The 55,554-nt window shown below is 37.3% G+C and carries 65 protein-coding genes (2 of these 65 running past the window's edge); 27 read left to right on the top strand and 38 right to left on the bottom strand.

The window, feature by feature from the left end; translation table 11 throughout:
• A protein-coding gene (locus tag ACMAWV_RS07410) for an acyl-CoA thioesterase (protein WP_103217486.1) crosses the window boundary here: on the bottom strand, nt 1–88 show its beginning. 323 nt of this gene lie to the left of the window's left edge; only the first 88 of its 411 coding nucleotides appear in the window; the start codon lies at nt 86–88; its stop codon lies off the left edge, out of view.
• Between the two features lie 69 nt (nt 89–157).
• Here ACMAWV_RS07410 and ACMAWV_RS07405 point away from each other — a divergent pair, with 69 nt between their 5' ends.
• From ACMAWV_RS07405 to ACMAWV_RS07385, 5 genes are all read left to right on the top strand, one after another.
• Entirely contained in the window at nt 158–913 is a 756-nt protein-coding gene (locus tag ACMAWV_RS07405) for a MotA/TolQ/ExbB proton channel family protein (RefSeq protein WP_103217487.1), read from the top strand.
• A gap of 11 nt (nt 914–924) precedes the next feature.
• Nucleotides 925–1,776, top strand: coding sequence for a VWA domain-containing protein (locus tag ACMAWV_RS07400; RefSeq protein WP_103217488.1), 852 nt, complete (start codon nt 925–927; stop codon nt 1,774–1,776).
• 127 nt (nt 1,777–1,903) lie between these two features.
• Nucleotides 1,904–3,121: a transglycosylase SLT domain-containing protein gene (locus tag ACMAWV_RS07395; RefSeq protein WP_103217489.1), complete on the top strand. Its 1,218-nt coding sequence runs from the start codon at nt 1,904–1,906 to the stop codon at nt 3,119–3,121.
• Nucleotides 3,096–3,863, top strand: coding sequence for a PilZ domain-containing protein (locus ACMAWV_RS07390; RefSeq protein WP_412469650.1), 768 nt, complete (start codon nt 3,096–3,098; stop codon nt 3,861–3,863). The genes ACMAWV_RS07395 and ACMAWV_RS07390 overlap by 26 nt, the downstream gene beginning before the upstream one ends.
• Nucleotides 3,864–4,049: 186 nt before the next feature.
• On the top strand, nt 4,050–4,790 hold the full coding sequence (locus ACMAWV_RS07385; RefSeq protein WP_158246836.1) for an endonuclease I family protein: 741 nt from the start codon (nt 4,050–4,052) through the stop codon (nt 4,788–4,790).
• Nucleotides 4,791–4,794: 4 nt separating this feature from the next.
• Here the strand turns inward: ACMAWV_RS07385 and ACMAWV_RS07380 are convergent, their stop codons facing one another.
• The 3 genes from ACMAWV_RS07380 to ACMAWV_RS07370 all read right to left on the bottom strand — a co-directional run bounded on the left by ACMAWV_RS07380 (nt 4,795) and on the right by ACMAWV_RS07370 (nt 8,025).
• Nucleotides 4,795–5,625, bottom strand: a complete 831-nt coding sequence (locus ACMAWV_RS07380) for a thioredoxin domain-containing protein (protein WP_412469651.1) — start codon at nt 5,623–5,625, stop codon at nt 4,795–4,797.
• Nucleotides 5,626–5,764: 139 nt separating this feature from the next.
• Complete coding sequence (locus tag ACMAWV_RS07375) at nt 5,765–6,454, bottom strand: response regulator transcription factor (RefSeq protein WP_103217493.1); 690 nt, start codon at nt 6,452–6,454, stop codon at nt 5,765–5,767.
• Between the two features lie 2 nt (nt 6,455–6,456).
• On the bottom strand, nt 6,457–8,025 hold the full coding sequence (locus tag ACMAWV_RS07370) for a sensor histidine kinase (protein ID WP_103217494.1): 1,569 nt from the start codon (nt 8,023–8,025) through the stop codon (nt 6,457–6,459).
• Nucleotides 8,026–8,145: 120 nt separating this feature from the next.
• Here ACMAWV_RS07370 and ACMAWV_RS07365 point away from each other — a divergent pair, with 120 nt between their 5' ends.
• Nucleotides 8,146–8,916, top strand: a complete 771-nt coding sequence (locus ACMAWV_RS07365; RefSeq protein WP_103217495.1) for a 3'-5' exonuclease — start codon at nt 8,146–8,148, stop codon at nt 8,914–8,916.
• Between the two features lie 77 nt (nt 8,917–8,993).
• On the top strand, nt 8,994–9,392 hold the full coding sequence (locus tag ACMAWV_RS07360; protein WP_412469652.1) for a DUF309 domain-containing protein: 399 nt from the start codon (nt 8,994–8,996) through the stop codon (nt 9,390–9,392).
• On the opposite strand, the gene ACMAWV_RS07355 is transcribed toward ACMAWV_RS07360, so the two are convergent.
• Nucleotides 9,315–9,734 carry a group II truncated hemoglobin gene (locus tag ACMAWV_RS07355; RefSeq protein ID WP_412469653.1) on the bottom strand — a complete coding sequence of 140 codons (420 nt, stop codon included), beginning with the start codon at nt 9,732–9,734 and terminating at the stop codon, nt 9,315–9,317. The genes ACMAWV_RS07360 and ACMAWV_RS07355 overlap by 78 nt on opposite strands.
• 49 nt (nt 9,735–9,783) lie before the next feature.
• Nucleotides 9,784–11,049 (bottom strand): S8 family peptidase, encoded by a 1,266-nt coding sequence (locus ACMAWV_RS07350; protein ID WP_392991629.1) that lies wholly within the window; start codon nt 11,047–11,049, stop codon nt 9,784–9,786.
• A 197-nt stretch (nt 11,050–11,246) separates the two neighbouring features.
• On the opposite strand from ACMAWV_RS07350, the gene ACMAWV_RS07345 reads away from it, so the two are divergent.
• From ACMAWV_RS07345 to ACMAWV_RS07330, 4 genes are all read left to right on the top strand, one after another.
• Nucleotides 11,247–11,954: a VC0807 family protein gene (locus ACMAWV_RS07345; RefSeq protein WP_392991627.1), complete on the top strand. Its 708-nt coding sequence runs from the start codon at nt 11,247–11,249 to the stop codon at nt 11,952–11,954.
• A gap of 19 nt (nt 11,955–11,973) precedes the next feature.
• Complete coding sequence (locus ACMAWV_RS07340) at nt 11,974–13,026, top strand: NADP(H)-dependent aldo-keto reductase (RefSeq protein ID WP_412462710.1); 1,053 nt, start codon at nt 11,974–11,976, stop codon at nt 13,024–13,026.
• Nucleotides 13,027–13,116: 90 nt separating this feature from the next.
• Nucleotides 13,117–13,725, top strand: a complete 609-nt coding sequence (locus ACMAWV_RS07335) for a hypothetical protein (RefSeq protein ID WP_392991623.1) — start codon at nt 13,117–13,119, stop codon at nt 13,723–13,725.
• A 95-nt stretch (nt 13,726–13,820) separates the two neighbouring features.
• Complete coding sequence (locus tag ACMAWV_RS07330) at nt 13,821–14,378, top strand: hypothetical protein (protein ID WP_103217501.1); 558 nt, start codon at nt 13,821–13,823, stop codon at nt 14,376–14,378.
• 149 nt (nt 14,379–14,527) lie between these two features.
• Here ACMAWV_RS07330 and ACMAWV_RS07325 read toward each other — a convergent pair whose 3' ends face one another.
• From ACMAWV_RS07325 to soxR, 8 genes are all read right to left on the bottom strand, one after another.
• Nucleotides 14,528–14,746: a hypothetical protein gene (locus ACMAWV_RS07325; RefSeq protein ID WP_103217502.1), complete on the bottom strand. Its 219-nt coding sequence runs from the start codon at nt 14,744–14,746 to the stop codon at nt 14,528–14,530.
• A gap of 2 nt (nt 14,747–14,748) precedes the next feature.
• A complete protein-coding gene (locus tag ACMAWV_RS07320) occupies nt 14,749–15,123 on the bottom strand; it encodes a hypothetical protein (protein ID WP_412469654.1) in 375 nt (124 codons plus the stop codon).
• 296 nt (nt 15,124–15,419) lie between these two features.
• Nucleotides 15,420–15,944 (bottom strand): hypothetical protein, encoded by a 525-nt coding sequence (locus ACMAWV_RS07315; RefSeq protein ID WP_412469655.1) that lies wholly within the window; start codon nt 15,942–15,944, stop codon nt 15,420–15,422.
• Nucleotides 15,945–15,949: 5 nt separating this feature from the next.
• Nucleotides 15,950–16,903, bottom strand: a complete 954-nt coding sequence (locus tag ACMAWV_RS07310; protein WP_412469656.1) for an RHS repeat-associated core domain-containing protein — start codon at nt 16,901–16,903, stop codon at nt 15,950–15,952.
• A 43-nt stretch (nt 16,904–16,946) separates the two neighbouring features.
• Nucleotides 16,947–17,285: a cyclophilin-like fold protein gene (locus ACMAWV_RS07305; protein ID WP_412469657.1), complete on the bottom strand. Its 339-nt coding sequence runs from the start codon at nt 17,283–17,285 to the stop codon at nt 16,947–16,949.
• A 1-nt stretch (nt 17,286) separates the two neighbouring features.
• Nucleotides 17,287–17,811 (bottom strand): cupin domain-containing protein, encoded by a 525-nt coding sequence (locus tag ACMAWV_RS07300; RefSeq protein ID WP_412469658.1) that lies wholly within the window; start codon nt 17,809–17,811, stop codon nt 17,287–17,289.
• Between the two features lie 18 nt (nt 17,812–17,829).
• Nucleotides 17,830–19,026, bottom strand: a complete 1,197-nt coding sequence (locus ACMAWV_RS07295) for an MFS transporter (protein WP_412469659.1) — start codon at nt 19,024–19,026, stop codon at nt 17,830–17,832.
• Between the two features lie 103 nt (nt 19,027–19,129).
• On the bottom strand, nt 19,130–19,576 hold the full coding sequence (soxR, locus tag ACMAWV_RS07290) for a redox-sensitive transcriptional activator SoxR (protein ID WP_393090599.1): 447 nt from the start codon (nt 19,574–19,576) through the stop codon (nt 19,130–19,132).
• Between the two features lie 84 nt (nt 19,577–19,660).
• On the opposite strand from soxR, the gene ACMAWV_RS07285 reads away from it, so the two are divergent.
• Entirely contained in the window at nt 19,661–20,398 is a 738-nt protein-coding gene (locus tag ACMAWV_RS07285) for an SDR family NAD(P)-dependent oxidoreductase (RefSeq protein WP_412462714.1), read from the top strand.
• A 43-nt stretch (nt 20,399–20,441) separates the two neighbouring features.
• On the opposite strand, the gene ACMAWV_RS07280 is transcribed toward ACMAWV_RS07285, so the two are convergent.
• Together ACMAWV_RS07280 and ACMAWV_RS07275 are read right to left on the bottom strand one after the other, a co-directional pair.
• Nucleotides 20,442–21,017: a superoxide dismutase gene (locus ACMAWV_RS07280; protein ID WP_412462715.1), complete on the bottom strand. Its 576-nt coding sequence runs from the start codon at nt 21,015–21,017 to the stop codon at nt 20,442–20,444.
• Between the two features lie 82 nt (nt 21,018–21,099).
• The gene (locus ACMAWV_RS07275; RefSeq protein ID WP_412469660.1) at nt 21,100–22,167 is read right to left on the bottom strand and encodes an alpha/beta hydrolase; all 1,068 of its coding nucleotides are present in this window, start codon (nt 22,165–22,167) and stop codon (nt 21,100–21,102) included.
• 95 nt (nt 22,168–22,262) lie between these two features.
• On the opposite strand from ACMAWV_RS07275, the gene ACMAWV_RS07270 reads away from it, so the two are divergent.
• Nucleotides 22,263–23,168 (top strand): LysR substrate-binding domain-containing protein, encoded by a 906-nt coding sequence (locus ACMAWV_RS07270; protein WP_412462717.1) that lies wholly within the window; start codon nt 22,263–22,265, stop codon nt 23,166–23,168.
• Between the two features lie 71 nt (nt 23,169–23,239).
• On the opposite strand, the gene ACMAWV_RS07265 is transcribed toward ACMAWV_RS07270, so the two are convergent.
• Complete coding sequence (locus tag ACMAWV_RS07265) at nt 23,240–24,259, bottom strand: 3-oxoacyl-ACP synthase III family protein (RefSeq protein WP_412462718.1); 1,020 nt, start codon at nt 24,257–24,259, stop codon at nt 23,240–23,242.
• A 218-nt stretch (nt 24,260–24,477) separates the two neighbouring features.
• Between ACMAWV_RS07265 and ACMAWV_RS07260 the strand changes: the two genes are divergently transcribed.
• Complete coding sequence (locus tag ACMAWV_RS07260) at nt 24,478–25,374, top strand: endonuclease I family protein (protein WP_412469661.1); 897 nt, start codon at nt 24,478–24,480, stop codon at nt 25,372–25,374.
• Nucleotides 25,355–25,783: a hypothetical protein gene (locus ACMAWV_RS07255; RefSeq protein ID WP_412462719.1), complete on the top strand. Its 429-nt coding sequence runs from the start codon at nt 25,355–25,357 to the stop codon at nt 25,781–25,783. The genes ACMAWV_RS07260 and ACMAWV_RS07255 overlap by 20 nt, the downstream gene beginning before the upstream one ends.
• Nucleotides 25,784–25,929: 146 nt before the next feature.
• On the opposite strand, the gene ACMAWV_RS07250 is transcribed toward ACMAWV_RS07255, so the two are convergent.
• On the bottom strand, nt 25,930–26,091 hold the full coding sequence (locus tag ACMAWV_RS07250; RefSeq protein WP_158246838.1) for a hypothetical protein: 162 nt from the start codon (nt 26,089–26,091) through the stop codon (nt 25,930–25,932).
• Nucleotides 26,092–26,287: 196 nt separating this feature from the next.
• On the opposite strand from ACMAWV_RS07250, the gene ACMAWV_RS07245 reads away from it, so the two are divergent.
• The 3 genes from ACMAWV_RS07245 to ACMAWV_RS07235 are packed head-to-tail and all read left to right on the top strand — an operon-like array spanning nt 26,288 to nt 28,060.
• Nucleotides 26,288–26,743, top strand: a complete 456-nt coding sequence (locus tag ACMAWV_RS07245; protein WP_103217510.1) for a hypothetical protein — start codon at nt 26,288–26,290, stop codon at nt 26,741–26,743.
• A 3-nt stretch (nt 26,744–26,746) separates the two neighbouring features.
• On the top strand, nt 26,747–27,334 hold the full coding sequence (locus tag ACMAWV_RS07240) for a tRNA-uridine aminocarboxypropyltransferase (protein ID WP_412469662.1): 588 nt from the start codon (nt 26,747–26,749) through the stop codon (nt 27,332–27,334).
• 15 nt (nt 27,335–27,349) lie between these two features.
• A complete protein-coding gene (locus ACMAWV_RS07235) occupies nt 27,350–28,060 on the top strand; it encodes an arginyltransferase (RefSeq protein ID WP_412469663.1) in 711 nt (236 codons plus the stop codon).
• On the opposite strand, the gene ACMAWV_RS07230 is transcribed toward ACMAWV_RS07235, so the two are convergent.
• Both ACMAWV_RS07230 and ACMAWV_RS07225 read right to left on the bottom strand, forming a co-directional pair.
• Nucleotides 28,057–28,671: an alpha-ketoglutarate-dependent dioxygenase AlkB family protein gene (locus ACMAWV_RS07230; RefSeq protein WP_412462721.1), complete on the bottom strand. Its 615-nt coding sequence runs from the start codon at nt 28,669–28,671 to the stop codon at nt 28,057–28,059. The two genes, ACMAWV_RS07235 and ACMAWV_RS07230, sit on opposite strands and share 4 nt — an antisense overlap.
• A gap of 37 nt (nt 28,672–28,708) precedes the next feature.
• Nucleotides 28,709–29,515: a hypothetical protein gene (locus ACMAWV_RS07225; RefSeq protein ID WP_392991608.1), complete on the bottom strand. Its 807-nt coding sequence runs from the start codon at nt 29,513–29,515 to the stop codon at nt 28,709–28,711.
• Between the two features lie 288 nt (nt 29,516–29,803).
• Between ACMAWV_RS07225 and ACMAWV_RS07220 the strand changes: the two genes are divergently transcribed.
• Complete coding sequence (locus ACMAWV_RS07220; protein ID WP_412462722.1) at nt 29,804–31,570, top strand: hypothetical protein; 1,767 nt, start codon at nt 29,804–29,806, stop codon at nt 31,568–31,570.
• Between the two features lie 4 nt (nt 31,571–31,574).
• On the opposite strand, the gene ACMAWV_RS07215 is transcribed toward ACMAWV_RS07220, so the two are convergent.
• Genes ACMAWV_RS07215 through trmFO form a run of 4 tightly spaced genes read right to left on the bottom strand, consistent with a single transcriptional unit; the run spans nt 31,575 to nt 35,943 of the window.
• Nucleotides 31,575–32,651 carry a hypothetical protein gene (locus ACMAWV_RS07215; protein WP_392991606.1) on the bottom strand — a complete coding sequence of 359 codons (1,077 nt, stop codon included), beginning with the start codon at nt 32,649–32,651 and terminating at the stop codon, nt 31,575–31,577.
• 15 nt (nt 32,652–32,666) lie between these two features.
• Nucleotides 32,667–33,632: an NAD-dependent epimerase/dehydratase family protein gene (locus ACMAWV_RS07210; protein WP_103217517.1), complete on the bottom strand. Its 966-nt coding sequence runs from the start codon at nt 33,630–33,632 to the stop codon at nt 32,667–32,669.
• A 17-nt stretch (nt 33,633–33,649) separates the two neighbouring features.
• Complete coding sequence (locus ACMAWV_RS07205) at nt 33,650–34,576, bottom strand: DMT family transporter (protein WP_412469664.1); 927 nt, start codon at nt 34,574–34,576, stop codon at nt 33,650–33,652.
• Nucleotides 34,573–35,943 carry a methylenetetrahydrofolate--tRNA-(uracil(54)-C(5))-methyltransferase (FADH(2)-oxidizing) TrmFO gene (gene trmFO, locus ACMAWV_RS07200; RefSeq protein ID WP_199177528.1) on the bottom strand — a complete coding sequence of 457 codons (1,371 nt, stop codon included), beginning with the start codon at nt 35,941–35,943 and terminating at the stop codon, nt 34,573–34,575. Before trmFO ends, ACMAWV_RS07205 begins: the two co-directional genes overlap by 4 nt.
• Nucleotides 35,944–36,057: 114 nt before the next feature.
• Here trmFO and ACMAWV_RS07195 point away from each other — a divergent pair, with 114 nt between their 5' ends.
• The 4 genes from ACMAWV_RS07195 (at nt 36,058) to ACMAWV_RS07180 (ending at nt 40,995) form a co-directional block, all read left to right on the top strand.
• The gene (locus ACMAWV_RS07195) at nt 36,058–37,812 is read left to right on the top strand and encodes an NAD+ synthase (RefSeq protein ID WP_412469665.1); all 1,755 of its coding nucleotides are present in this window, start codon (nt 36,058–36,060) and stop codon (nt 37,810–37,812) included.
• A gap of 23 nt (nt 37,813–37,835) precedes the next feature.
• Complete coding sequence (locus ACMAWV_RS07190) at nt 37,836–38,420, top strand: hypothetical protein (RefSeq protein ID WP_412469666.1); 585 nt, start codon at nt 37,836–37,838, stop codon at nt 38,418–38,420.
• Nucleotides 38,421–38,478: 58 nt separating this feature from the next.
• Nucleotides 38,479–38,748, top strand: coding sequence for a hypothetical protein (locus ACMAWV_RS07185; protein WP_103217521.1), 270 nt, complete (start codon nt 38,479–38,481; stop codon nt 38,746–38,748).
• A gap of 81 nt (nt 38,749–38,829) precedes the next feature.
• Nucleotides 38,830–40,995: an amino acid permease gene (locus ACMAWV_RS07180; protein WP_392991601.1), complete on the top strand. Its 2,166-nt coding sequence runs from the start codon at nt 38,830–38,832 to the stop codon at nt 40,993–40,995.
• On the opposite strand, the gene ACMAWV_RS07175 is transcribed toward ACMAWV_RS07180, so the two are convergent.
• The 4 genes from ACMAWV_RS07175 to ACMAWV_RS07160 all read right to left on the bottom strand — a co-directional run bounded on the left by ACMAWV_RS07175 (nt 40,992) and on the right by ACMAWV_RS07160 (nt 45,632).
• On the bottom strand, nt 40,992–42,446 hold the full coding sequence (locus tag ACMAWV_RS07175) for an ATP-binding protein (protein ID WP_412462724.1): 1,455 nt from the start codon (nt 42,444–42,446) through the stop codon (nt 40,992–40,994). The two genes, ACMAWV_RS07180 and ACMAWV_RS07175, sit on opposite strands and share 4 nt — an antisense overlap.
• A gap of 18 nt (nt 42,447–42,464) precedes the next feature.
• Nucleotides 42,465–43,730 (bottom strand): tyrosine--tRNA ligase, encoded by a 1,266-nt coding sequence (gene tyrS / locus ACMAWV_RS07170; protein ID WP_392991597.1) that lies wholly within the window; start codon nt 43,728–43,730, stop codon nt 42,465–42,467.
• Complete coding sequence (gene gltX / locus ACMAWV_RS07165; RefSeq protein WP_412469667.1) at nt 43,730–45,154, bottom strand: glutamate--tRNA ligase; 1,425 nt, start codon at nt 45,152–45,154, stop codon at nt 43,730–43,732. Before gltX ends, tyrS begins: the two co-directional genes overlap by 1 nt.
• Before the next feature lie 118 nt (nt 45,155–45,272).
• Nucleotides 45,273–45,632 (bottom strand): hypothetical protein, encoded by a 360-nt coding sequence (locus ACMAWV_RS07160; RefSeq protein ID WP_146037823.1) that lies wholly within the window; start codon nt 45,630–45,632, stop codon nt 45,273–45,275.
• A gap of 44 nt (nt 45,633–45,676) precedes the next feature.
• Between ACMAWV_RS07160 and ACMAWV_RS07155 the strand changes: the two genes are divergently transcribed.
• The gene (locus tag ACMAWV_RS07155) at nt 45,677–45,955 is read left to right on the top strand and encodes a barstar family protein (protein ID WP_103217527.1); all 279 of its coding nucleotides are present in this window, start codon (nt 45,677–45,679) and stop codon (nt 45,953–45,955) included.
• On the opposite strand, the gene ACMAWV_RS07150 is transcribed toward ACMAWV_RS07155, so the two are convergent.
• The 3 genes from ACMAWV_RS07150 to ACMAWV_RS07140 form a co-directional block, all read right to left on the bottom strand.
• On the bottom strand, nt 45,945–47,045 hold the full coding sequence (locus ACMAWV_RS07150; RefSeq protein WP_412469668.1) for an esterase/lipase family protein: 1,101 nt from the start codon (nt 47,043–47,045) through the stop codon (nt 45,945–45,947). The genes ACMAWV_RS07155 and ACMAWV_RS07150 overlap by 11 nt on opposite strands.
• A gap of 1 nt (nt 47,046) precedes the next feature.
• Nucleotides 47,047–48,162, bottom strand: coding sequence for a hypothetical protein (locus tag ACMAWV_RS07145; protein ID WP_412469669.1), 1,116 nt, complete (start codon nt 48,160–48,162; stop codon nt 47,047–47,049).
• 165 nt (nt 48,163–48,327) lie between these two features.
• Nucleotides 48,328–48,468, bottom strand: coding sequence for a hypothetical protein (locus tag ACMAWV_RS07140; protein WP_158246840.1), 141 nt, complete (start codon nt 48,466–48,468; stop codon nt 48,328–48,330).
• Between the two features lie 161 nt (nt 48,469–48,629).
• On the opposite strand from ACMAWV_RS07140, the gene ACMAWV_RS07135 reads away from it, so the two are divergent.
• Both ACMAWV_RS07135 and ACMAWV_RS07130 read left to right on the top strand, forming a co-directional pair.
• A complete protein-coding gene (locus ACMAWV_RS07135) occupies nt 48,630–49,100 on the top strand; it encodes a flagellar basal body-associated FliL family protein (protein ID WP_103217530.1) in 471 nt (156 codons plus the stop codon).
• Between the two features lie 164 nt (nt 49,101–49,264).
• Nucleotides 49,265–49,543 carry a hypothetical protein gene (locus ACMAWV_RS07130; RefSeq protein ID WP_412469670.1) on the top strand — a complete coding sequence of 93 codons (279 nt, stop codon included), beginning with the start codon at nt 49,265–49,267 and terminating at the stop codon, nt 49,541–49,543.
• Between the two features lie 80 nt (nt 49,544–49,623).
• Here the strand turns inward: ACMAWV_RS07130 and ACMAWV_RS07125 are convergent, their stop codons facing one another.
• Nucleotides 49,624–50,046, bottom strand: coding sequence for a hypothetical protein (locus ACMAWV_RS07125; RefSeq protein ID WP_103217532.1), 423 nt, complete (start codon nt 50,044–50,046; stop codon nt 49,624–49,626).
• A gap of 158 nt (nt 50,047–50,204) precedes the next feature.
• On the opposite strand from ACMAWV_RS07125, the gene ACMAWV_RS07120 reads away from it, so the two are divergent.
• Nucleotides 50,205–51,107 carry a LysR family transcriptional regulator gene (locus ACMAWV_RS07120; protein ID WP_103217533.1) on the top strand — a complete coding sequence of 301 codons (903 nt, stop codon included), beginning with the start codon at nt 50,205–50,207 and terminating at the stop codon, nt 51,105–51,107.
• A 53-nt stretch (nt 51,108–51,160) separates the two neighbouring features.
• Here ACMAWV_RS07120 and ACMAWV_RS07115 read toward each other — a convergent pair whose 3' ends face one another.
• From ACMAWV_RS07115 to ACMAWV_RS07090, 6 genes are all read right to left on the bottom strand, one after another.
• Nucleotides 51,161–51,337 (bottom strand): hypothetical protein, encoded by a 177-nt coding sequence (locus ACMAWV_RS07115; protein ID WP_158246841.1) that lies wholly within the window; start codon nt 51,335–51,337, stop codon nt 51,161–51,163.
• A gap of 110 nt (nt 51,338–51,447) precedes the next feature.
• Entirely contained in the window at nt 51,448–52,191 is a 744-nt protein-coding gene (locus ACMAWV_RS07110; protein ID WP_103217534.1) for a rhomboid family intramembrane serine protease, read from the bottom strand.
• 9 nt (nt 52,192–52,200) lie between these two features.
• A complete protein-coding gene (mce, locus tag ACMAWV_RS07105) occupies nt 52,201–52,611 on the bottom strand; it encodes a methylmalonyl-CoA epimerase (RefSeq protein WP_103217535.1) in 411 nt (136 codons plus the stop codon).
• Between the two features lie 87 nt (nt 52,612–52,698).
• Nucleotides 52,699–54,579: a hypothetical protein gene (locus ACMAWV_RS07100; protein ID WP_103217536.1), complete on the bottom strand. Its 1,881-nt coding sequence runs from the start codon at nt 54,577–54,579 to the stop codon at nt 52,699–52,701.
• A 189-nt stretch (nt 54,580–54,768) separates the two neighbouring features.
• A complete protein-coding gene (locus ACMAWV_RS07095; protein WP_103217537.1) occupies nt 54,769–55,437 on the bottom strand; it encodes a hypothetical protein in 669 nt (222 codons plus the stop codon).
• 18 nt (nt 55,438–55,455) lie between these two features.
• Nucleotides 55,456–55,554 carry the 3' end of an asparaginase domain-containing protein gene (locus ACMAWV_RS07090; protein WP_392991584.1) on the bottom strand. Its footprint extends 435 nt past the window's final position, so 99 of the gene's 534 nt are visible here — the last part of the coding sequence; the start codon falls outside the window, past its right edge; the stop codon is at nt 55,456–55,458.

Below are 55,554 nucleotides of genomic sequence, written 5' to 3'. Positions count from 1 at the left end.
CACCATTGTGATTTGTATCACAAGGCATCGTTAGCGTGCGAACACATAGTTCTCCTACTGGTTCATTTTCACTATTTTTTCCCACCATTTATATCCTTTTAAAGTCAGTTATAATAATTAAAAATATATCTATAATTTTAGAGTAAAAGGTCATTCAATGCTAGAAAAGAAAGAATTGCAACTCATTGGACAAGCTGTTGTTATAAGCAGTGTTATTGTGGCGGTATTAAACGGAGCGTATCTGTCTGGTATTTTCCCACAAGACGGAATGGTTTCAAGATTGCTAATTCTCTTAGGCGGAAATTTCATCAAAGGTGGCTACATTCAGTGGCTAACTTACATGGCATTCTTCTGGTCAATTTCAGAAATAAAAGAACTAAAGGCCCAAATTAAAGCTGAAAAGTCTTATTTTAAGGCCAATCTCCTTCCTACTGATGAAAAACATTTACTCATGTCTGACGATGTCATTCAAATCGGACAAAAAGTTAAGGACTTTGAAAAGAAGTATTCGAAAACTTTACTCACACAGCTCATTAAAAATTCTTGTGCTAAGTTTCGATCAACGAAAAATATTTCCGAAGTTCTAGAGGTCATTAATATTATAACTGACCTACATCGAGACAACTCAGAAACTGAACAGTCTAATATTCGCTATCTCCTATGGGCCATTCCTTCTCTTGGCTTTATTGGTACTGTACTTGGTATCTCAAGTGCTTTAATGTTAGCAAACTCCAAAGACATGCAACTGATTACTTCAACTCTTGGTGTTGCCTTTGATACAACACTTGTTGCACTAATCCTAAGTATCATTCTTATGTGGCTCTTTCACGATTTGCAAAAAGCAACTGATCAATTTCATATGAAAACAAAAGAATATGTAATTGAAAACTTAGTTAATAAGATTGAGATGTAGGAAAGCAAATAATGCGCCAAAGAAAGTCCATAGACGTTTTTAATATTTCATTTCTTGATTTACTTTCAGGAGCACTTGGAGCGGTGATTATCCTCTTCATCGTTGTTCCAAAGAATGAAGCACCTACAACAGTAGAAACTCCAAAAGAAGTTTGCGTTGATAATTCACAGGCACTTTCTCAATGTGAAAAGCTTGCTCAGGATCAAAAGAAAGTGATTAAAGAGCTAACAGCTCAAATTACCCCACCGCAGGCCAAGCCAGAACCAAAACCAGAACCAAAACCGACTCCAGCTCCAACGGTTAAGAATGCTGATGTAGGTTTTAATTTCAAAGGCAAGAGAGTGGCCTTTCTCATTGATGTTTCAGGATCAATGGCAACAGATGATCGTATTGGCCAAGTTAAGGCAGGCCTTAAGATGCTTATTGCTTCAATGGGAAAGGACTACTACGTCGATATCATCTACTTTCCAGGAAAGAATCGCAGTTCTCAGTATGCCCTATGGGGCGTTCTCCAAGATCTTAGAGATTTAAAAATCAAAGAAGAAGTCTATGAATTTCTAGCAGGACTTAGGCCACTTGGCGCTACCCCGACAAGAGCGGCCCTAAAATATGTTATCGACCAATATCCACAACTTACAGATATTGTCTTATTAAGTGATGGCTCTCCAACAAAGTCAGGCCGAACAACTTCACCTGATAGTATTGAAGATATTGTTAGGGATATCACCGACAAAAATAGACTTCGAAAAGTCCAAATTAACGCTATTGGTGTGGGGGCCACTAACTTCAGTAAGTCCTCAAATTTATATAAATTCTTAAAGAATTTAACAGATGCCAATAACGGTTTTTTCTATGGCTTCTAAAGTTGGCAAAAATTGCTAATTTTGCTAACCATAGATTTTATCGGATTTTTTAGCTAAGTAGTTGATATAAAAAGATTAACTACCTAGCAACTTCAGCTACTTACCCAAAATTGTCATAATAGTGTCAATGAACATGGCACTTAAACCAACATTTCGTCAGCACATTGTCAGAGTCTTGTTAAGAGCAAGCTTTTCGGCACTCTTTTTTGGAGCGACTCTCCTGTTCACTTCATGTGCTGGGCCAATGAACCCATTCGGAAGTGACACTCTTTCAATAATTAATGATGGGGATACATTCGAAAATCTCGAGGCCTTTACTAATATCTTAGATAACCATTTAAATTTTGATAATGTTGGAACAAGTACAATTGGAATTGAGTTCTTTCCTAAAAAACAAAATCGTCATGCTGTTTATGATCTTTATATTAAGATAAATTCTACTCGTGGAAAATTGAATCCAGAAAATATCGTTATCTTTTGGAATGGAAGAAATATTACTTCAAGCTTTAAAAATAATAATAAAGTTATCTATGAAGACGATCAAAATATCATCTATAAAATCAATCGCCTGAGTCTTCCAGCAAGACTTGAAACTGATATTAAAATTGGTTACCAATATCGTGGAGAGATTCGCTCTCTATACCGTTATGAAGAACCATCATGTAAGCAATTTACAACAGCAAATAACAACACAACAATTACAACAACAGATCCATTCAATGTTAAGGATAGCTTCATTGATCTTGTAAAAAATGAAGCTAAAAAAGTTCATACAAACCCTTCAATGCTACTTGGAATTATTGCCCAAGAATCAGGGTTTAACTATCGTTCAGTAAGTTCTGCAAAAGCAATTGGGCTTACACAAGTAACAGATGCAGCAAGCCAGCACGTTGTTAAGAAATACGATAAGTGGAAAGTTGATAAGAGAATTGAAAAGCTTCCATATGGACTTGTAAAATTCATGGTTAGGTCAGGAAAGATTAATCAAAGAAATGACTGGCGACTTAATCGTAAGAAGTCTGTTATTGGTGGCCTTGAGTATATTGAATATTTAAAGAAGTACTGGCGTGGAAATATCGATCTTGTACAAAAGTCATATCCAAAAATCAAAGACCTTAAATCATTTGAGAAAAGCCAACTTTTCACAGACCTAATTCTTGCCAGCTATAACTCTGGCCCATTTAGAGTTAAGTCACAACTAATCAAATTAGAAACAAATTGGCGTAACTCTGATCGCCTACAAGAAGCAAAGAATTATATTAATCGCGTAAATAGTTATTGTTATCACTTTACTCAAAATGACACACAAGGAGTCATCAATGAAGATCAAGCCATTAATCTTTAATATTTATGCATTTGTATTTATTGCAATTGCAGTTAGTATCCCAATTCAGGTCATGTTCCTTTATGGTCATAGTGCAACTGATATTGGTGCCATCTGGTCGAAAATGACAGTCTTTAACTTTATGGTTATGGCCTCTTGTTTTCTAAATGCGTACTTTTCATTTACAGCGCAAGATGACATCAAGTGGAGCTTTCCATTATCGATTGGCTTTGTTTGTTTAAATAACTCGATTGTCCTAGTTTATGGAAATGACTTTGAAGCAGCTTCAGTTATTCTATCAACTTTTGCATATATCCTAATGACTTCATATTTTATTCTTAGTCATGAAACGAATGTTATTAATTCTCCTGCTGCTCAGTGGTGGAAAACAGCAATTCGTTACCAAGCACCACTACCAACAAAGGTATCATCAACTGATATTCCAATTAATCTTGGAGAAACTTTTGATATCTCAAGAACAGGTGCTTATATTTCGTATAATACGCCAACTCAAAAAGATATCTTCAATTGTGGAGACACTTTTACTTTTAATATCGGAACAGATTTAGAACTAAAGGCCAAGGTCGTTAGAAAATCGAATGCTGTTGGACGCTACCCAGAAGGAATGGGGGTACAATTTGTTGAGCTTGGAGTTAGCGAAAGACTTCAATTAGAGAAGCTTTTAACAAGCCTTAGACAAAGTGTAGATGAAGAAAATATGGATAGTGATAACGATTACGAAGAGTATAATAAGGCCGCTTAGTCGTCCCCTAAGTAGCTAAAATAACGAGCTTGATTTTTAAATTGGCAGGACCTCACCGAGGTCCTGTTTTTTTATTGGGACTATATTTCGGGTAAATTCTACAATCTCCTACCATCTGTTCATAAATTACCGTAAAAGCTAATTATGTTACGTACCACTCTAATAATTTTAGCAACATCACTCACTATGGCCCAGGCAATAAACCTCAAAGGCCACGGTGATACGAAAACACAAATCGATCAAGCAAAATTCAGAAAGCGTCTTTCTGATTTGATGAAAAAAGGAAAGAGAACTCTTTATTATAAAGAAGCACGCCTTTACCTTTTTAATAATATCTACGCCTATAATAAATCTGGATCCGATAATAAGTTTCTAAAAGACCTTTACTGCGGAAATGAGTACGAAAATAATGTCGATATTCAATTAGACTCTGAAAACCTACCTGATGGTAATATCATCAACACTGAGCATACATGGCCGAAGTCTCGATTCTTTGACTATGGTGAAACTGTTGAACACGGTAAGAACGAATACGATGATATGGTTGCGGATATGCACCACCTTTTCCCAACAGACTCTTTTGTTAATAGTATGAGGGCCTCATATCACTACGGTGAAGTTGACGACAATAAACTTCAAGACTGTGGTGAATCTAAATTTGGAAAGAATAAGAAGTATCCAAATATGCCGCTTTTTGAACCACCTAATGAAGTAAAGGGTGATATCGCTCGTGGGCTATTCTACTTTGCAGTAATGTATGAGCTTCCAATTGATGATCGTGAAGAAGCATTCTTGAGAGCTTGGGACAAGTTAGATCCTATCGATGAATTTGAGAAGTTTAGAAATGATGAAGTTGAGAAGTATCAGGGCAACCGAAATCCATTTATCGATTACCCTGAATTAATTGAACTACTGACGGACATTTAATTTCTTACTTGATCTTCGCTGCCATCTCGCTAGCAGGATCCTTAGAGTTTCCATTTAAACGACGATCTAAGATCATTTTGAAATGAGAATATGGGTATGCGCCTTTAACAGGGACACCGGCCACAACAAAACCAGGAGTGCCACTAAAGCCCAATTTATTTGCACTTGCTACGTCCGCAGCAATCTTATTCTCGACACGTTTTGAGTTTACTAATTCCTTAATTTTCCCAATATCTAATTTCATTTCTTTAATTAAACTAAGGAAATATTTTTCACCATGACGAATCTTATTTTGATTCTTTAAAATTGTTTCATGAAAGTCGAAGGCCTTTTGGCCATATTCAATTCTAATTGCTTCATAGTATTTTGCGGCCAATCTTGCATTTGGATGAATTGAATCAATTGGCAGGTGGCGATAGACAAAGGCCACATCATCTTTATACTCATCAAGAACTTGTTTTACTGTCTCAAGGGCACGATAACAGAATGGACACTGAAAATCGGAGTATTCATAAATAACCACTTTCGCATTAGGATTACCAATGATTAAATCTTCACTATGCTTTTCAACTTCGATTGGATCTTTGAAAGCAGCTTCTAAAATTTCTTGTTCTTTCTTATTGCGATCTTCAAGGGCCTTCTCTCTCATTTGAGATGCCATCTTCTGAAGTGTTTCCATAAACAATTGCGGGTTCTTCTTCATCACTTCAGTTAAAATCTGCGGATTTTCCTCAAGAGTTTTTTGCAGATCGCTCGCCGATTGCTTCGACTGACATGACGCTAAAAAAAGTGCCACGCAGGCAAAGAGAAGTGGAATGGTTAAACGTTTAGACATAATGGCCCCTTAGTAGTTGTTCATGTTAACTAACCTTTCGTTATATTATGGCCAAGCTTTATTCGATCTTCGTTAGAGTTATGTCAATTCTTTGAAAAAAAAAGGGCCCTTGAAAGGCCCTTAAATCATTTTTTTATTCTTATTGAGCAAATTGTGGACGCAGCTTATAGCCGATACCTCGAACCGTTTCAATTAAATTTTCATTAAATTTCTGACGTAATTGAAGAACGTGTGTATCTACGGTACGAGTTGATGGATAACACTCATAACCCCAAACCTTATTTAAAATCTCATCACGAGATAGAGCGCGATTTGGATTTTCCACAAGAAGCTTTAGGAAATCAAACTCCATTTTAGTTAGTTCGACTAAGTTTCCATCCCAAGTAACTTCTCTTGTATCATTATCAATCTTAAGTTTTCCAAGAGTTAAAACACCTTTAGTATCAAGATCCTTAGCTGTAGCTCCTTGATCTCCAATACGAAGTTGCACACGAATACGAGCAAGTAGTTCACGAGACTCAAATGGTTTAGTCATATAGTCGTTTGCCCCTGACTCAAGGCCAACAACTTTATCAATCAGATCAGTCTTAGCAGTAAGAATAATCATAGGTGTATTATTATTGTTAGAACGAATCTCTTTTAGAAAATCAATCCCCTGTCCATCTGGAAGCATCCAATCTTGGATAATAAGATTAAAACCTTTTAAATCAATCTTTCTTGCTTCTTCTAAAGTTTGTGCCCACGTCGTATCAAAGCCTTCCATTTTAAGAAAATCAAGAATTCCCTTACCTAGTGAAACATCATCTTCAACTAATAGAATCTTATCCATAATTACTTCCTTTTAGGTAGAGTGATAATAAACTTCGTCGGCTTCTTAACCAACTCAATTTTTCCACCCCATTCATCAACTATATTTTTAATAATATTTAAACCTAAGCCTGTACCAGAACTTTTAGAGCCCTTAACAAACTCACTTGTTAGAGTATCAAGGTCTCTTGTAATCTCTCCACCATCACCGACTTCAACAACAAAGAATTTATCTTTTTCATAAATCTTTAAGTAGTGCTCTGGCGCACCATGAATAAAAGAGTTCTCAACGAGATTTTTAATGAGAATTTGAAACCAATAATAATCGACAAAGATCGTATCTTTCACATCAATCGATAGTTCTATTTCCTTATCATAAGTTTCCTTAATAGGAATAATTGTATCATAGATAAGATCTTCTAAGTGCTCTAGCTTTTCATAACTAAAAGTTAACATTCCTGAGGCATTAGAGCCTTGCAGGTAGTGCTTAGACTTTTCTGTTAGACGTTGAAGGCGATATACTTCTCCAGCAATTCGAAGAAGATCTTCTTGCTGTTCTTCATCCAATTTATCAATTGAGCGGTTCATTTTTTCAACAATTAAAAGAAGAGAACTAACAGGAGTTCTAAACTCGTGTGTCAAAACTTGAAGTGCCATTTTCTTACGACTCTCCTCAACCTTATCATCCTTGATCTTACTGAATAGTAGCCAAAGAATAATGAAGAAGATAACCATGATCCCGGTAAATGATGTCAAAGTCGAAGTAGAGACAGTCTGTAAGAGATGTCTTGTGTTCTGTCGCCAACAAATTGGACCGTCGTTGTAGACACACCACTTACCTGCACGTGCTCTTGATATTTGATAAGGCGTTTGATCGAGAAATCTTTCAATGGAATCATTTGAGTAAAAGCGATACTCGAGAACATTGTATTGGCGTGGATACTTTATTCGTGCCAATAAAAAGTTCTTTGCTAGAATAGTTCCTTCCTCATTAATAATATCTTGTAGAGTTTCCTGAGAAAGACTTGCAAGTAGACCGTAGATTCCACCGAGTGGCCCGATTTCACGTTGAAGTTGTGCAAGTTCTGAAACATGGAAGTAAGAAAGTCTACGCCTTACCCATGACGTCTGAGACGCCTGGCCTGTGGCCAATTGATATTGAAACAAGAGGTATGCGTAACTAACACCAGATTCATGAATATAAGGTGGAGATTTCACAAACCAGTTAGGAATATTTCGAATTCTTCCACAGCGGATTTGTTCCCAGACACCTTTTTTACGTGTTCCCGTAAGCTGAGATTGAAGAATCTCAATATTTGAACAACCTTTTGAACTTGAAAGTAGAGATGCATCAAATTCTTCAATAGCAAGTGAAGGATTAAGTAGTTGGAACTGTTCATCTGAGTAATACAATGATGAGAAGTTAACGATGGCGTATGGTGTAATTGTAGTTTGCATCTTAACTTTTAGCTCATTGATCTCATCAATTTGATACTGACTAGCAAATCGAGGAGCGAAAGTTTTTAAAACAAAACTTCCTGAAAAGAAGGCAACAATTAACGCCGTGAATATAAGTACAATATAAGGTTTCATTAAATCTAAGTAATCCCAGCATTTACAATATTAAACGTATCGTTAATAATTGTCCTAAATAAGTCAGAATATTGTCAATTAATCTTATGGCACACAGCAAGACCAACAAAAGGACGTCAAATGCTCATTCTTGGAGTTGATTTAGAAGGTATTAACGAAAATCTAACGCAAAAAGGTGTAAACCTTGAAGTTGACCGCGTTACGGAAATTGGAGCAGTCCTTTGGGATACACGCATCAACTCTCCAGTAAGAATTTTCTCAGAACTAATTGACGAGAAAGACCGTCTAAAGCTTACAGAAGAAGTCATTGAGCTAACTGGCATTGATGAGCAATTACTTGCTGAATGGGGCCGCAAGGGTGATGAAATCAAGATGGCCCTTGAAAGAATCGCACTTCTAATGAAGAAGGCCGACTATATGATGGCCCATAATGGTGCAAAGTACGACAAGCCAATGCTTACGGCCATGTTTAAAAGACATGGTATTGAAATGCCAAATAAAGTTTGGATTGATACTCAAGAAGATGTTGAGTACCCAAGAAAAATTACTCATAAATCAATGGCGCTTCTTGAGCACTCACATGGATTTATTAATCCATTCCCTCACCGCGCCGTAACTGATGTTTTAGCGATGTTAAAGATTGCTTCTCACTACGATTATGCACGTATGGCAAAGCTTGCTAGTGCACCTAAAGTTAGAATCGTAGCGGAGCTTAAGGCACCGAATTGGAAGAATCGTCAAGAAGTTGAAAAATTCAATACGATCAAGCACAAGGTTGCTCGTGCAAGATTCCAGTGGGATCCAAATGAAAAAGTTTGGTCAAAGATTGTTTCTCAAGTTCATATTGATGAAGGAAAACTTCTTTATGACTTTGATTGGAGACTTTCATAAGATATTCCACTCGAGCACTACCACCATATAAATTTCGACCGGGAGTGAATCCACATCCCTTGAAGTCTGGTGGCCATATGGAAGAAAGCGGCGAGCCTCAAACAGCTCGCCTAAGTTCTAGTGAAACTTTTGAAGATAGTGAAGATTATCTGTATGCGATTGATTTGGTAAATCAAGGATATTTCTGGGAGGCCCATGCCTACTTAGAATCCTTATGGAATGAGCATAATCGAACTGATGACTTTGCCATTTTATTTAAGGCCATCATTAAAATAGCAGCAGGGCTATTAAAATTAGAAATGAAGCAAGAAAGTGCATTTAGAACTCACTTTGAGCGCTGCCTTGAGCTACTTAATGAATTAAATTACGAAGTTTTTTGCGGAATAGAAATCGAAGATCTAAAAGTCTTGGTTTCTCATATGCTCGGCGAATCTTTCGAAAGCACCCCAGAGTTCTTTATCAAACTCAGGCTTTAAGCTCTTACGATCCATGGCCTTTCTCATACAATAGAGCCATTCATCTCGCTCAGCAAAACCAATTTTAAATGGAAAATGACGCTTTCTCATACGAGGATGGCCGTACTTTTCAATATAAAGACTAGGGCCACCTAACCAGCCAGATAGAAACATAAAGAGTTTCTTATTGGCACTTTCAAGTGAGCTTGCGTGAATAGCGCGACACTTGGAAGCCTTTGGGTCAGTATCCATGATCTCATAGAAGTTATTAACAAGTTCTTGAACGCCCTCGGCGCCACCTAATTTATGATAAGGAGTCATTTTTAATTTTCGAATAAGGAATTCTGGTAGTTTGATTTTCATAAATAAAAAAGGGAGTCGCTAATACGACGACTCCCCTCTTTATATATCACTAGTTTTGGATATTGTTAAGTAGGCGATAAGCTTCAATACGTCCAGACTTAGCTTTTGTGATAAGTCCTGCATTTGGTACTGAAGTTGAATAAATTCTTTCTTTAATTTGAGAGAAAGTTAGCCCTTCTTCTTTTGATAGTAGAAGTCCAAGTACCCCAGAAACCATTGGCGTTGCCATTGAAGTTCCAGACATCTTCTTATAACGATCACCTGGTACAGTTGAAAGAATATTTGAACCTGGTGCAAATACGTGAACTGTATCTTGTCCGTAGTTAGAAAAAGATGAACGGTTACCTTTACCATCCATTGCACCAACAGTGATTACGTTTTCAACATCGTAATTTGCTGGGTAAGTTGGTCTTGCATCGTTGTCAGCTGAAGAGTTACCAGCAGCAGCTACGAAAAGAACACCTTTATCACGTGCATTTTGAATCGACTCTTTAAGTGCTTCAGAGTACTCTCCTCCACCCCAAGAGTTTGAAAGAATTTTTGCACCATTTGCAACAGCGTAGTCAATTGAAGAGATTGCATCAATTGTTTCCCCTGAACCACTGTCACTTAGGAATTTAATCGACATAATTTTAACATTTGCCATAACACCCATGATACCAGTTCCATTGTGACGAGCACCAATTACACCAGCACAGTGAGTACCATGAGAGTGACCGTCCATTGGATCACCGTCTTTATTTGCAAAATCGTATCCATAAACATCATCAACAAATCCGTTTCCATCATCATCAATTCCGTTTCCAGCGATTTCACCTTCATTCTTCCAAGTGTTAGCTTTTAGATCAGCGTGAGTATAATCAACACCTGTATCAATAACTGCAACAACTAGATCGCGGTCACCTGTTTCAACATTCCATGCAGCAGTTGCATTGATGTCTTCACCAGCTTTTCCTCTTGAGAACCAACCACTAGAGTTGCGTCCGTCATTCATTAATCCCCATTGCTTAGAAAATTGCTCATCGCGATTTTCTGTTAATGAAGCATCATCATGTTGAGGAGCTGAAAAATCATTTAAGTTAATGATCCAGTTCTTCTCAACATACTCAACTGCTGGGTCTTGAACAAGGCCTTCAAAATTTTGCTTAACAACAGCAAAAGTACCAAAGCTTAGTTTTCTAACCTGAGCATCTGCCATATTCGTGTTAACAAGAGACTCGAAACCTGGCTTTAGTTTTACAATGTAACCATTGAAGTTTTGAGCTGAAGCGCTCAGCGCACATGTCATACCAAGTGCAAGAAATAATTTTTTCATGAGTTATCCTTATGTTCATCCGTGATCAAAAGTAATTCGGTAAAAAAAATGATTTCATTTTAATTTTCTTAAGACAAGTTCAGATTACAGGGTGTAAGAAGTTGTTACAATACCCGACTTTTCACATTGGTCTTTTAAACCTTTTCCTACTTTATTGATTTAGGTATTATGAAGGGCAAATTATAAAAGGATTATAAATGTCAGATTCGACTGAAACGAATAACGTTCAAAATAAAAATGAAAACCCGTTCATCAACATTCTCTGTAATGTTGTTATTCCATCGGTGATACTTACAAAATTTTCAGGGCCTGAAAAACTAGGTCAAGTAAATGCTCTGATCATCGCCCTTGCCTTTCCTCTTTTATATGGAGCATGGGACTTTATCTCTAAAAGAAAGTTTAACTGGATTGCGGCCATTGGTCTTGTGAGCGTTCTTCTAACAGGAGGAATCGGTTTATTGGAATTAGATCGCACATGGATGATTGTAAAAGAAACTGCTGTTCCACTTGTAATTGGTCTTTTTGTACTTGCTTCTCAATTCACAAAGAAGCCACTTATTAGAACTTTATTTGAACAAATTTTTGATATGGAAAAAATCCACATGGCCTTTGAAGCAAGAGGATTACACGACGACTTCAAACAAAAGATTCACATTGCAGGATTCTACTTTTCTTCAACATTCTTTCTATCAGCATTTTTAAATTATGTTCTTGCGGCCATCGTCCTTAAAGGAGCACCAGGTACAGTTGAGTTTAATGAGAGCTTAGGAAGAATGACAGCACTTAGCTTTCCAGTGATCTCTGTTCCAACTTTAATTGTAACAGTTATTATTATTTTTACTCTAGTAAATTACATCAAGAAACAAACACAGCTTCCATTAGAAGAAATGGTAAAGCAGCAATAATAAATATAAATGAGGGATTATGAAATTTAATCAACTTGGAAATACAAATATAAAAGTTAGTGAAATTTGTCTTGGAACAATGACATGGGGTGAACAAAATACCATTGAAGAGGCCCATGAACAACTTGATCTAGCGCTCGACTATGGAGTTAACTTTATTGATACAGCTGAAATGTATCCAGTTCCTGGTCAACAAAGTACATACACAAAGACAGAACAATTCATTGGAAAATGGGATAAGATGCAAACTCATAGAGACAAGTTTATTCTTGCTTCTAAAGTTGCAGGCCCTGGATCAATGGATAGCTATATTAGAAATAGTGACATTAGAAAGATCGCCTTTTCAAAAAGCGATATTAAAACAGCTTGTGAGGCTTCTCTAAAAAGACTTAACACTGAATACTTAGACCTCTACCAAATTCACTGGCCATCGCGTGTGACAAATTTCTTTGGACGTCTAAATTATGAGCATATCACTCCTGAGATTGAAGTGAGCTTCAATGAGAGAGTCGAGGCCATGGATGAACTTATCAAAGAAGGCAAGATTCGCCACTGGGGACTATCAAATGAATCACCATGGGGAGTTATGAAGTATCTTGAAGCGGCCAAAGAAACAAATATTGCACGCCCAGTTTCAATTCAAAATCCATACTCTCTACTTAATCGCTCATTTGAAGTTGGTCTTGCAGAAATGGCAATTCGTGAGAAGGTTGGATTACTTGCTTATTCACCTCTTGCTTTTGGCGCGCTCTCTGGAAAGTATCTAGATGGAAAGAGACCTGCAAACTCTCGCCTAACTAAATACGGTGAATACTTCACTCGCTACTCTTCAGAACATGCACAAAATGCAATCAGAGCTTATGTCGAACTTGCTAACGATGTTGGACTCTCACCTGCAACTCTTGCACTAGCTTTTGTGAACAAGCGTGAATTTAATACATCAAATATCATCGGTGCTACGACAATGGAGCAATTAAGAGAGAACCTTGCCACAAGTGAAGTGACTCTTGATAGCGACACTCTGAATCGCATTGAGGAAATACACAAGGTGTTTACTATACCTTGCCCATAAGACTGGCACTTTCTGCCACTCACTCCACATAAGTTCTTGATTTAATTTAATTTGATAAAATCTAGAACAAGAACTTATGTGGAGGCGTTCATGTTTTCAAAATTTAAGCAAAAGAGTGAATTCGATCTTGGTAAACAAGAGCTTGCAAAAATCTTCTTTGAATTAGAAGAGTTTGAAGATGCACCTCTCAAGATGGCCCTTGCTAGTTATGAAAACTTAAAAGCTGGAACAAAATCCACAGAAGACTTCTTCTACTACCTAATTGAAGACTCAATTTTTACTTCCCTATACGCTACATTCTATGAACGCATTTTCATGGCCATCAATCAGTATCCGGAACGTGCACTTGAATTAGTTGAGAGCTTTAGTGCAGATGCAGATGAGAGGGAGCAAGTTATTGCAACTCAAACTCAGCAGCATCTGGCCTTTGTTGAAAACTACGGAATGTGTAGCGGATGCGGTTCATGTGAATACCACCAAGACGTTGCAGAGCTTATCGCCTATTATCAAAAAGGTGATATCGACTTCTTTACTGAGTTATATATCGGTATGCAAACAATCCAATTTGCCATGGAATACTTTCTTTACGATTATATTCCAAGTGATCCTAAACTTGTTAAGCTTACGGCCCCTGCCCTAATGCAAAACTGGCGTGAATTGATCTACAATTACGCTAAACTTAAGGCGCGTGAGCTTTAGGCCATAAACTTACAAGTTCTATCTTTAAGCTAGATAAAATTGCATAAACTAAAACTCCTTAATATCATTAATAGGATTATAAAAAGGAGTTTATAATGAAAGTACTAATTAGTTTACTAATGCTTCTGCCTGCTTTCGGTGCAGGACTTCAAATTGGAAATGATCTAGCTTCCAACCCTGTTGAAGGGAGTATCCGCTTAACATGTAATGACAGAAATCAGCACCAAATTCGCTACGTAAATTGTAGTGCAAATTACTTAAGCCCATCTGAGTTTTCAAGCTTTGTTCTAGACGAAGGTGAAAGAGTTGATGCAGACGAAGTAACTCTATACTACAAGGACCACAAGGGACGCAAAAAATCGAAGTCATCTTCATTTGATGCTGAAAAAGGTGAAAGTTCTAAGAAGTTCAATCTTTGGATCTACACTCTACTTCAAAGGCCACTACTTAACTACTACGGTGAAAATGAAATCGAGTACAAGCTAGAAAAAAATGGACGCGAAGTTGCTACTGGAAAGTTCATTGTTAATGTTGAAAAACAAGACACAAAGTACTGCCAAAGCGCAAGCTACTGGTCAAGCAATATGGATGACTGTCGCTTCCCACAAAACTTCTGTGCTCGCTACTTCCGCGACTACAACTACTGCCAATAAAAAAGCAAAATACAAAGCCTCCAGTCCGGAGGCTTTTTTTATACTCGAAATATTTTGATTTTGGTTCCAGGTCACTTTTCGTTGACCGAACGTAAAGGAAAAGCGCCAGGAACGCTTATTGCTCCCTCCGGCCAACGATGGCTGACAATCTATTTATTAAATGGAAACCAGCCGTTTCTTTTTAAAACTTTTATGGCAACAAAAATATAACCCCAACTAAAACCTTCAATAAGAAATAAGACCCAAAACGGAGAATCTGAGGTATTTCTATAAATATAAGCCCATAAAAACATCACTGACGTAGCAAAAGCTGCTACGATACCTAGAGGTATCATGAGCTTTGTAAAGACTTCTCTCTGGTCATTCATTTCTAATTACCACCACATTGATTAGGACTTCTATTGTTGTTAATGTTATCCAATTGATTCTGTAGATTGTTATTTCTATTGATTAATCGACCAACACCTGCAACATCATCTCCCTCTGCCGCCGAGATTGCGACGTTCGCCCCGATACCAACTGGTATTGCAAATAAAGCCCCTATTGGCCCAGCAACTACACCTATTGCCCCAACTGCTCCACCAACAAAACCACCCGCAAAAGCTCTTCCCGCTTGCCCAAAACTTTCACCTCTAATAAGAGAAGCCCCTGCCTGAATTGAACCAAGCACAAAGCCGGAGCCAACAATTGCGACAGTCGCTGTTGCCGGATCAATGAACTTTCCTGTAGGGTCGATATGGTTCACAGGGTTGTTGTTCACGTATCTGTAAAGGTTGGTGTCTCCACCCGCAAAACCGATAAGGTCCTTCTGGGATTTGGTTCCAGGTCACTTTTCGTTGACCAAGCGTAAAGGAAAAGCACCAGGAACGCTTATTAATGGATCTTTGTCTTTAGCAGGTGCATTGCTGGCAAAAGTTATAAAAAGAATAAGTGCCAAGGCGAATTTCATATTATTTTCCTTTTGCAAAATGGTACTGCCAATAGTTTCAATTTTTAAGAATATATCTGAATTTTTTGGCAAACCTGAGGCAATTTAGTTTCTTATTTTATATATGGAGGAAAAGGGTCCTTGTCCTCAATCCTACATCGTTGCTCTAGTTCAAACTTCAACTTGTAAAGATCACGAGTAGGTCCATGCAATGCCCCATCGTTAAATTTTAAATCAGGAAGGTTGCCACTTACATGTAAAGATGTATTTGGTATATTAATAAGTTTATCATTTGTTTTTACAAGTACACTTTTGGAAAGCATGCCTTTCATCGAAATCTCAGTTACGTCTTTGTATTCAACTTTTCTATTAAGCTCTTTGAAGATTAAATTATTGGTAGCTTCTAAGAACTGGTCTTTTAGTGTAATTGACCAATTCCCCTTATAGAAAACATATGCATTTCCAAGAGGTAGAGCGACAGCCAAAAACCAGGAAGCGAAATAGTTAAAAGAACTTATATTAGAACTTTCTTCATGAAATATAAGGTAAATTATCACTGCAGATAATGGGATCGCTAACAAAGAAGCGATCCCTGAAAGTTTAATTAAAAGCGATGGTTTAAAAGTAATGTCAGTCATCCAAACTATCTCGCACCACAAGCATTAATAGCAGCATTCCCACCAATATCGATTGGTAGCAGACTTAATCCAAGTCCTACTTCCCCAGCAACGGTTGCACCCAACAATGGAGTTAAAGCACCTGCACCAAGTCCAAGTCCTGCAGCAAATCCAGCCTGACGAATATCAATTTCACCAGTAAATGCAGCTTGTCCTACAAGATTAGCAGTAAATCCACCTAAACTTCCACCAATTCCTGCAGCTAAAGATTTAGTACCTAAACCAATACTTAGACCTGCTCCGCTAAATAAAGCAGCTCCTGATCCAATTCCAAACCCTGTTACAGCTCCAACACCAATGCCAGATAATATAGCATTTGTATCTCCACCATTTGCAGCAGCTACAAATCCACCAGCAATGCCACCAAAGACTGCTCCAATCCCTCCTGAGATTAAAGGCACAGGTATGTTACCTGATGGGTCCACAAAATTAACAGGATCGTTGTTTACGTAACGATAAAGGTTGGTATCACCACCCGCAAACCCAATTGGATCTTTCTGCATCCATCTACCCGTGACAGGATTGTAATCCCTCGCTCCAAAGCGAGTTAAACCAGTATGAATATCATAAAGTCCACCAGCGTATGCAAAAGGCTGAAACCCTGGATTTGAATCTGATGTAATTTCACCAAATGTATTATAAGTTAAGTTTTGCGCAACTGTACCTGTTGCAATATCCACGACCTTCAAGACACTTCCTAAATTATCACTTATTACACGATATAGTTTACCACCTTTTGTGATAAATGCAGGGACATGTGACTTTTCACCGTAAATATATGTTTCAAGAATATTCCCATCAGCATCCACCTTTGCAACAGGATTTAACCTATCCAGATACAAGAATCCTTCAAAGAACTCGTTATTTAAACGTTTTCCAATTCTACGACCTAAATAAAGGGGAAGTACTTGATGTGACAAATCGTTTTTTTAAACAGAAATGCCTCCAATCCGGAGGCTTTTTTTATTCTATGATTTCAATTTTAAGTTTTGAGTTTTTAATATTCTTAATCTTATCGACATTCTCAGTAATCTCCCCCAGCTTTATGAGGCCAGCAGAGTAAGAAAAATCTTTATAGAATATCGCGACATTCCCCCATGGAGCATAGTAACAGATATCCCCAACACGAGGCTTATACCCCGCAGGCTCACCTTCCACAGAAAGCTTCTTTGGGAGATAGAAGATCTTCTCATTAGAAGCATAGTCTTCAACATCGACTTCAAGAGGTAGTTGATTAACTACTTTAGTGTTTTCAAGAATACCTTCAAATTCAAGGTCATCCACTTTGATTCGTATCTTCACTTTACTTCTTACTCCTAATGCCCCTAAGCCCATCCTTATATTGCTTATCACTAACTCTTTCCATCCAAATGACATTTTTACCATTCTTCTTTTCTTGTAAAGCCAAGTGAGTGACTGTATTTTTATTATCGGCTCCATGCCAATGCTTAACTCCTGCTGGAGTCCATACAATATCACCGGCCTTCATGACTCGCGCTTTTTCACCCCATTGCTGAACAACTCCCTGTCCCTTTGTGACAACAAGAAGTTGTCCTTTCGGGTGTGTATGCCAAGCGGATCTTGCATTTTTTGAAAAAGTCACTTCACCACCAGTTAAATCTGAAGTGTCATGAGTTTCAAAAAGAGGTCTAAGAAGTACATTACCAGTAAAGACAGGAGAGCTACTATCAAACTTAATGGTCTTATTAGTTGGTGTGATTTCCATAAGTTTCTTTTCGCCTTGAGCTTCACCATTGGCATTTGTAATACCTGAACAGCTCATAAGCCCTAGAGACAAAATTAAAGTTAAAACAAATCCATTTTTCATGACTAACCTCCAAGATTATTATGCGATGACATTTTCAACAACTTCATCTTCATTTTTATTAAAAACGGTTTTTACAAATAAGAAAGTAAGTATTGCAGAGACAAACCAGAACAAACTGCTCATTGAAAAGACTGCAAATGAACCACTTTTATCGTAAAGAATTCCTCCAGCAAAAGCTCCTATTCCAGCAGCTGTTTGCACTGAGGCAACATAAAGACCACCGATTGATTCCGTATCATCAGGTGCAATCTTTGTCCCCCATGTCGACCAACCGACAGGAATGGGAGCAAAAGAAATCCCCAATAAGAAAATTAATACTCCGGCCTCGATAGCACTCGTTTCATTAAATGCGAGTGCAAGTGAAGCGAGAGCAAGTAATAATGGAAAAACACTTAATGCAAAAGTTAAACTTCTTTTTACTATTTCAGCGGCAATAAATGTTCCAATAAAATAGGCAGCATCAAAGAGAAGGAAGACTAACGATATCCCCTTTACATCAAGGCCTATCGTACTTTCAAGATAGGGTCTCATATATGTGATCGTTGCAAATCGTCCACAAAAAGTTAAAGCGACAGCAAGCAAACCGACTTTGACCGAAGGCCTTGATAAAGTTTTAAAAATTGTTTTGAACTTAACCTTAGAATTTGCCGCTAGAGTTGGCATACTATTAAAAAGCCAAATCATTGAGATAATTGCTATTAATGAATCAATGAGAAAAATCGTACGCCAGTGCAAGTATTGGCCAAGAAAGCTTCCAAGAGGTGCGGCCAGCATCGTTGAGAATGAAGCACCTCCAAAAATAATTGAAAGGGCCTTAGGAAGATTATCCTTGGAAACAAGACGTGTTGCAAGGGCAGCGGCCATTGACCATATTCCACCGAGAGAAATCCCTAAAAGTCCTCTACCGAAAAGAAGAATCACAAGATTAGGGGAAAGCGAAACGATAGCAGATGAAATAGCAACTAGTGCTGATAAGCTTATCAGTAAGTTTTTACGGCCAACCTTTCTAGTCACATAAGATATCGTTAAACTCGTTAAAACTGCAAAAATGGAAGTAACAGTAATGGTTTGCCCAGCAAAACCTTCACTTATAGCAAGATCCTTGGCCATAGGAGTTAAGAGGCCTACAGGTAGAAATTCTGCAATCATGACACTTGAGATCCCAAGAGTCATGGCCCAGATAGCTCCCCATGAATTTTTATTTTGATTTAACACGAATAATTGATCTCCACATTGAATTATTATTTAAATCAATTATGGGATAAATTATTGTTTCAATAAATGACACTATAGTTTATGAATCATTAACTATCACTTACTAATCTTTCATTAGAAGACGTGGCCCAGTTCCTTCCTGACCAAGTTCATCATCAGGGTTACGTAAAGGACAATCTTTTAAAGACAAACAACCACAACCAATACAATATCCAAGCTGTGACTTTGTTCTTTCAATTAACTGAAGACGTTCATCTAAAACCTTTTGCCAACTACGGCCAAGTTTCTTCCAATCACTAGCAGTGAGATTCTCTTTATTCTCAATGCTTTTAAATGCTTCTCTTATCTCTTCTAGACTTAGACCAATACGTTGTGCAACCTTTAGATAACTAAGAATACGAAGTTCACGACGATGGAAACGCCTTTGATTACCTTTATTACGATGGCATCTTAGTAAGTTCTTTGACTCGTAAAAGTGAATCGCAGAAATAGAAACTCCACTTCTTTTACTGAGTTCTCCAACAGATAAATATTCATTTAACTCGGCCATAAAATCTCCTATTGACCTCAAGCTAACTTGAGGTTTTAGAATATTAACACAATTAAACGTCAATATGAAATAAAAGGAGATTGAATGAAGAACGCACTAGTAACAGGTGGAGCTCGCGGGATCGGAGCAGCGACTGTAAGAGCTTTAGCTGCTGATGGACACAGAGTATTTATCAATTATGTAAATAGCGAAAAGATCGCGCAAGAGCTTGCAAATGAAATCATTTCTAAAGGTGGCGAAGCTTACCCAATTCAAGCTGACGTACGTGATGAAACACAAATACAGGCCATGTTTGATAAAATTGAAAAGGATCATGGACCGGTTTCAATTCTTGTATCAAATGCAAATATGAACTTTACAGCAAAGCCATTTCTTGAACAAAGCTGGGATGAATTTTCTCAAAAGCTTAATGATGAAATGCGTGCTTCATATATCACTGCAAAAATTGCAGCAGCACAAATGAAAAAGAATCGCTTTGGACGCTTGATCTTTATTTCAAGTACTCTTTCTGAATCACCTATGCCTGCATTTATTGCACATGGTTCAGCAAAAGGAGCACTTGATAGCTTTAGTAAATATCTAGCACAAGAGCTTGGGCCTCATAAGATTACATCTAATATTGTAGCTCCAGGTTTTGTTGAGACTGAAGCGACAAAAGATGCACCAAGTGACTTTAAAGACTATCTAGCTTCTTTAACGCCGACACAAAGAAATGCTCAGCCCGAAGATGTTGCAAACACTGTTGCTTTTCTAGCGAGTGAGAAAAGCTCACACATAAATGGTACATACCAACCTGTTTGTGGTGGCGCATACCTACCATAACTTCCAAATAAAAAGGCCCTTGCTATAAGGGCCTTCATTTTAATTAAAGATTAGAATTTACAAAATCCCAATTAACGAGATTCCAGAACGCATCAATATATGATGGCCTTGCATTTCTGTAGTCCACATAATAAGCATGTTCCCATACATCAATTGTAAGAAGAGCTTTTAGACCTGAAGTCATAGGAGTCTCAGCATCATCTGTATTTACGATTTCAAGTTCTCCACTCTTGTTCTTCACTAACCATGTCCAACCAGAGCCAAAATTGGTTGCAGCAGTGTTAGAAAATTCTTCTTTAAATTTATCAAATGAACCCCATTTTGCATTAATCGCTTCTGCAACAGCACCACTTGCTTCTCCGCCAGCATTTGGTGCAAGACAATTCCAGTAGAATGAGTGATTCCAAACTTGAGCTGCATTATTGAATAGTCCACCTTTAGAGTTCATAATGATTTCTTCAAGTGACATATTTTCAAACTCAGTTCCAGGGATGGCCGCATTAAGTTTTGTTACATATGCGTTGTGATGTTTGCCGTAATGAAAATCAATTGTTTCGGCCGAGATATGAGGTGCTAGTGCATCTTTTGACCATGGTAATTCAGGTAACTTATGTTCCATTTTAACTTCTCCTTGATAATGTACGTTTAAGCATACGTCATAATAAGACCTCAACCTAGGTTGAGGTCAAGAAGTCTGGAGACTATTTTAAATTATCCTGAAAGAATTTTGTGATTTTTTCAAACGGGATAATATCTTTCTTATCATAAAGATCAACGTGGTTCACACCAGGCATAACCATAAGCTCCTTTGGTTCAGCGGCTGCTGCATAAGCGTCCTTACTGAAGTAAAGTGAGTGTGCCTCTTCCCCTGCAATAATGAGAATTGGACGAGGTGAAATCTCATTAACATAAGTTAGCAAAGGAAAGTTCATAAATGAAAGTGGTGAAGTTGCTGACCAACCAGTTGTCGAGTTAATTGATCTAGCGTGATAACCACGATCTGTACGGTAGTAATCAAAGAATCTCTTTATAACAATATTATCATCTTTAGAAAGAGTCTCTGGTAAATTACGTGGACCAACAGTTGGTGCATCTTTTTCAAAGTCAGCATATCTTTGATTGCTTAAGGCCTCTAGTGCCTGAGTGCGAGTTTCTTTTGTTAAAGTATTCCCAACTCCATTTGCCATGGCCGCCGACATATCATACATACTTGTTGTTACAACCGCTTTAATTCTCTTATCAACGGCCGCAGCACTTAATCCGAAACCACCAAAGCCACAAATTCCTATCACACCTATTTTTTCACGATCGACGAATTCTCGCGTACCAAGAAAATCAACAGCTGCACTAAAGTCTTCTGTGTTAATTTCTGCTGATGCTAAATTACGTGGTTCACCACCACTCTCCCCTGTATATGAAGGATCAAATGCAAGAGTGACAAAACCCTTCTCGGCCATCTCTTGAGCATAAAGTCCAGAGGACTGTTCTTTGACAGCACCGAATGGGCCACTAACAGCAAGTGCTGGTAACTTTTGAATTTTAGTATTCTTTGGAATATAGAGGTCTCCAACAAGTTCAATATTATAGCGATTTTTAAAAATCACCTTCTTATGTTCCACAAGTTCACTCTTTTTAAAGGTCTTATCCCATTCTTTAATTAAGTTCATTTTATCTCCTTTCTTAATTTTTTGGTTTGAGCACGCCGCCAAGAAGGCCAAGCTGCCAATAACCATAAACTTCGATACATTCTTTAGATTCAAGACTTCCATCATCAAGCTCCTTTTGTTTATAAATGGATTTTAGGCTAGAAAATTGTTTCGATAAATGGCACAATACTTAAAGAATCATTAACTAAGGGTTACTAATGAATAAGGACCAATTTGACGGGCTCATTGCTCTAAAAGTCGTTGCTGAAAAGAGAAGCTTTAGTGCGGCCGCTGAAGAACTACAAGTTTCTCCCCCAGCAATTAGTAAAATGATTTCAAGTTTGGAAGAAAAAATGGGAGTAACACTTCTTACTCGAACAACAAGAAGTGTTAGTTTATCTCAAGCGGGGCGAATATTTCTTGATCAAGCAGGGCCAGCGATGGAGCAGATTATTACTGCCCAAGAAAATGCAAAGAGCTTTGGTAAGTCGACAACTGGTACACTTAAGTTAAATATGCCTGGAGTTTTTTATCCTTATTATATTTCTAAACATATAAGTAGCTTCTTAAAAAAATATCCTGATGTCACAATTGATATCTTCTCAGATGATCAGGCCACAAATATATTCGATGAAGGTTTTGATGCAGGAATTCGCATTGATGATATCTTAGCTAAAGACCTAATTGCTTTAAAACTTTTTGGGCCAATTGAGTTTGTCGCCGTCGCTTCACCAAAGTACTTAAAAGAAAATGGAACTCCGAAGCACCCTAAAGATCTTTTAGAACATAATTGTGTTCGCCACCGTTTTGGAAGTGGAAATAGTATTTATGAGCGTTGGGAGTTTGAAGAAAAGAATAAAGAATTTAGTGTAAAAATAAATGGGAATATTATTTTAAACAACTCGGAAAATATTAGAGAAGCGGCACTTTCAGATGTGGGAATTATCTACACTGAGCGCGGTAATGTTCAAGATTATATCAATAAAGGAAAGCTTGTTTTACTTCTTGAAAAATATATCGCAACAAGCTCTGGCTACTACCTCTACTATCCACATAGAAAGCATATGTCCCCGACCCTTCGTGCATTCATTGACCATATGAAAGAATTAAAAAATAAGAAATAAAAAAGCCTCCAGTACGGAGGCTTTTTAACAGTTGCGAAACCAAAGGTGCATGGCACCCTTAGATGGCACCCTTAGACGCGATAAAGAGAAGCTGCCCAAGTAAAGCCAGCCCCGAATGCAGCACTTGCCACAAGCATACCTGGCTTAAGTACACCTTCTTTCATTGCATCGTGCATTCCCAAAGGAATTGTCGCAGCAGTTGTATTTCCATATTTTTGAATTGTATTGAAAACTTTCTCTTCAGGAATTCCCATCACCTCTGCAACTTTAGAATTAATTCTTAAGTTTGCTTGGTGGAATAAGAAAACATCAACGTCATCAACGCTTACACCATTCTTGGCCATAAGTTTTGAAAGTGCTTCTGTCATTCTTTTTACAGCGTGAACAAAAACAGTCTTCCCATTCATTTGTGGGTAGTGAAGTTTTTCATCAAACATTTCTTGAGAAAGTCTTTCTGTTGAATCAAAACCAGTTCCTGCAGCAGGAAGCCAAAGCTCCTTAGCATACTTTCCTTCACTGTGAAGAGAAGCATCGATAAAACAAGGCTCAGTCTTCTTATCATTAACTTCTGTTGCACTCATAACAATTGCACCAGCACCATCACCAAAAAGAACAGAAACATTACGTCCATCTGGAGTTTGGTCTAAACCTTTTGAATGCACTTCTGCACCAACAACAAGAATATTCTTATTTGATCCACTAACGATAAATTTATCAGCAACAGTCATGGCATAAAGAAAACCAGAACACTGTTGACGAATATCGATCGCAGGGATTTCTGAAAGACCAAGCTTGTCTTGTAGAAAACAACCTGTTCCTGGAAAGTCAAAGTCAGGAGATAAAGTTGCTAAAATGATCATGTCGATATCTTCTTTTTTGATGCCAGCATTTGCGATGGCCTCTTCACTTGCCTTAAGTGCAAGATCTGAAGTTGAAGTCTTTGCATCAACCCAGTGACGCTGCTCAATTCCCGTTCGCTGAACGATCCATTCATTTGAAGTATTCATCATCTCTTCGATATCTGAATTTTTAAAAACTTGTGGTGGTACGTAAGAACCCACTCCAATAATTTTACTTGCCAATACAGCCATAGTATTTCCTTTTCATAAATTTTCTTACATCTGAACTGGTGAATGATATCTTTTCAATTTAACACAAGATTCGCATATGCGATAGAGAGCAGACTTACAATTTTATTTTTCTTAAATTGCCCCGATACAATTTTTATGGGCCAATTCTTGCTCGGTTTTTTTATTGGCCAAGATATGTTTTCTTGTTAACATAGAACTATTCCAAGGAAGGAATTAAAATGACTAAGCTTAGTCACCTTATGGTGTTTATTTACATTCAAATGAGTTTCAGCGCATCTGCTGCATACAACTCAACTCAACTGACGAATCACTCTTACTACCCAGAGGATACAGCGCAGTTCATCTCTAATACTCTTAAAAAAGCCAACAAGAACAGTTTAAATACTTCTCTTAAGATAAAAGAAAAGCTTAGAGAAATATTGGTTTCTGCTCATATTAGAACACCAAATAAAAATGACTTACTTGCAGTTGATTGCTCAGGTAAGAAAAATTGTTATCTTCAAAGAACACCAAGAAATTATAAAGAGGCCAGAAAATATCTTTTCGGTGATGTTTACCTACAAACTTCATCTAAAGGTCTCTATGTAAAAGATGTTTACTGCAACCAAGAAGTAACTGAAAGAGATGGTGTTGGGAAAATGCAAATCCCAAATCATCAAGTAATCAACTGCGAACACAGTTGGCCACAATCAAGATTTAATCCAAGAGAAGATAAGAATACTCAAAGAAATGATTTGCACCACCTTTTTCCAGCAAACTCACGTGCTAACTCTTCTCGCAGCAATCACCCATTCGGTGAAGTAATTGGTAGAGTTGTTAATTCAAATTGTCAGGATTCTCACATTGGAGAAGTAAACTACGAGAATGAGACAACGACTTCATTTGAACCACCAGAAGAAATCAGAGGTAATATTGCAAGAGCACTATTCTACTTCTCAACTCGCTATAATCTTCCAATTGATGAGGCCCAAGAATTCTATTTAAGAAAATGGCACAAGGAAGACCCTGTTGATACTTTTGAAGAAAGTATTAATAACAGAATCTATGAAATTCAAAATAGTCGCAATCCATTTATTGACGACGAAAACCTAGTTGATGCAATTAAAGATTTTTAAATTTTCCATTATCGCATTAGTACTCACTTCATGTGCTACGAAGCAAAAACCAGTGAAGCCTCTCACTCAAAGAGAGAGGCAGCTACTCTATTATAAGAAACTTCGTGCGGCAAAATGGGAAGAAATCACTAAAAAGCGCAAACAGCAAGAGCGCAGCTATCACAGAGACACTAAAATCACGATTAAAACGAAAAGGCAGAAACCTGCTCCTAAAAAAGTTTCACCAGTAATTCCTGTTGATCCTAATGAGCAGAGAATCGAGATTGAACAACTAATTTCATTCCATTGTATTAAAGAGAGAATGGATAATTGTGATGAATTATCGACTAAAATTTATGAGAATTGCCTCCAAGAGTTTAACCCTGGAGACAAGAGACTTACATACTGTGTAACAAAAGCACTAAAGTAGAGATTAGTTACCTACCTTCTTATCAGAATTATCTCCAGACTTTTCAAATTCTTCTAACTCTTTTTCTGCTTTCTTTCTAAGTTCTTCTTGTTTTTTCTTTAAGGCCTCTTTCTGCTTACGTCTCTCCGCGAGATCACGAACTACATTTACTCGTTCAGCACTAGGCCCACCTGCTTTCCCAGCTTTTCCTCATCATCCTCATTTGTCTTTTCTGTTTTCTTTGGCTTTGGCCTTGAAAAATGCCAATAAGCCTTCACAAGCTCCTTGGCCTCTTTTTCTTCTAGCTTTAGTCTTTCTTTTAAATTCATTATTACTCCTTGCCAAAATATTTTGGTAGTCATCAGTACTTATATTTGGCCATATGAATCAATTCACATCAACTTAAGTTAGTTATAGATTTCCAAACTCAGTTAAAATTAACTTTGTGTTAAGTTTTTCAATTATTTTTAAACATTAGAGTCTGCTTATTGAGTAAAATAAAGATCAGATGTATAATTCTAGAACATGAAGAGTTTAGTTATAAATACCATTGTAAATGCGAGTGTCGATGAAATTCTGAATAATTTCAATGCAGATACTATGCAAGAAGCAACACCTCCATTTATCAATTTGGAAGTCCCACGCTTTGATGGTAATTCAGTTTCTGATCAGACTCATCTAATTACTTCGATCCTTGGCCACTACCAATCTTGGGTAATCGAAGTCACTCAAAAGAAAGAAACTTCTGATGGGATCATTATTCGAACAGAGGCCATCGAAACTCCATTTCCTTTCACAATGTGGATTCATACTTATCATATTCGCGATATTGGAAATGGGAAAACTAAGATCACTGATAATATCAAATATAAAACAGAAAATTTTGCATTTGATTTACTCATTTACCCAATTATCTATTTCATTATGTACTACAGAAAGCCAATCTTAATGGATAAGTACAATAAAGAACTAAATATCTAAACTATGGCCAAGAGAAATCATTGTCAAAAATGCCAACGTCCACAAGGGCTGTGTCTATGTCACACAATTGAAAATGTGACATTAAAAAATAAATTGATTATTTTCCAAGATGAAAAAGAGGCCCTTCATCCGTTCAATACAGCGAGGTTGGCCAAGCTAGTTGCACCTGATATTGAACTTGTCTCAAGTGAAAATATCACAGAAGAACGAATCCAAGAAATAAGAGAGACAAGGCCATTTCTACTTTTTAAAAATGAAAATTCAATCCCATTAAATGCTGAAAATATTCACTTACTTCAGAGCAAGAATATCGTCGTTCTTGACGGTACGTGGAAGAAGGCCAGAAAAATCTATCATACTTGGCCGGCCCTAAGTGAGCTACCATGCTATCACCTCGAGCTAGATGATCAGAAAACAATCTATCAAAGTATTCGAAAGTCATGTGGTGAAACTCACCTCTCTACACTTGAGGCCATCGCTGTAACTCTTGAAGTCCTTGGTGAAATAAATGAAGTACAAGTTAAACAATTTTTAGCGCCATTAAAAGAGCTTATAAAACAGCAAGAAGCCTTCCATCAAAGACCTATTTAATGCTATCATGATTCAATGAAAATGATTCTAAGCCCTCGAATTAGCGATCTTGATCAATGTCCATATTTAAAAGAAGAGATGGAACAACATGAGTTCTTCTTTAGTTCAGAGTTAAGTGATACCGAACTAGACTTTCTACTTGAGCGCGGCTGGCGTAAATTTGGTCAATTCATCTTTAGACCTTTATGCCCAAATTGTCAGAAATGTATTCCAATACGAGTCGAGTTAAAAAATTTTTCCCTCACAAAAAACCAGTCAAAATTTTTAAAGAGAAATCATAACAAAGGTTTACAGGTTAAGTTTTCACCGCTGCTATATAGACAAAAGCATTTTGAAATCTATCGTCTGCATGGACAAAACCGCTTTGTCGACAGTATCGATGCTACAATTATTGATAACGAACTACTATTTAAGGAAACGTTTTATCGCTTTACAGGAACTCAACTTCTTAGCGAAATATTTTTCGAAAATAAACTCATCGCTTTTGGAATTTTGGAGCAATCCCAAAATGCTTTAAGTAGCGTTTACTTTTGTTACGATCCGAGTTTTGAAAAAATGAGTCTTGGGCATCTAGGCGCCCTTGCTGAAATTATCCATGCAAAGAATATGGGACTTGAATATTACTATCTCGGTTACTGGATTGAAGAAAACGAATTTATGAAATACAAGTCTCGCTACACACCTTACCAGCTCTATGATTGGAGCTCAAAGAGGTGGGAGAGCTAGTCGACGATATAGCGAAAAGTTAAATTAATTCTTTCATCAACTTGCTTTGCCGTTTTATTGAGTTGATGTTTCCAATTATGTTGAAGTGCTCCTTTCATAATCAAAAGACTTTTATCTTCCAAATTAATTTCAACCTTTTCTATAGACTTATCAAAGCGATGCTTTAAAACAAACTTACGAGACTCTCCGAAAGATGCCGATGCAATCACTGGATTTCTTCCAAGGCTTGCCTCATCGTCACTATGCCAAGCTGCATAGTCGGATCCATCTCGATAAAGGTTACAGAGACACCCATTGAATTGATGCTTCGTTATCTTTTCGATCTCTTCTTTCAAAACACTAAGTTTGTCATTCCAGTCGATACGGGGAAGCTTTACACCAGAATAACTATATTCCTTATCATCACTATACCAAGCATGGAGCCTTGGTATTGCATGTGTTTTTCCATATAGTGTGATTTCACCTTCTTGCCATTTAATTGAATTTCTCAAGTCATCAAATTCAATCTTAGTCTTTGCAAAGAAATTAGGATAGTAAATCGCAGTACCACCTTTTAGATCGTAAACGACTTCTTCATTTTCATTTGTACCAAAGAGATCAAATTGATTCATCTATTTCCTAAAATTACCTAAAATTCACTAGAACTCACTAGAACTCAAAGTTAAGCAACCCTAAGTACGCCGTGGCCGCATCAAACTTATACCCATCAATATTATATAAAGAATAGCCTAATGTTAAGTATGGGTTCCATGCTGCAATCTTAAAATCCATTCTCACACCAAGATCACTAATTGTTGTATCTAAATTATAGCATTGGCCACCATCACAAAAATCAGTCTCTCCATAGTTGAACGAAGAATAAGCACCAAGACCAAACCCACGAGTAAGCATATATGTATAAGATAAATTCACTCCTGCACCCGAATATTCAATCTCATTTAAAATATCATAATCAAAACCATCTTCTAATGTAATAGAATCTGCTTCCATTGTACGGATTGAAAGGCCAATACGAAATTTATGATTATTTATTTTTTTAACGCCACTAACAGCAAGCTCACTACCAACTAAGTGTAAATCTGCGCCATAATAATCAACAGTCGAAGAAATAGCACTAATTCCTAGTTGAACCTTTAGGTTATCTTTACTGCTTTCAAGCTCAGGGGCAATCATCACTTTAGTACTATTTATATCATTATGTAGCTGTTGAGTTGTTGCATCTAACTCCTGCTTTGGTGCTTCGACAACTACTTCTTGTACCTGCACTTCCTCTTTTTTAGGACTGAGTGATTTTGCGATTTCCTTTGCAAGCTCTTGCTTTACAAGCGAACGCATCTGTTCATCTTTGATTGTCGCATTGATTTTTTCAACTTGAGTATTATACTCTTCTAAAGATAGGCCAAATGTTTGAGTAGATAATGCCAAAATAAATATTAAAGATAAAACTCTCTTCACTTCTTCCCCCATGCTCTTATTTCCATATATATAAGCAACCTAGAGGCCAAAAAATTTCATACAATTCTAGCAACTTAGAAATAAGCATTGCACATTTTCTAAACAAAAAGACTAATCTTAGAACAATTTTAAATATTGAGAGCGAAAAGGTTCTAAACGCCACGAAAAAGACACGGCCAAAAAAGCGTAAAAGATGCCTAAGTATCTAAAATTGCAATAAATCTTATATAATACTAAGGGTATGAACTTAATTTCGATAAAATACTCTTATAAGCTGAGGAGATCGCTATGAAAATGGCAAGCGGACATTTTATAACTATAAAGAAGTTAATTATAACTCTTGTATCATGGTCGATGCTTTTGACTCCGATGGCCTATGCGCAAGAACAAACTGAAGTAAACACACAGGCCCAGTCACAAGAACAAGTCCAAACTCAAGCTGAACAAGAAGACGGCCGCACAGAAGTTCAAAAAAAATCTGACCCGAATTACTGTTATCACGATGGTACAAATCAGAAGTGTGATGGAGGTAATGTTTATAATTGTCACCTTGAACAATGTGTAAGCGCTAATGATAATAAGAACTACAATATGGAATACCAAAATTGTGGGATCGATGAAAAATGTCAGGAAGATCTAAAAGCTGATGCAAAGCTTTTTACAAATCATAAGACAAGTGGACCAAAAGGAGCATCTGATACGATGAGCTACCTTGCTGCCGCTGCACAAGTAGGTCAAGGATGTGTTCTGCTTTTTGGTGGAATGTGCCAGTCAGATGGAATTGGGGCCATGCTTTCAGGTGCAATAATTCTTGCGGTAGCTCTCATGTCGGCCATGGGTGATGGTTATAAGAAAAAATTTAAAAGTTATAAAGATGCTCTTGCTAAACTTGATGAGAACGATGAAAAAGCATGGAACCACCAAACACAAAGAGTTGCTCTAGAAACAGAAGTTCAACTTTTAAAAGATATGGAAAAGGCGGCCCAGGATAAAATGAAGCATCATAAGAGAATTATGATGATGATTACAATCTCAACAGCGATTGCGGCCATCTGTGCTGCACTTACAATTTTTGGCTGTCCAGCTTCAAATCCGTGTACCTACTGGGTACTAGGGCTAGGAGCAGTGGCCCTTATGCTAGAAAACCAGGCCCTATCGACAGCAAAGAAGGCCCACAAAAGTGCAAAGAGCGCCAGAGAAAAGACAGAGGTTGTTCTTAAGAAGCTTATGGCCCGCTATAATAACCAATACAACCCTGCTTCAAGCCAGAAGACATCAGTTGCTAGTGCTATGGCCACACCAGGTGCTCAAGGACTTGGAATGAATAATAACCAAGAAACATTTGATGTTGATGAAGTGAAGTCAGAAAAACTTAAAACAATTCCAAAGCTTGATATTAAAATGGGATCTCTTGGAACGACTGGTGAAACTTTTGCAAATACAATTGGACTTAGTGAAGTACAAGGCGGATACAACAAAACAAAGAAGACTGGAAATTCTAAATATGTAAATGAGGCCCTTGATAATAATGCCGCTAAAATTAATAAAGCAGCTAATCGCGTCCTAAAAGCACTGGCAAAATCAGACAAGACAAACGATAAGGCCAAGAAGGCAATCAACGCGATTCTTAATCCAGCAGCGAATAAAAGATATCTTGCCGATACTCTTGCTGGCCACGTATCCCCTGTTCAAATGGCACTGAATTACAGAAGGGCCGGTGGGACAAATGCATCAAGAGATATTGCAAAGAACTCTCAAGAGCTTGAAAAAGGAACAGGAGAAGGACTTGCTGTAGCTTATGACCCAGCCTCTAAAGACTATCTAAATAAACTTAAAAATCAATTAAATGGTTTTGAGAACTTACTTGATAGTGATGATGGTGTTATGGCGCTTTCTAATTATGACCCTACAGTAAATGAAGACGCTGTTGAACAATTAAATGACGACGAGATCATTGAAGATAAAGGAACAATCCACAAGGACTCAAAGCTGTCCCTGTGGAAAATTATTTCAAATCGTTACAATGTAATTAAATTAAAAAAGACACTAGAATAATTGATTAGGCTTCACAGCAGCTGTCATCTCTTAGAGACTGTTGTGAAGCTTTACTAGCTTCTATCTCATCACTTATCCTCTTAAATTCCTTTAAAAAGATATGCTTAAATTTTACCATTTCGTAATTAGCTGAAACCCCATGGCGCTTCTTAGGATCTTCATCAGGAATCCCTACTTGTACAGGGTATCTAAGTGATAAGTAATCAGCAGGAAGCTCATGAACTCCTACACCAAATGGTAAAAACTTATTTCCATTTGTAAGAACAGGTCTTCCACAACTTAACGCTTTCAAAGAGAAGTGAGGAAATTTATCTGTTGTATCGATCAGATACTTAGTACCTGCTAAAAGAGGAGCTAACTCACCTGAACAACGATCTCCAAAGAAAAGCTCCGGATGCTTTTGCGCATACATCCCTAAGTGATCATGCTTTCCGATAAACTTAAACTTCTTATCACCGTAAATATCGATGATCTTATAAACTTCAGAGCTCGTCAGAGGCTCACAGTTAATTAGAAAGTAGTCTCGATTAAACATTCCTTCAGGAAGGATCTTGTAATCTTTTAATGCAATTGCCGGTGTAACCTGAGTAGCATTTGGAAACTCTTCTAAAATAGCTTCTTCATTAGACCAAAGAGTATTGGCCCTTTTTAAATACTTTCTCTGCTTAGTACGAGTGAAGGCCTTAAAGAAGAATTCCTTGAATGAAGACTTCTTTTTAATTGAATTGATATCTTCAACAAAATAAGTGAATAAATAAGTGTCATCACACATTTTGATTTCTTGAGAAAACCCACGAGAAAGATTAACGACTAGATCAACACTACATGGAATAAAAAGTCCTCTTGCAGCTCCGTGAACAAGGTGAGATTTATCAACTAAATCTTCCCAAGACTTAACAAAGCGATTTAAGAATGTTGAATGAATCTTTCTTTGTTCAACAGGTCCTAGAACTTGACCTTGTCTATGAACAAGAGTGTAGAGCTCAACGTTATCACCGATAACACCCATGATGGTTTCTAGACACTCAATATAATAATCTCTTTCAATGACAGCATCACAGCTAACAACAACTTTTAACATATATTTTCTCTATACCTATTTTTTAATATCTCTAAAGTATTTTGCAGTTTCTTCAATCCCTTGCGCAAAAGTAACTTTTGGCAAGTATCCTAGTTTCATAACACGATTAATATCTGGTCTTCTACGTTTTGGATCATCTTTTGGTAATTCTTGATAAGTAAGTTTTGAAGAAGACTCAAGTGCATCAACGATTAACTCTCCAGTTTCCTTAATTGTATACTCATCAGGGTTTCCAATATTATATGGCATGTGATCCCCAAGCATTAGAACGTGATCGATTGCATTTGCAAGATCAGTTACATAACAGAAAGAGCGAGTTTGACTTCCATCACCATAAACAGTGATATCTTCTCCTTCAAGCGCTTGGTTAATAAAGTTTGGAATAACACGTCCATCATCAGGGCGCATACGAGGTCCATATGTGTTAAAGATACGAATGATTCGAGTATCGACTTCGTACTTTCTGTAATAAGTCATAGTTAAGGCTTCAGCGTAGCGTTTTGCTTCATCATAACAGCTTCTTGGCCCAATTGGATTAACATGACCAACATAGTCTTCAACTTGTGGGTGAATCTCAGGATCACCGTAGACTTCAGAAGTTGATGCTTCAAGAAATCTTGCACCATGATCCTTAGCTAGCTCTAGCAAATGCTGAGTTCCAATAGAGTTTACCATCATGATTTCAAGAGGAATGACCTTGAAGTCAATTGGAGAAGCAGGAGAAGCCAGAGATAGGATATAATCAAATTTCACATCACCAAAGTCAGGAAGACCCTTGATAATATCGCATTCTGTGAAGTGAAAGTTTTCATACTTAGATAGAAGCTCAATATTTGACTTTGAACCAGTAATAAAATTATCTAACCCATAAACAGTTGCACCTTTTTCAAGATAAAGCTGAGCGACAGTTGAAGGAACAAAGCCAGCAGCACCTGCGATTAAAAAATTCTTCCCCTTATGGTCCATTGGTAATTGGTTCATCTAAACTCCTGATATATTTAATTTACTTGTACATTTAATTCGTGTTTTCTATTGGCCAATTGTAGCATCGTCGATCCGAGCAGTAAAAATGCTCCACCCAAAAGCTGAACGACAGTAAGTCTTTGATCAAGGGCTACCCAGTTGATTATGACTGCAAAAAATGGAAATGACATCTCTGCAATTGTACAAACCTTAGCTGAAACTTGGCCAAGCCCTTTGTAGTAGAAATACATTCCAAAGATCCCCGAGATCAGGGCCAAGATACTAACTTTTCCCCATAGCTCAATTGGAAAATTAAGCCCGGTGCCACTTGCTATCATAAAAGGAATAATTGCCATTAATCCTACGACAAAGCGCAAAGACATAACTTCTTTTTCAATCCAATTGCTCTTCATAAGATACTTGCCAAAGACAGTCGCACTCCCCCAACTAATAACAGAGACGAGGGCAAGACAAAGTCCATACAGAGACGAGCGATCAAAACTAACCTGGCCAGCTTTAATTAAATTAATGGCACTATTAATGTCTTGATAACTAATAAGTATCGCACCAAATAAAGAGACAGCTGCCCATAATAGAAAACGCTTTGTGATACGCTCTTTTAAAATAAGATAAGCAAGACTTATCGCTATAAATGGTTGAAGTTTTTGTAATAGAATAACAAGCGATGGATTTAAAAGAGCAAATGACTTTGTAAAAGTTAATGTTGCGATTGCCGAGCCCATGGCACCAATCATAAAAAAGCAAAGCATTTCAAATGGCTTCATTTTCACGATCTTCTTTCTGGCCATATAAAGTGTTGGCAAGAAGAGGATTGTTAAGAAAAGGTGCTCACCAAATACAATGATCTCACTACTATTGTACTTATAAAGCAGTGGATAACGAATAAGCGTATCCAGCGCCCAAATAAAGCAAGCAATGAGAATAAAAACTAAACCTTTCACTTCGTAAAGTACCCACTCATGAATTCATCAAAAACTAATTTTGCGCGATCTGCGGCCAATTGCTTCTTAACTTTCTTGCGGTTTTTTCGATCACGTCTTTGTTCCTTTGTTAAAGTAACAGGAGGAAGAAGTCCAAAGTTAATATTTGAAGGCGTAGGTTTTGGTACAGTCATAATATAATTAACTAAGGCACCTAATCCAGTCTCAACAGGAAATTGTTTAACTTCCTCACCTCTTAACTTCTTTAGTAATTGAAGTGCCACATACTGTCCCATTGATGCAGATTCAGTATAGCCCTCAACACCAGTGATTTGACCAGCAAAGTAGATATTTGGGATTTTCTTAACACTTAAATCAAAATCAAGCAGCGTTCTTGAGTTGATAAATGAATTTCTATGAACAGAACCTAGGTGCAGGAAACTTGCATTTTCAAAACCAGGAATCTTTCTAAATACTCTTGTTTGCTCAGGGTATTTTAGACGAGTTTGGAATCCAACCATATTAAAGGCCGATCCAAGAAGATTTTCACGTCTAAGCTGAACACATGCATATGGAAGAGATCCATCTGGAAGCTCAAGTCCAATAGGCTTCATACATGAGAAGCGTGCTGTATCAACTCCACGCTCTGCCATGATATCAACAGGCAGGCATGATTCGAAGAATTTATAATCTTCAAAATTTTGGGCAGGAACTTTTTCAGCAGCAACAAGCTCAGCAACGAATGCTTCGTACTGCTCTTTATTCATTGGTGCGTTTAAGTAATCAGCTTCCTCTCCTTCTTCCTCACTAACCGGCTTGTGGCGGTCTTTGTAGTAAAGTTTTGAATAATCGAGGCTGTCTCCGTCAACAACAGGTGCAATAGCATCGTAGAAGTAGAAATCATCATTTGAAATATTCTTTACAATCCAATTAGAAAGTCCTTCTGTTGTCAGAGGTCCTGAAGCGATAATACACGCATCAGCTTGATATTCGGCCATAAGGGCCTGTGGATCAGAAGCATCTTGAGCTACAATAGTTATTTTCTCATTTGCGTGAAGACGCTCAGTTACTTCGGCCGAAAAACCTTCACGATCTACTGCAAGAGCATCTCCAGCAGGCACGGCGTGCTTTCTTGCAGAATCAAGAATGATTGAACCAAGGGCATCCATTTCATATTTTAGAAGTCCATGACCTGAAGCTGGACTCATTGATTTAAGTGAGTTTGTACAAACTAATTCGGCAAAAGAATCAATTTTTTGTGCTGGGTTTTTCTGGATCGTCTTGTTTTCAACAAGAATAACTTCAACCCCATGACTAGCTAAAAAGTTAGCAGATTCACTACCTGCCATACCCGCACCAATAACAATTACTTTATGTGAATTAGACAATTTCAACCTCTTTAATATACTTAAATGATGATATAGACCTTATATATGCAAACATGCTATAAAGTCCATTAATTACCAGTATTTAACTAATATTATTAACATAGAGACGACGCAATGCAAATAGTCATTCATCAAACTGATCACACCATTGGCAACTTTACACAAATTTACAAATACATAGAGAATCTCGTTCATTCTCAGGACTTTCAAAACAAAATTCACATCTTCCCAGAAACGTATTTAACAGGCTATCCGCTTCAAGATTTAGTTCTACAAAAAACATTTATTCGCGAATATCACGAATTACTTGATGCCCTTAAGCAATTATTTTCTAAGATCAAATTTGAGGATCAAACAGCTCTTCTAATTGGCGGAATTCGCTATGACTTTGATGAAAAAACACAGATCCCTTCACATATCTACAATGTGATATTTGAGGTCACAAAAGATGCCAACCTGAATGATATTTATAAGAAATGTCTTCTGCCAGCATACGATATTTTTGACGAAACAAAATACTATACACCTGGAGACTCTGCGACAATTTGGAGTCTTGGTGACTATAACTTTGGTCTATTAATCTGTGAGGATATGTGGCACTCGAAACAGTATTCGATAGATCCACTTCAACTCCTTATGGATAAAGCTCAAGGTAAATTTCTAAATGGTGTTATCAACTTAAGTGCTTCACCTTGGAATATTGATAAGGAGCAAAAGCGCCTAAAGCGTGCAAGCGAGATATCGAAAGTCTTCAATGTGCCTTTTTACTATGTCAATAAAGTTGGAGCAGAAGATGAGATCATCTTTGATGGTGCTAGTTTTGTTGTTAATGAAACGACTGTTGTGGCCAAGGCAAAGTCTTTTGTTTCGGATGTGATGGAAGTTGAAGTAGGGCCAGCAGTAGAAATGAAAAATCTTGGAGATGCACCTCAAGGTGCCCACTCTTGGGAGTCTCTATTTGGTCCTCAGATAGAAGAAACTGTAAATGGAGCAAGGCTAAGACCTCTTACAGAAGAAAATTTAGATGCTATTTTAGGAGCAATTAATTTAGGTCTTCAGGACTATGCCAGAAAGTGTGGTATGAATAAATTCCTAGTGGCCCTTTCTGGAGGGATTGACTCTGCACTTGTTCTAACACTAGTGAAATTATTCCTTCGCCCAGGTCAAGAAGTTGAGGCCATTTACATGCCTTCTAAGTTCTCAGCAGGACTTAGCTGGGAAATCAGTGAGGAGCTATGTAAGAATCTTGGTGTGAAGCTTCACAGTGTACCAATCAAGTTTCTTCACTCATCAGTGCAAAACTTATTCCAAGACTCTCTAGACCCTTTAACAGGGCTAGCTGATGAAAATATACAGTCTCGCTTAAGAGGGGCACTACTCTATGCTCGCTCAAATCAGACAGGAGCAATGGTAATCAATACTTCTAATAAATCAGAAATTGCTGTTGGCTACTCGACTCTATATGGTGACTCAGTAGGTGCCTTAAGCATTCTTGGGGATCTGTATAAAAGTGAAGTATTTGCTCTTTCAAGACATATTAATAAAAACTTTAATAATATCATTCCAACGGCTGTAATCGAACGCCCTCCAAGTGCGGAGCTTAGGGAAGAACAAAAAGATGAAGATTCTTTACCTCCATACGATACCCTCGATATGATATTGGAATCATACCTTTCTTATCGCTACGATATGGAAGATCTTCTTAAGCTTGGGTTAAACAAAACTGAAGTTGAAAGAGTCATCAAACTAATATTAAATAGTGAGTATAAAAGGCAGCAGTTCTGTCCTATTTTGAAACTTAAAGATAAAAGCTTTGGTTTTGGGAGACGCGTGCCGATATGTAAGAAGGTTGATTTTAATTTAGTCTAATAGGTTTAGGGAGATAAGAGAAAATGAATAAGACTTTTGAAAAGGTAATGAGTTCTTTCGACGATGTAAAAGCAATGGTTGATAATGTTATTACAAATAAATCGGTAAAAGAAGTGGAAAAAAATGTGATGAACTTTATTGGTCAAGTTGAGAAAGAAGCTCGCAACGTTGTTGATAAAGACGTTAGAAAAGTTGTTCTCACACTTCAGAAAGAAAAGAAAAAAGTTGAAAAATTTGTGGACACAACAATTCAAAAAGAAGTTAAGGCCGCAAAGAAATATCTCGATGGACACATCAAAGATGTTCAAAAGCTTCAAAAGAGCCTTGATAAATATCTAAAAGATGAAATGAAAAAGGCCAAGAAGACGGCAACTAAAAAAGTGAAAGAAGCCGAGGCAACAATTAAGAAGAAGGCCAAAACGGCCAAGAAAGTAGTTAAGAAAAATGTTGCTGCTAAAACAGCGGCGGCAAAGAAAGCTACAACAAAAAAGGCAACGACAAAGAAAGCTGCTCCTAAGAAAGCCGTTGCAAAAAAAGCTGCCCCAAAGAAAGCAGCTGCAAAAAAAGCGGCCCCAAAGAAAACGGCCAAGAAAGCTACACGTAAATAGCACTCGACACATATGAGGGAGCCTAATGCTCCCTCACATAGCCCACAAGGTGGATGTCATGGAAAAGAGTCTCAATTCTCATATTCAAAAACTACTTCCGAAGTTTAAGGCATCTAAAAAAACTGAAATTGACTACCTCTTGCCAAAAATTGCAACGATGCAAGAAAATGAACTCCGTCAGGTCCTTCACAAGATGGCCGGAAGCTTCTCTTGCTATAATTTCCTTAAAATTGGTGCTTCTTTAAAGGCTTTTGAGCTAGACCAAGATCTTGACTCAAAGCGCGACCTTGTAAAAAAAGCTCTTGAAGAGATCCTAGCTGAACTATAGTCCAAATACCTATTTTTATTAACAATCCCTTTCTTTTTTGTGATAATGCCCAAATACTAAAATTTGAATAAGGGAATTTAATTGAAGAAACTTGAAAGAAACTTAGGACTCTCGTCAGTTATCTCTATCAGTATTGCCTCAATGCTTGGATCAGGGATCTTTGTTCTTCCAGGACTCGCATTTGAAGTAACAGGCCCATATGTTTGGATCTCATACTTACTAGCTGGACTTTGCGTTCTTCCGGCCGCTCTATCTAAGTCTGAACTTGCCACGGCCATGCCAGCTTCAGGTGGTACATATATCTATATAGAAAGAACATTTGGCCCTATGGCCGGAACAATTGCAGGTCTTGGCCTTTGGATCTCGCTGCTTCTTAAAGCAGCTTTCGCATTAATGGGTTTTGGTGCCTATCTAGGGGCCATTAGCTCAGGATTTGACTTAAAAAACTTTGCCCTTATTCTAACGGCCATCATCACACTCCTTAATATTGTTGGTGTTGGTAAAGTCAGTGGATTACTGATTGCCGTCGTCATTCTTTCGACAATAGGCTTAACAGTTTTAAATATTGGAACCCTTTCAACGGCCCAGGTTATTACAGGGATTCCATTTTCGTTTACACATATTGATACGATCTTAGCAGCAGCTGGTCTTGTTTTCATTTCATACGCGGGTGTAACTAAAGTTGCAGCAATTGCGGAAGAGATAAAGACGCCAGAAAAGAATCTCCCAAGAGGTATTCTTCTGTCACTTTTAATTGTGACACTTCTTTACTGTGTTACAACACTTGCCCTAGCTAAATACTTACCACTAGAGCAACTCAAAAATAATTTAAGACCAATCTATACCCTAGCATATGAATTTGGTGGGAAAAATTTCGGTCTGGTTATGGCGATTTTGGCCATTCTAACGATGACTTCAATGGCAAACGCAGGCCTTTTAGCAGCTTCTCGTTTCCCTTTTGCCATGAGCCGTGATCACCTTATCCCAAGGCTATTTGGACATCTTCATCGAAAATTTCTTACACCAGTATGGAGTATTTTGGCCTCAGGACTTGTCATCGCCTGTGCCATCTACTTTTTAAATATTGCTAAGATCGCAAAGCTTGCTTCAGCATTCATTCTAACAATTTACATGATTGAAAATATTGCTGTTATCGCTCTAAGAGAAACACATATCCAGTGGTATAAACCGACTTACAAATCACCACTATATCCGTACGTCCAAATTTTCGGAATTCTTTCAACTCTATACTTACTTGTAATGATGAAAGACTTGGCCGTGATTGGGCTGGTTTCAATTTCAGTTCCAGGAATTTTGATTTATCTCTTCTACGCTAAAGGACGTGTTAACCGAAAAGGAGTTCTTGGTATCAGAGGAAAGAGAACGGACCTAGTAAATGAGGCCCAATTTCCTGCTCCAGCAATGTCGGAAAAATTAAGTCTTGATCAAGACGCTAATGTTGTCGTGGCCCTCATTGGAAATGAGCGATCACCAGAGATGCTCATTGATATGGGGACATCACTTGCGGGTGGAGAAAATATTGAAGTTGCTCACCTGACAGAGGCACCTGAGCAAACTGATCTTAATGACTTTACTGATGAAGACCCAAAACTTAGGTCTTTAAGACGTCGAGTTATTGCCATGGCCATTGAGAAGACAACACCAATTAACTTTGATCCAATTGTTACCCACGATCTATCAAAATCAATCTTTGAAATTGGCCAAAGACTACACTGTAATTGGCTATTCATGGAGTGGAAAGGACGCCTACGTGATACATTCACAACACAAAGTCCCGTAGCATGGCTAAGGTCTCATTTAAATTGTCACCTCGTTATCTTTAGAGACAATGGTGTGAGGTATATGAGAAAGATTATGGTTTTAATTGACCAAAACTCAAATGATGTCACACTAATTCAGGCGGCCCAACAAATTGCAGAGGCCCATAAAGCAGAGATCACATTTATCTACTTAACCGACAAAGACCTTACAATTGAAGAGACCTCACAAGTTGAGAAGTATATTCGCCTTATTAGTGGTGATATGAATGTTAGAACAACTGGACACATTATAAAGTATCACGACAAAGTCGATACTCTAGAAACGATTACAGTTGAATATGACCTGCTCGTTTTCAACTCAAATAAGAAGCATCGTTGGTTTCATGTCTTTGGTACAGAAGATGACCAAATTATGGCAAAGGCTTCATGTTCAGTTCTTGGGATTCATACAGGAAACGCGAATTAAAGTAGCTCAGACTTTGGAAGGCTTATAGAGAAAGTCGTATATTCAGAGTCTGGGTCATACGTTAAACTTCCACCGTGATCCATAATAATTTCACGGCTAATATTTAGGCCAAGACCTGTTCCCTTTTCTTTACTTTTAGTTGTATAGAAACGATTAAAGATTTTTTGAGCTATATCTTTTTCAATCCCTTGCCCACTATCTAATACCTCAAGGATAACGTGTTGAGCATCATCTAGAAGATTAATTTCAATCCATTGCTCTTTAAGTCCAGCAATCGCATCGTGAGAGTTGTTAAATAAGTTGATTAAAACTTGAATAATCTCTGATGAGTTAATATTCACGAGATCCGAATCAGCATCATTTGAAAAAACGATGCGAAGACTTTCGTCAACAAGTCCTGTTTTAAATAATGCAATAGAGTCATGAACAATCGAAGACAAGCTTGTCATCTCACGCATTGAGCGATCATCTTGAGAATAAATATTGAGAGAGCTAACAATATTTGCAATTCGATTTTTTTGCTCACCAATTGAGCGAATCTTCTCTAATAATTGCTCTGAACTAATCGTTTCACCACGTCGCTCAATGGCCTGAACCTGCAGTTCGATGATTGCTAATGGATTATTCACTTCATGAGCTATATTGGCGGCCATTTGTCCAAGGGCCGTCCACTTACTCATTTTATCAATTGTTGCTTTTTGAGAATCAATTTCGCGGTTACGACGGAAGCGTTCCGTAACATCGGCCGTACGATCAAGAAAGTAGTGACCTAGCTGATTGAAGTCATGATACTCCATTGAGCATTCAAAAACTGACTCCTCATCATCTCCCATTTCCATAAAAACAGTATCAGTGATAATTTCACCGACAGATTCTTTTGCTCGATCAGCACGTTGATAGAATTTCTTAAGATTTTTTCCACTTACAACATCTTTAATATTTAGCCCAACGAGAGGTTTTCCATTCCAAGTCGCATCCGCTTTTGAAACGTAGACAAAGTTATAATCCTTATCAAAGACAGTGAAAATATCAGAACTTTGCTCAACCATTTCTCTAATAAAGAAATTTGTCGAGCTAGTAGTAAGATTAACTTCATGCGGGCGAATCTTAGATAAAACTCTCTTATTGCCTTCATCGTCAATAAAAGGATTAAATTCGACATCCCAAGTAATAGCATCTCGATTAAGTCGATTCGTAAGTATAATCTGCTCTCGGCCAAACTCTCCGTTTAGCGCTCTTGCAAAACAATTCTTAACTTTTAAAACTTCAGATTCGCTTAAGTGACCTTTGTAGTAATCATAAACACTCATTCCAAGATAATCTTCAGAGAATCCAAAAAGAGTTGTTGAAACAAAGAGGAAACAAGCATTTTCATCAAACACAGCAACTCGAACATTTTGCTCTTCAAAATTTCCAAGCTTTAATAAATCGATCAGTTGCTGTGTGTTCATATAGTTTCTGTTTGTTTTCTAAACGAATTTTACCACACAATAATTCTTCTTCCCCTTCTTTAGAATTAAGCAAGACTCACTTGCCAAATCTGAGGTAGTTATCACGTGATCAACATTAGCATTCTTAATGTTATTGATGGCAACACCGTTTTGAGTGACCATTTTTCTTGCCTCTCCCTTTGATTTAAACAAAGGAGTTGCAGCAAGCATATCTAAGTAAGTAATTTCACCTAATTGCGATTTTTCAAGCTCAATCGAAGGAACATCATCAAAAATACCCGCTAACTCTGCATCAGTCGTATTTTCAATAACCTTACCAAAGAAGAAGTCTGTTGCTTTCTGTGCCGCTTCGATCCCTTCTTTACCGTGAACTAAGCTTACGATCTCTTCGGCCAGTCTTTTTTGTGCTGCTCTTAAGTGAGGCTCTGTTTCAACTAACTTCTCGTATTCAGCAATTTCTTCTAAAGTTAAAAACGTTAAAGTTTTTAGATATCTAATTACTGAAGAATCATCTGAATTAAGTAGGAATTGGTACATCTTGTATGGAGATGTCATTGTTGGGTCAAGATAGATTGCTCCACCTTCAGACTTACCAAACTTCTTTCCATTGGAATCAGTTAGAAGTGGAATTGTCATACAAAATGCAGGCTTCTGGTGCATCTTACGAGTAAGATCCATTCCTGCAGTCATATTCCCCCACTGATCTGCTCCACCAATTTGTAAGCTTACATCATATTCTTTATTCAGGTGAGCAAAGTCATAACCTTGAATAACTTGGTATGTGAACTCAGTATAGCTGATTCCAGCTTCTGAGCTAATTCTCGACTTTACAGAGTCCTTTGCAAGCATTTCACCAACACGAAATCTCTTACCAACATCTCTTAGAAACTCGAGGAATGAAAACTTTCCAATCCAGTCAATATTGTTAACCATTGTGGCCGCATTCTCACCTTCAAAATCTAATAGCTTTTGAAGCTGTGCCTTTTGACCTTCAAGGTTTTGAAGAACTTGATCTTCTGATTGAAGATTTCTCTCATCACTTTTCCCAGAAGGATCACCAATCATTCCTGTTGCACCACCAACGAGAACGTAAGGCTTATGACCTTGTCTTTGAAGACGCATCATTGTAACAACTGCAAACAAATTCCCTAATTGAAGAGATCTTGCCGTTGGATCGTAACCACAATAAAATGAAATTTTCTTATCATTTAAAATTTCTTTCAACTCTTCGTGTGAGTATTGATTAACAATTCCTCTTGCTTCTAATTCTTCAAAAAAATTCATTACGCTAGTCTCTCTTTAATAATTGATACTGGAGTAAGTGCCACAACAGTCTTTAAATCTGGCCCATGTGCGCGTCCAGTAAGACATACACGTGTACCCATAAATAGTGGCTTCCCTTTAATTTTTAATTCTTTCTTTAAGTAATCCATCCACTCACCAACTTGCTCTTCAGTAACGTTAGTCGTTTGATCTGCTAGTTGTGCCTTTAGGTATTCCTTAATCTGTGGAGTTGTCTCCCACGAAATCGCTTCTTCATATTGTGGATCTGCATCGACACCAGCATCAAAGAAAATTGGCAGGTGCTCATTAATATTGCTAAATAGCTGGACCTTGTCTTTCATAAGTCCTGCAAACTTAATCTTCCAAGCTTCATCTTGCTTGTGATATTCACTTCCTGCAGGAACAAAGCGATCAAATCCAGCTGCAATATCTTTGTCATCTAATTTTCTAAGCCACTGCTCGTTAAAGAAGTTTAGCTTTTGAATGTCATACATTGCTGAAGACTTAGAAAATCTTTCGTAACCAAATTTATTACCAAGTTCATTTACATCAAAAATATCTGTCTCTTCAGGATGTGACCAACCAAGTAGACATAGATAGTTTGCAAGTGCTGCTGGAAGATAACCTTGATCCTTATACTGAGTAACCGAAGTTGCCCCATGGCGCTTCGAAAGCTTTTGACGATCGTGACCAATAAGTAGTGAGACGTGACCAAACTGAGGAGGTGTCACACCCATTGCATCGTAGATCATAAGCTGGCGACATGTATTGTTTAAGTGCTCTTCTGCACGGAATACGTGAGTCATCTCCATCTTTGCATCATCAACAACACAACAGAAGTTATAAACAGGCATTCCATTCGCTCTTAAGATAACGAAGTCCCCTACCATATTTTCTGGAAATTTAACGTGACCCTTTACAAGATCAGTGAACTCCCAAGTTTTTCCAGGGTTCTTAAAACGAATTACATATTCTTCACCCGCATCAATTCTCGCCTTAGCTTGGGCCGGGTCAAGATCACGATATTGTCCGTGATAAGCATGTGGGTCTTTATTTTCACTTGCTGCTTTTTCAGTTAATCGCTCTAATTCAATACTTGTTAAGAAACATGGATAAGCTAATCCACGATTAATAAAGTCCCAAGCAATGTCTTTATAAATATCAAGTCTTTCAGACTGACGGTATGGACCAAAGTCTCCACCCTTATCAGGACCTTCATCATGCTCGATTCCCATCCATTTAAGGTCAGCAATTTGCGCTTCTTCATACTCACGCTTTGATCTTTCAAGGTCAGTATCTTCAATTCTTAAGATATATTTTCCACCATTTGCCTTAGCAAAAAGGTAGCTGTAAAGAGCAGTACGAGCGCCACCGATGTGAAGGTAGCCAGTTGGAGAAGGTGCAAAACGAACACGAACAGTCATGTAAATTCCTTTGGGTAATTAAATGTATTTTAAATTAATGTAGTTGAGCGATATTATAGCTTTTTAAATAGGAAAAGACACTTTCAAAGTCGCACTTTTTGGGGAAAAACACTTGATATTATAGACTATTTAGAATCGAGTCCACGTGGTCAACATTCTTTAAACGCTTGGACATGGAACGTGACACGATGCAATTCTCGCCATAACAAGTATTCGTAATATTTTTGAAGCAAGAACTAAGTAGTTGAAAGTAACGTGGCGTTCCAACAACAATACGGCCAGAGCCATCTTCCTTGGAAACGATCTTATCCGCATGAAGCTTAAGACACTCATCGACACCGAAAGTTGTATACTCAAGCAAATATTGTTTACGTGCCTTTAGGTATTTATTCGCAAGCTCAACTTTGGGATGTGAAGCATAGGAGCTTAGTCCAAAGAGCAATTGACAGGATACGAATAAACTCATTAACTTAGTCATAAATTGATTCTAACAATATATTTTCCTTTAGCAATGAGAAATAAATGCGCAGAGAAATTGAATTAAATTCCAACGGACTTGATACACTTGATGATTACTTAGTTGAGTGCGGCCGCTTATTTGATTTCCCAAGTTTCTATACGAATAATATCGACGAACTCTACGAATTTATCCAAACTTATACTGATAAAAACTTAAGTTTATATTGGTCAAATACAAAAGATGCGCAAAATAAATTAGGCCAAGATTTCTATCGTTTAAAAGAAGTTTTTGACTTGATTAGTTCACAATATAGCGAATTTCGATTTTATGTTAATGAGTAAGATAACTCGTTTGTCCTGAATTAACTTCTATCACTGAAGTCCTATTTCCATGTGAAACAATAAGCTCAGCGCTTGTATCACCATCTATTAAATACCCTTTATAAAAGTATAGGTCATCTCTAATATGGATAAAGCTCAAACGTAAACCACGCTGAATATTATTTGAATGAACCCAAAAAGGGCCTTTTTCTTTAGTTCTTAAATAAACTGCAAACGAATTAATATCTTTTGCATAATTAATTTTTACTTTCTGATTACCTAGAAATTCTTTTTCAAAAATCGCCAAACTTGAGTTTTCACAACGAGCAGGTGAAATAAGACAGTACTTTGATACAAGGGTTGTAGCAGGTGTTCCAAAAAGGCGAAATCTTAAATGAACACCGTCGATATTATAATGAGTCGAAACCTCTTGTTCATTTTTTATATTTGGATTTGAACTAAAAGGGGCCACGGCAAAATCCCCTTCAATATCAAATATACTCGGTGCCAGCGTCGCTGAAATCGTGACAAAGTTTTTATCAGAAATAATATCCTTAAAATGAGAACTCTTGAAGAACTCCAATGTTTCAACAACTTTCTTAGAGCCAATTTTCATATTTTTTAATTCTTTCTTACCAAGAATTGGCAACACAAATGTCCCTAAGGAATAGCCTAGGTTTGCAATAATCGCTCCATAATAAGGTGTCGCCATTGTCATGATATTCTTTACTCGATGACGAATCGGATCTTGGGCCTCATCCATACTCTTAAGCCAAAACATCGTAATAAGGCCACCTTGGGAGTGGGCAACGATTGTAATTTTTGAATTACTATGTTCAAAATTCTTATGCATGTAGGAATCAAAACTTTGGATAAAGTCTTCAAGATTTAATTTATTATTTCCTGTGTCGTATTCAAAAAAATGAGAGTTGATACACTCATTGGGGTGATATTTTTTTAAGTACTCGGCCCAATGGCCAAAAGCACCCTTATTGCTTGCGATCCCATGGATAAAGACCACATCGTGAATTTTATGAGAGTCACTAGTGCTACAAGTAGCACTAGCATTAATTGAAAATAGAAATAAAAAAGATAATACTAAAAATCTCAATTTACTCCATACCTTCTGGGTAGATCTGAATTGCATGATTTAGAGTCGTTTGTACCCAAGCATATTCTCTTGCAATAAGTGGTGCATTTAAGAAATCTTCTTCACCTTCTTTCACAAGATCATAGTCATATTTTGGCATATTTTCATTTGGATAAATTGAATCACGAACGTAGAATACACCTTTTGAAGCGCATCCAACTTCCTCGTAACGTTTTTGAACAGCATCTCCCTTTTCCATCACTTTTTCAGCATTGGCCAAGTACTTAGCACGCCAAGAATCAGATTTTGTTTTCTCGGCCTTCTCTAACCAGTAGTCACGCTTCTCTTCCATAAAAGGTTTAAAAGATGAAACAAATGGACATCCCTTTGTATCAGCATTGTCATTGTAGCCAAAAATATAATTAGCGTGCCAGAAACCCTTATGGTTATAAATGACAAGAACTGGACCATTTCTTTTATGAAGAGCTTTTTTAATTCTTTCAACAATATCTGCTGGAGCTTTTGCAACAGACCACTGGTCTTTATCAGCATCAACATGAAGGACTTCTCTTTTAAACTTTGGAAGCTTGTACTCAACAGCATTTTTCCCAATAGTATCTGTTAAATCAATCCAATTAAATTGTGTCCCATAAGATCCATCTTCATCATTTGCATCTGTTACAACACGCTTGCCATCAACTTTCTTAAAGTTACCTTTTGTAAAACGGTAATCCTTATTTGAGAACATCACAGAACTTTTATTAATTCTTCTGATATTATCCGTTCTCCAGTTATCAATTTCGTCTTGATTAGTTTTATTAGTCTTTAAAGACATATAGTAACGTTCAGCAAAATCAACTTTATTATCACCTTCAAGATTATTTAGGCGGTTGTACCACCACTCAACAACACCAGTATGTGACATATATAGACATGAGCCAGCATCCTCTTGTGAAGGTGCAGCAACAACATATTTCATTAATTCGTTAAAACCACCAGCAGTCACTTCATCTTCAATGAAAGAATTAGGATTAATTGTACCTACATAATCCTTTGGAAGTGATTGATAAGTTGAGATTTCGGCCTGAGCTGACAATGTAGAAATGGCCGCAGCAATTGCGAGTAAAGTTTTAAACATATTCCCTCTTTTAAATTTAACTTTTTTCATGTGTGAAGAGTGAAATGCTAGCAAACTTGAATCATAATCACAAAAATTAAGACGAAATGAAGCGATGCGCATGCATTAGCTGCGCATCAAGTATTGAATATTTTGTTTTAATATTTTTTATTCGTTTGCTTGCTATTATGAAAGATAAATAACAACGGATGCACCAATTGCAGTGACCGCTATAAGAATCCAAGTGTTCATAGCAGAGCTTCTCTTCACTTCTTTACGATTCGTTACATACTTCTTATTGCGTTTATTCTTATTAGACTTACCCATTACATCCTCCATAAATAATCACAGGCAAAGTATTTTATACAAATTTTATAGCGTTAGCATAGACCGAGTGCTCCACTCGGAGAACAACACTTTAAAAAAGTATTTTCTACCTAGCGACAAAGCGAGTTAAATCACCAAAATAACTATGATATTATAGTTCTATGACGGGAAGAAAATTACTTGATCAACTTATTATTGCATTCTTGCTACTGACAACGATGGCCACAGTTGGCGTCTTCGTTTACACCAATGTTATCTACAAAAAAGAGCTACCAAATAGTGCTACAGAAATGCAGGCGCTTAAAGATGACTTCAAACAAATCAATTTCCCAACAACTTATGTTCTAGATAAGATTACAGTCAACCTAGACTCGGCAACTCGCCGTCTTAGATTTCTTGATGTACAAATCAACCTTGTCCTCTTCACTCAAGACGACTCTCAAATACTCGATACGATCAAACCACAAATTTATGACATCATTATTGATGTCGCAGCATCAATTGAACCTGATGAACTAAACTCTCTTTCAGGGAAATTAATCTTTGAAGGACGAATCAAGAAACGTATCAATCAATTAGCAAAAAAGAGCGTCGTTAAAGAAGTATTTTATTCAAAATTCGTTGTTCAATAACCACGAATTATTTTTCTATGCTATAGTGTAAAAATCATGAATCTATAATCACTTAGAAATCCATTTCTTTATTTCAATCGACTAACCGAGGTGATTATCGTGAACACTTCTCACATTTAAAATTCATTATTTTCATTCACAAATTTTTAAATTGAGAGGTCTCCATGCGATCTTATCTACTACTATTCTACCTAGGATTAGGACTTCCTGCATATGAAGTACGATTTCTAGCGAGAAGAAAAAATATCGAAAATGTTTCAACAGAATATGACTTAGCTGAACGTAAGCAAAAACTTAAAAAGAAAACACGACTTTATAAGAAAGGTAAACGTCGAAATAATCAACACTACCGCCAAAAGCATTTTGCACTTAAAGGAAGTCATTCGAAGGATGCACGTTATAGTAATGGAAATAAATTAAGAAGAATGTTTATTAATATGTAGCTCTAAAATGTTATAAGGCCCGCGAGGGAAGCGGGCCTTAAGACAACAACACATGGGAATTTAAAAAAGGAATTTTTAAATTACTCGCAACGGCCTTCATTTACATAAATGGCCTTTGCACGATATAGTTCACACGAATTTGGAAAGCTAATAAACGCATCACCGTCGATACCGCTAATGGCACCACAAACAGGAGCGAAGATTTCAGGGCATACGTTAAGCTGTCTAGGCTCATCTACCCAATTCTTACAGTTAAGAACTGCTTCAAGCTTGTACTTACCTAGTCCAGCTTGCTTAAGAGCAAATTGTCCATCTTCACAGCTTTGAGCTTCAAAGTACTCATTTACTAATTCGATTTCTTCATTTTGCTCAGTGATAATAACTTTGAAGATTCTTCCTCTAAATGATTGAGAATCAATAAGATCACCATTAAGAATAATTTCTTTTGCACTTACATTCATTGCTAATACTGCAAGAAAAATAATTGAAACTAATTTACTCATAATCCTACTCCCTAAACCTTCTAAAAAAAATTCAAAGTCTTATCTTGTGAAAGGAGTTATAGAACAAAGAATAAATTAGTAGAAATTATATATAATAATCATTATCCATAATTATATGTTATACTTGATCCTATAGAACCACCTAAGGTACTGAAATTATGAACATAGACTATATTTCTATTCCTACACTGCGTGTTTTCATCGAAGTTTATGAGACAATGAATATGTCTCAAACAGCAAAAAATCTTGCGATGACCCAACCTGGGGTGTCTCAGCACATCAAATCCCTTGAGGGACTACTGCAAATCTCCCTTTTTGATCGTATTAATAAGAAGGTCTTACCAACGGAGCAGGCCCACAGGCTCTATACGGAGTGTCGCCAAATTCTTGAGAATCTTGAAAGCGCCCTCGCAGACGTTTCGGCCAAAAAGAATGTTTTAAAAGGTACTTTACATATTGGGATGCCAATTGAGTTTGGTAATAACAGACTTATTCCAATCATTGCTGAATGGCTTAAGTTACATCCCGAAGTCTCCTTGCAAATTAACTATGACCACGCCGCTAGACAAAGCCAGCTTCTTTTAAATGGTGGCCTAGACTTTGCAATCACAGATAGTTTCAACTTTCCAAAACAAATTGCGACACGAAACCTATCAAGTGAAAGACTTATTCTTTGCTGCTCAAAAGAGTATGCGAGCTCTCATGGCCTAAGCGAGAATACGAAATTTAAAAAGGCCGATGAATTAGACTTTATTGCTTACCTAGAAGGCTCACCTGTTATCACAAGCTGGTTTAAATACCACCTTAACAAGAACTTTAACAAACATCCAAAAGCGCAATTAATGGACGTTCAAGGTGTTCTGCGCCTAACTCTTGCGGGAGTAGGAATTTCCGTTCTTCCCCTACACGTTATTGAACGCTCAGATAATAAATCAAAGCTCATGCTCTTTAAGGGAACAAAAGATCACATGATTAACGAGCTAAACCTTGCCTTTTTAAATGCTAGAAAATTAGGGCCAGTGGCCTCAAGTTTGTTTGAATTCTTAACGGAGAATATTTAGGAATAAAAAAGGCCGCTAAAAAGCGGCCTTGATATAAAAAATTTTGGTTTGAATTATTGATTCATTCCTGGAGCTGTAGACTCGTCAGTAGTCGTAACGTTTGACTCTTCGTCTTTTAATCCATTTAGGTATTCTTCAACCTGAGCCTTAGTTACTTTACCCTCAGCGATAAGCTTATCTCTTAATCTTAGGTCTAAAATTTTCTCTTGTAACGCTCTTGAAAGTCTCATTGAATTTCCTTATTTAAAAAATTAACGATTGATATATTTATAATAATGTAGCTTTATATCATGTGTTATTTGCTTTGGAAACCCCTAAAAATATCAGGGACTTAAAAAGCTTATTGCCAAAACCTTGGTTCATCTGGATTTGGACGCTCCTCATCATCAACTAATCTTAGGTGACTTTTCTTTTTCTTGCTTGTCGATTTCCCACCTTGCTTAGTTGCAATACGAGAGCCTTGAGAGCGTACGTAATGACCTAGGGCCCTAAAACCTAAAACAAATACAGCACCGAAAATCATAGAAGCAATATTTGCAAAGGCCTGAGCACCACCTGGAGTGAAAAAGCCTTGGTACACATTCATCCCCGCAAGGATTAAACAGAAGTACTTGGCCTTTACCGGAATGATCATAAAGAATTGAAAAATACGATCAGGGTAAATACAGGCGTAACTCACACACATTGCAGATGATAAGAATGCCATTCCATGAAATGGATAATTTATCGTTGCACCACCCATAAAGAGTGCAAAAATAGTGTATGCAAAAGCGTTAACAAGAGCAGCAATCACAAGATACTGTAGGTACCTCTTTGCTCCCCAACGCATCTCAAGATCACTTCCAAGAAACCAAAATAGAAGCCCTGTAAAGACAACATTAAAAAGACCAGTATTCACAAAAGGATATGTAAATAACTTATAAATGAGACCGGCCTTTAGCGCTGAAACGTTGAGCCCTAAAGTATTAACTAATGAGATATTAAGAAATTGTGCAAAGACTGCGCTTATAAGAAAGGATGCGACAATGATCCCGATGAGATACTTGTTTACCTTTGTTAATGGCGGCAGATAAATATTTTGCATTCTTTCTCCTTACATTTTTTGAGCAATCTCGATGAGAACTCCACCAGTTGATTTTGGATGAATAAAGTTCACTAAACAATTATTCGCTCCAGGGCGTGGCGCTTCATAGAGAAGATTATAACCTAAGTCCCTAAGCTCTTGTGACTTTTTTGCAACATCAGGAACGCGGTAACACATATGGTGAATCCCTGGACCTTTTTTCTCAAGATACTTGGCAATTGGGCCTTGACCATCAATCGGCTCAAGTAATTCAATATGAGCATTTTCATCAATATGAGCAAAAGAAGTCGTCACTTGCTGATCTTCAACCACTTCTCGGTGGTTAAATTCTAAACCTAAGTCACGATAAATTTTTTCGGCATTATCTAGATTCTCAACTGCGATCGCAATGTGATCTAGGAAACAATCTTTATTAAACATGATTTCTCCACTTTTCTTACTTAGTAATTTTCAAGCATTATAGAAAAGTCCGAAGGCTTGAGCAACCTTACAAGTTACTATTAATAACTAAAGATCGCTCAAGTTAAATGGTGGTGAATCCAGAACATCCTCACCTGAACAGTCTGCAGGAGTCGTTGGAGTAGCTGGCTCTTGAGGTGTAATTGGTGGCTTACAAAGACCGTTTACACAATCACCAAAAGTTGGAACTGAATAACATCTCTTCTCACAAGAAAGAGCATTATTCGGGTCGTTGACACGAATGAGGTAACACTGTCTAACGTATTCGATACGACAGAACTCTTTCGAGACACAACTTTGATTTGGAACCTTTGAACAAAGAACTTGTTCGAAGTCATTATTAATATGATCACGACATGTATTAGTCGTTCCATCACAACAAAGTGACGCACAATCAAAATCTGAATTACAACTATTTCCAGTAGGAAGATTTCCAGTTGAATCAAAATCATCACTACACTGCCCTACAATTGAGCGAGAAAAACAACGATTATTAAAACAACACTCTCCTGAACCACATTCACGATTTGCACTACATGACTTTAGAGAATTAAAATCATAACCATCTTTAGCACCAAGGCCTGTCTTTAGTAATTGAAGCTTAATCTCTTTTGTTTCAGCAATTTGAACTTCAAAACCATCTTCCATTGTAAACAGCTCAATTGTCCCTGTTACGTTACAACTTGAAACCGTCTCACCAGTTGATGCGTTATAATTCTTAGCTCTAATATTACAACCATCCATATAGTACGTATCACCAGCAGCATTTAGAGTTTGAACAGAACGGTTAGAAAATGGAGATTGAGAACCTAAGTATTGAATCCCAGTTGTTTGATAATTAATCTTTCCTGCACGTGGGAACAGGTATGCCTGAGTTCCTGAAGCAATATTCGTAAAATCTGCAGCACCAGAAAGTGGTGCTTTAAAAATTGCACTTGGAGTCGTTCCCGACTGATAAACAGCTGCACCTTTAATTTCCCACTCATCTTCGTTATGAATACGATATGGGCCACGGTAATCATAAGCTCCCCCACCTAAAGCAAGAGCAGTGCCTACGGCCGCAGGATGATTCACACCAAAAAGGCTTTGAAACATCGCTGAGTCTTTCTTATCAGGAAGACACTTATATAAATTAGTCTCTAAAGATTCATTTGCAAGAAGATTACCTTCAATATCAATTTGCTCAAATACAGGTGTATTTGTTTTAGAAACTGTTTCAGCATTTACGATTTCATCATACCAAAGAGTTTGATCCTTAATTTTTGCATATGAGTAAAGGCACACATCCCCTGCTTGATTACAGTAAGGATGACTAATAGAAGATGTAAAAGTTGGATCGTCTTCTAAACGTAGACCACGACAGTAAAGACCTGCATTAGTTGCATCACCTTCAACATCTTCGGCCGTATCATTATCATAATCATTGTAGTCAAATAGATCATAAAGAAGTCTGATGTCATTAAACTTCTTATCTGCTAAATCAAATGTAATAACATTAATAGTTGAAAACTCAGTAATCCCTGAACCAGGAACTTGACCAACAACACCATCTAAAACAATTGGTGTTCTCTCTCGTCCAAAATAGAAGCGCCCTTTCACAACACGATTTTTAAGGGATGAAATATTTAAACCAGTAAGGTGGAGCTTCCCTCTAAAATCTTTAGGAATTGAAACTTTCTTTTTAAAAGATCCAGTATTTGGGTCAATGATTTGAGTAATTTCAACGGCAGTTGTATTAGGAATACTTGTGATAGTCTCATTATCTCCATCTGTTGCATTATTTCCACCAGATGATCCACCACTTCCGTTATCTCCACTTCCAACTTCTTCAGATGGATTCTCTACAATGTCACGCACAGAACGTGGCTGCTCCATACAAGAAACAAAAAGTGAAAGTGTGAATAGGTAGACTAAGACATTCTTCATCATTAATTTGGCCTTAAGTTAATAATCTTCACTCTACTTATCGAAATCAGAGAAAATTAAGTTAACCCTAAGTAAATATTAACCTCGAACTTGAAAAATCTGCCGATAAAGCGCTAAGGAGCTGAATTTACGAATAAACTCGTAAATCAGCTGCCTTAAATATGTGCAATTTGGAATTAGATAATGAAGAATCTAGGCTTTTCTAAACAAGGAAACAAGAACCCCTGTTAGCACGTCTTGAATCAGAGTTAATAACAGACAAATTATATAAATTAATTCAATCGCTATCCCCGTCCCTGGCGCGTAATTAGTAACGACTTGAGCAATCCCTGCAATGATAAATGAAATCACCAGAAACCCTAAATAAGTGCCGCCAAGAGTTGAAACTTTCTTTTTTGTGATAGCAAAATTCGATTCACCTTCTTTATCAAAAAGAATCGATGTCATGGCAACAAAACTATAGAAATAGGCTACATAAAAAAATGGGATCACAAAAAAAGCGACTCCAAGAATCATCAGTAGCGAAGTAAGAAAGCCGTAGAACATATACGTAGGAATATCCCACAGAACTTTTGAAACTCGATAAGGTAATTTTTCGAAAGCAAAGAAGAAGAAATTAAGAATAAAAACCGACTGAATAATTGTACCAAAAACATTTACCGCGGCCACCGTAATTACCGTCATGTCATCTTGAGCATTAAAATATGCTAGGCCATAGGCCTTTAATGCGAATGATAAAAAGAATAGTGGTAAATAATGAGGAAGATTCCCCTTCATTGCGCTTACTGCTTCATACATTGAATCAATAAAAGAAAGGTCCTTACTATCTTCGTTAGTGACTTCTTCATGATGCATATCCATTTGCATCCTCCCTATAAGTTAGTCTTGAATATATTCAAACGTACGCTTTGCATGATTCTTTCTCACACCAGGAACTTTAAAAAGTTGCCCGTGAAAAGAAATATACACACCTGCTTC

The sequence above is a fragment of the Halobacteriovorax sp. RT-1-1 genome (assembly GCF_047085455.1).
Taxonomy (GTDB): domain Bacteria; phylum Bdellovibrionota; class Bacteriovoracia; order Bacteriovoracales; family Bacteriovoracaceae; genus Halobacteriovorax_A.
This window is presented reverse-complemented; position numbering and strand designations above follow the sequence as displayed.

Bases quoted from the DNA above. Each gene is read 5' to 3' on its own strand.
- ACMAWV_RS07405 (WP_103217487.1), top strand. From the start codon at position 158: ATGCTAGAAAAGAAAGAATTGCAACTCATTGGACAAGCTGTTGTTATA.
- ACMAWV_RS07400 (WP_103217488.1), top strand. From the start codon at position 925: ATGCGCCAAAGAAAGTCCATAGACGTTTTTAATATTTCATTTCTTGAT.
- ACMAWV_RS07395 (WP_103217489.1), top strand. From the start codon at position 1,904: ATGAACATGGCACTTAAACCAACATTTCGTCAGCACATTGTCAGAGTC.
- ACMAWV_RS07390 (WP_412469650.1), top strand. From the start codon at position 3,096: ATGAAGATCAAGCCATTAATCTTTAATATTTATGCATTTGTATTTATT.
- ACMAWV_RS07385 (WP_158246836.1), top strand. From the start codon at position 4,050: ATGGCCCAGGCAATAAACCTCAAAGGCCACGGTGATACGAAAACACAA.
- ACMAWV_RS07380 (WP_412469651.1), bottom strand. From the start codon at position 5,625: ATGTCTAAACGTTTAACCATTCCACTTCTCTTTGCCTGCGTGGCACTT.
- ACMAWV_RS07375 (WP_103217493.1), bottom strand. From the start codon at position 6,454: ATGGATAAGATTCTATTAGTTGAAGATGATGTTTCACTAGGTAAGGGA.
- ACMAWV_RS07370 (WP_103217494.1), bottom strand. From the start codon at position 8,025: ATGAAACCTTATATTGTACTTATATTCACGGCGTTAATTGTTGCCTTC.
- ACMAWV_RS07365 (WP_103217495.1), top strand. From the start codon at position 8,146: ATGCTCATTCTTGGAGTTGATTTAGAAGGTATTAACGAAAATCTAACG.
- ACMAWV_RS07360 (WP_412469652.1), top strand. From the start codon at position 8,994: ATGGAAGAAAGCGGCGAGCCTCAAACAGCTCGCCTAAGTTCTAGTGAA.
- ACMAWV_RS07355 (WP_412469653.1), bottom strand. From the start codon at position 9,734: ATGAAAATCAAACTACCAGAATTCCTTATTCGAAAATTAAAAATGACT.
- ACMAWV_RS07350 (WP_392991629.1), bottom strand. From the start codon at position 11,049: ATGAAAAAATTATTTCTTGCACTTGGTATGACATGTGCGCTGAGCGCT.
- ACMAWV_RS07345 (WP_392991627.1), top strand. From the start codon at position 11,247: ATGTCAGATTCGACTGAAACGAATAACGTTCAAAATAAAAATGAAAAC.
- ACMAWV_RS07340 (WP_412462710.1), top strand. From the start codon at position 11,974: ATGAAATTTAATCAACTTGGAAATACAAATATAAAAGTTAGTGAAATT.
- ACMAWV_RS07335 (WP_392991623.1), top strand. From the start codon at position 13,117: ATGTTTTCAAAATTTAAGCAAAAGAGTGAATTCGATCTTGGTAAACAA.
- ACMAWV_RS07330 (WP_103217501.1), top strand. From the start codon at position 13,821: ATGAAAGTACTAATTAGTTTACTAATGCTTCTGCCTGCTTTCGGTGCA.
- ACMAWV_RS07325 (WP_103217502.1), bottom strand. From the start codon at position 14,746: ATGAATGACCAGAGAGAAGTCTTTACAAAGCTCATGATACCTCTAGGT.
- ACMAWV_RS07315 (WP_412469655.1), bottom strand. From the start codon at position 15,944: ATGACTGACATTACTTTTAAACCATCGCTTTTAATTAAACTTTCAGGG.
- ACMAWV_RS07300 (WP_412469658.1), bottom strand. From the start codon at position 17,811: ATGAAAAATGGATTTGTTTTAACTTTAATTTTGTCTCTAGGGCTTATG.
- soxR (WP_393090599.1), bottom strand. From the start codon at position 19,576: ATGGCCGAGTTAAATGAATATTTATCTGTTGGAGAACTCAGTAAAAGA.
- ACMAWV_RS07285 (WP_412462714.1), top strand. From the start codon at position 19,661: ATGAAGAACGCACTAGTAACAGGTGGAGCTCGCGGGATCGGAGCAGCG.
- ACMAWV_RS07280 (WP_412462715.1), bottom strand. From the start codon at position 21,017: ATGGAACATAAGTTACCTGAATTACCATGGTCAAAAGATGCACTAGCA.
- ACMAWV_RS07275 (WP_412469660.1), bottom strand. From the start codon at position 22,167: ATGGAAGTCTTGAATCTAAAGAATGTATCGAAGTTTATGGTTATTGGC.
- ACMAWV_RS07270 (WP_412462717.1), top strand. From the start codon at position 22,263: ATGAATAAGGACCAATTTGACGGGCTCATTGCTCTAAAAGTCGTTGCT.
- ACMAWV_RS07265 (WP_412462718.1), bottom strand. From the start codon at position 24,259: ATGGCTGTATTGGCAAGTAAAATTATTGGAGTGGGTTCTTACGTACCA.
- ACMAWV_RS07260 (WP_412469661.1), top strand. From the start codon at position 24,478: ATGACTAAGCTTAGTCACCTTATGGTGTTTATTTACATTCAAATGAGT.
- ACMAWV_RS07255 (WP_412462719.1), top strand. From the start codon at position 25,355: ATGCAATTAAAGATTTTTAAATTTTCCATTATCGCATTAGTACTCACT.
- ACMAWV_RS07250 (WP_158246838.1), bottom strand. From the start codon at position 26,091: ATGAATTTAAAAGAAAGACTAAAGCTAGAAGAAAAAGAGGCCAAGGAG.
- ACMAWV_RS07245 (WP_103217510.1), top strand. From the start codon at position 26,288: ATGAAGAGTTTAGTTATAAATACCATTGTAAATGCGAGTGTCGATGAA.
- ACMAWV_RS07240 (WP_412469662.1), top strand. From the start codon at position 26,747: ATGGCCAAGAGAAATCATTGTCAAAAATGCCAACGTCCACAAGGGCTG.
- ACMAWV_RS07235 (WP_412469663.1), top strand. From the start codon at position 27,350: ATGAAAATGATTCTAAGCCCTCGAATTAGCGATCTTGATCAATGTCCA.
- ACMAWV_RS07230 (WP_412462721.1), bottom strand. From the start codon at position 28,671: ATGAATCAATTTGATCTCTTTGGTACAAATGAAAATGAAGAAGTCGTT.
- ACMAWV_RS07220 (WP_412462722.1), top strand. From the start codon at position 29,804: ATGAAAATGGCAAGCGGACATTTTATAACTATAAAGAAGTTAATTATA.
- ACMAWV_RS07215 (WP_392991606.1), bottom strand. From the start codon at position 32,651: ATGTTAAAAGTTGTTGTTAGCTGTGATGCTGTCATTGAAAGAGATTAT.
- ACMAWV_RS07210 (WP_103217517.1), bottom strand. From the start codon at position 33,632: ATGAACCAATTACCAATGGACCATAAGGGGAAGAATTTTTTAATCGCA.
- ACMAWV_RS07195 (WP_412469665.1), top strand. From the start codon at position 36,058: ATGCAAATAGTCATTCATCAAACTGATCACACCATTGGCAACTTTACA.
- ACMAWV_RS07190 (WP_412469666.1), top strand. From the start codon at position 37,836: ATGAATAAGACTTTTGAAAAGGTAATGAGTTCTTTCGACGATGTAAAA.
- ACMAWV_RS07185 (WP_103217521.1), top strand. From the start codon at position 38,479: ATGGAAAAGAGTCTCAATTCTCATATTCAAAAACTACTTCCGAAGTTT.
- ACMAWV_RS07175 (WP_412462724.1), bottom strand. From the start codon at position 42,446: ATGAACACACAGCAACTGATCGATTTATTAAAGCTTGGAAATTTTGAA.
- tyrS (WP_392991597.1), bottom strand. From the start codon at position 43,730: ATGAATTTTTTTGAAGAATTAGAAGCAAGAGGAATTGTTAATCAATAC.
- gltX (WP_412469667.1), bottom strand. From the start codon at position 45,154: ATGACTGTTCGTGTTCGTTTTGCACCTTCTCCAACTGGCTACCTTCAC.
- ACMAWV_RS07160 (WP_146037823.1), bottom strand. From the start codon at position 45,632: ATGACTAAGTTAATGAGTTTATTCGTATCCTGTCAATTGCTCTTTGGA.
- ACMAWV_RS07155 (WP_103217527.1), top strand. From the start codon at position 45,677: ATGCGCAGAGAAATTGAATTAAATTCCAACGGACTTGATACACTTGAT.
- ACMAWV_RS07145 (WP_412469669.1), bottom strand. From the start codon at position 48,162: ATGTTTAAAACTTTACTCGCAATTGCTGCGGCCATTTCTACATTGTCA.
- ACMAWV_RS07140 (WP_158246840.1), bottom strand. From the start codon at position 48,468: ATGGGTAAGTCTAATAAGAATAAACGCAATAAGAAGTATGTAACGAAT.
- ACMAWV_RS07135 (WP_103217530.1), top strand. From the start codon at position 48,630: ATGACGGGAAGAAAATTACTTGATCAACTTATTATTGCATTCTTGCTA.
- ACMAWV_RS07130 (WP_412469670.1), top strand. From the start codon at position 49,265: ATGCGATCTTATCTACTACTATTCTACCTAGGATTAGGACTTCCTGCA.
- ACMAWV_RS07125 (WP_103217532.1), bottom strand. From the start codon at position 50,046: ATGAGTAAATTAGTTTCAATTATTTTTCTTGCAGTATTAGCAATGAAT.
- ACMAWV_RS07120 (WP_103217533.1), top strand. From the start codon at position 50,205: ATGAACATAGACTATATTTCTATTCCTACACTGCGTGTTTTCATCGAA.
- ACMAWV_RS07115 (WP_158246841.1), bottom strand. From the start codon at position 51,337: ATGAGACTTTCAAGAGCGTTACAAGAGAAAATTTTAGACCTAAGATTA.
- ACMAWV_RS07110 (WP_103217534.1), bottom strand. From the start codon at position 52,191: ATGCAAAATATTTATCTGCCGCCATTAACAAAGGTAAACAAGTATCTC.
- mce (WP_103217535.1), bottom strand. From the start codon at position 52,611: ATGTTTAATAAAGATTGTTTCCTAGATCACATTGCGATCGCAGTTGAG.
- ACMAWV_RS07100 (WP_103217536.1), bottom strand. From the start codon at position 54,579: ATGATGAAGAATGTCTTAGTCTACCTATTCACACTTTCACTTTTTGTT.
- ACMAWV_RS07095 (WP_103217537.1), bottom strand. From the start codon at position 55,437: ATGGATATGCATCATGAAGAAGTCACTAACGAAGATAGTAAGGACCTT.